We start from the raw sequence: 57,671 nt of genomic DNA on the forward strand, positions 1-57,671 counted from the left end.
ACAAAAGCATTAAGCTTGTTTTCATAGTCTTTTAGGAATCATTGATTGACCCGATATTTGGCTACAAAATTCCAATCGATATCATAACCAAATCCAGCACTTTCATTCAGCTGAAGATAGCCTTCCTTTATTTCAGCTTTTTTGGAAAAAAGACCTCCATGCCATAATGGGTTCCTATCCGGGTCTCCGTGTGATTCTGCTATAAAGCCAGCTCGTGGAAATGCTGATACTAAATGTCCATGCATTTCCGGGGCAAGGTGCGGCGCAATGAATATGCCATTTTGTTCAGCCATGTGGGCAATTCTTAAATGCTCGGTGAAACCTGAATGACGGGTTGAGTCAAACTGAATAAATTTGATGCCACCGTTCTCGATGAAGTCTCTAGCCGTGAATCTGTCAAATAGCCGTTCACCATGGGCTATAGGTATTGATGTGGCCTCAGCTAACTTAGCAAAATCAGCTGGCTGGAGATACCAATGGAGTGGTTCTTCCAGCCATGTAAGGTTGAAGGGCTCCACCGCTTTGGCAAAATGGATGCATTCGTTGAGGTCGTAGCAAGCATTCATGTCCAGCATCAACATGGCGTCACCAATAGCCTCCCGCGTAGCTTTGACGCGTTTAACTTCTTCTTCCAATGTGTGATGCCCAACCTTTAGTTTAACTGCTGTATACCCCTGATCAATGAAGGCTTTCAGTTCGGCTGCGCAGGCTGTTATAGGTGCACCCTTTTTTAGATAGCCGCCAGTCGCATAGACCGGAATTCTGGATTTTTCGCCTCCAAGTAACCTAAACACTGGCATATTGGCAGCTTTTCCTTTGATGTCCCAAAGCGCATTATCGATACCTCCAATAGCTGCAGTGATCTGAAGCCTGTCCGTTCTGGACAGAGGTGGGGGTAACCCGTCTTTAGCGTTCGCACCATAAGGACGCGGTGAAGTAAGTGAAAAAAGTTTATCCCAGATCACAGTTGAGGATCGAGCATCCATGCCTTTGATGATAGCACCAAATTGTTGAACATAATCAAGCACCTTTGAGAGGTTTGGTCCAGTGACTTGGCCAACCCCTTGAAGCCCGCTATCGGTGTTGATTTCGATTAAAAGGCAGGACATCTCAGAAAATGATTCTTGTGCGGTCCATGTTTTAACTTTGAGTGGCACGCTTATAAGATGTGCTTCTGTAGTCTCAATTTTCATCAAGTAATTCCGCTTAAATAGGAGTGAGTTTGACCACGATGGACAAAGCTACACCAAATAAAATTCGGCCTCCCACGGATCATTGCTTGCACTCGGCCTTTGGTAAACTGGATGTGGGATGGAATGTGGGACGATAGCTAATAAATTTAATATTATTTATATTTTTCAATAATTTAATAGTTTTCTTGGAAGACTTCCCTTCCTCCATTTTTCCTAAATCTGTTAATTGAAATTACCTCTAAACATGTTTTTAAAACCTCTGTAACGTTTTAACGCGTGTAACGCCTATTTTTAATCAAAAAATATTTTTTTATTTTCCGACGTATATAAGGTGATACCCGAAATAACGCGTTACCACTTTTGAAGAAGAGTAACCGTTCCTTGGCTTCGGCACAAAAAAGGGCAGCCCGAAAGCTGCCCCGTGAGCCTTGGGTCGCTTACTATGCGCCGAAAGTAACAATCCTAAAAACCACAGGCCTTGATGCGTCGTCCTTGATCATTGCTCAATATTTAATGTTTGGGGCCCAGTTCACGGGTTCTGAAGCAAGTCCCAAGATCAAACGCTTGCGCACACAAATTTGTATCGTGTAGCTAAAATTGCCTTATGCTGAGTGACGCTATCAAATTGCCGATAGATGTCTGAACGCTCAATAAATGAGGGAATTAGAACATGAAAACAATCACCTTTGCCGCGGCGACGCTTTTTATGTTTTCCAGTGTGGCTTCAGCTGCGGCAACCGCTGAAACCTTTACCTATTCTGGGGGGTGTTTTTGGTGCACCGAGGCGGACACAGAAAACCTTGACGGTGTCACCGAAGTCATTAGTGGCTTCACTGGCGGCACGACTGCGAACCCGCGATACGAGCCGGGTAAATGGGGTGACCACCGCGAGGCTGCACAAGTTGTTTACGACCCTACTATCATTTCATATGAAGAACTAGTTAGGCATGTTTTTGCTACTATCGATTATGAAGATAATGGAGGTCAGTTTTGTGACCGTGGACGCTCTTACAGCCCAGCTATCTATTATAAGAACGAATCTGAGCGCCTGATTGCACAGCGTTTGGCGCCTAAAAATTCCGTTGTACCAATTGAGCCTGAGAGCACATTCCACCCTGTCCGAGAAGAGCATCAGGATTTTTATAAGAAGCAGACGTTCAAGTATAAGTATTATCGCTTCAGTTGCGGGCGAGATAGCCGCCTCAAAACCCTTAAAGAGAATTAGAAGGCTAGGCACCAAGATGGTTTTATGGTTTTAAAACTTTTATACGCTTGCCCAGCCAGAACGCTTCAAAAGCTGGGATATATAGTTCGATGAATGAAATAGCCGCGAGAAACAACAATGCCTTATTTTGATTCTAATAATTGTCGACTTTATTATGAAAAGGTTGGGCAAGGGGATGCGGTGATTTTTTTGCATGAGTTTGGTGGTGATGTGCGCAGCTGGCAACAACAAATGGCACATTTTTCCATGAAGCACACTGCAATTGCTTTGGCTTGTCGGGGTTATCCACCGTCAGAGGTTCCAACCATTGAGGCTGAATATGGTTGGCAGAAATCGCTTGATGATGTGCTAGCACTCATTGATAGCCTAGGCATTGAAAAGGCGCATTTTGTTGGGCTCAGCATGGGTGCATTTACCGGCTTGATGATGTGTTTGCGTCATCCACAAAGAGTGCGCTCGTTGGTTGCGGCAAGTGGTGGTTCAGGCGCCTTTCCGGCAGGACGGTCTGAATTCATTAAAAAATGTAGGGTTCTTGCTCAAGCAGCTTCGGAGCGCGAATTTATGCCTGCTGATCATCTGGCCTATGGGCATAATCGTATCCAACTTCGGGAAAAGAATTTTGCGGAATGGGAGAAGTTTTATATCCAGCTTGGAGAGCATCCGGGTATTGGAAGCGGATTGACGCAAAAAATGGTTCAGGCTGCACGACCGAGCTTACATGATTTCGATACTGAATTTGCCGCAGTGAAAACCCCTGTGTTGCTTATGGTAGGTGATGAGGATGACCCATGCCTTGATACAAATCTCTGGTTGAAGCGGGTGATTCCGACTGCTGGCCTTTCGGTATGGCCAAAATCCGGTCATCTCTTGAATCTTGAGGATCCGCAGCGTTTCAATGCTGAATGTGACGTGTTTTTTGATGCGGTTGCTGAAGGTCATTGGCCTGACCGCAATGAGCTTTTAGAGCGGCATCGGGGACCTGATAACGCTACTTTTTGACCTGAGTGGCGACAAATGCCTGAATACGGGCAACAAGCCCGGGTTTGGCCGCCGAGCGCACAAGTGCCGCAAGATCATGGTCAAGCCCACCATCATCGCGGGTCGCCGCTAGTAACGCAGCCTTGGCCTCAGCCTTTAGATTGGCCGCGTCCGTTGCCAGCTTGTCGAGGTGATCCGGCCAGTGATCAAACGGCATGACATCGGTAACAAAGCCGCATTCCAATGCTTCATCGGCGCTAAAGGTGCGCGAAGTTTCCAAAAGATCCAACGCTGCATCATCACCGATTAATCGCGCCAGCCGACGGGTGCCAAGAACAATGCCAAATTGCAGGCCGGGCATGCGAAAGCTGCTGTCCGGTGCAGCAATCCGGTGACGACAGGATGCGACAATATCGGCGGCCGCGCCAAAGCATCGCCCCTGAACAAATGCGGCGCTGGCGATCGGCAAGCGATAGATGGCCTGCAATAATTCCTCAACCCGAACAAAACGGTACACCAGATCAGCATCGTTTTGCTGATCAAGGCCGCCAAGGTCAAATCCGGCGGAAAAGGCGCGCCCTTCGCCGGTGAAAACAACCAGCGATGCGCCGCGGGCAACAGCCTCGTTTACCCCCTCAAGTAAACCCTCGATCAGGTCGGCATTCACCGCATTCAACCGGTCCGGCCGGTTCATTTTTAACGAGGTGACGCTGCCGTTATGTTCGATAATGACGGGTGTTTCTGCTGAGGCGTCGCTCATGTTACGCATCCTTATCTGCCATGCTGTGTTTGCCAAGCCATTCGGCGATGACTTCATCATTATGCGCGCCAAGAACAGGCGGTGGACGCATGCGGCTGGTATCAACGCCGGAAATGGCGATCGGAAAGCTAACGCTATTGGTTTTGTTACCGTTCGGCAATTCCAGCGGCTTTACGATCCCCATATGCTGGACTTGGGGATCGCTCAGAATCTCGGAAAAATCATTAATTGGCGCACACGGAACATTGCGGCGGTCCATTTCAACAAGCCAGTCGGCGGCATTGCGGTTTTTGAAAACCGGTGCCAATATCGCAACAAGTGCTGACTGATTTTTGGCGCGGTCGACTTGTGTTATGAATCTTGCATCCATCGCCAATTCCTCCATGCCAACGGCGGCACAGACTTCATGCCATAGTTTATCATTGCCCGCGGCGATCACAAAATGAGTGTCAGCGGCCTCGAAAGCCTGATAGGGTGCGTTACGGGGATGCGCCGAGCCGAGCCGTTCGGGCGGTATCTGATTGCCAAAATATTCACTCGTTTGAAGCGCCGAGACACCTAGCAGGCTGCCCAGCATCGAGCAATCAATATGCGTGCCTTCTCCAGTTTGCTCGGCGTTGCGCAACATCGCAAGAACGCTGAAACCTGCATAAAGACCAGCACAGAAATCACCGATTGGCACACCGCATTTTACCGGTGGTGCGCCAGGCTCGCCGGTAACGCTCATAATGCCTGCAATCGCCTGAACTGTTACATCAAAGGCGCCTTTTCTGGCATAGGGGCCGGTTTGCCCATAGCCAGAAATTGAGCAGTAAATCAGCTTTGGATTAACCGCGCGCAAATCATCATAGCCAAGCCCAAGACGCGGCAAAACGCCGGGGCGGTAATTTTCCACTAGAATATCAGCCTTTGCCGCCAGTGATTTCAGCAGCGCGATATCGTCGGGGCTTTTCAAATCCAGCGCAACACTGCGTTTGTTCCGATTCACCGAGGCAAAATTCTCGCTATACTCGCCGCCATCATCGGTTTTGTTAAGCGGCGGCCATTGACGCATCCCATCCCCACCATCGGGGCGTTCAATCTTCACCACATCCGCGCCCAGATCAGCCAATAGGGACGCGGTAAATGGGCCAGCGGCAATCTGGCCGAGTTCAAGCACGCGAACGCCGGCCAATGGGGCAGCGAGCGGATTTTCTGGATTTGCTTGGGATGGTTTTGACATAAATAGTCTCCTAAAAAACGCGGCCAATGCACATCTGTGGTCATCGCTGGTGTTTTCATAACGAATAGGGCAGGGTCCCTCGCCGATGAATATTCCCTATTCAATGACCGATTGCCAGTGTCGATTATGGATTGCCGCATAAAAATTTGGCGTTTGTCAGTGGTGTGAAAAAAACTTGTCTCAGGGTGCATAAATCATTCGGCAAAGCGGTCATTGCTGACTAAGCTTTGTTCACAACCTGCCTGACTTTGTCGGTTCCGTCCCGAACCGTTCATTCACTGGAGACTTAAGCGCGTGGCAAAAGCGGTCATATTTGATTTGGATGGCACCCTGATAGACAGTGTTGGGGATATTCATGCAGCTGTAAACGATGTTTTACAGCTTCGTGATGCGCCGCCGCTTGACCTTCCAACGGTGCGCAGCTTTATCGGAAAAGGTTCGGCCAATTTGATCATGCGGGCGCTAAACGCGCAAAATCTGCCGGCGGATGAGGCTTCATGCGCAACCGGTCTGGCTGATTTTCTGCGTCTTTATTCGGCGGGCGCGGCTGATTTAACCACGGTTTTCGACGGCGCAATTGATAGCCTCACATGGCTAAAAGGTAGCGGCTTTCGTCTTGGTATCTGTACGAACAAGCCGCTGGCGCCAACGAAGATTGTTCTTGATCAATTTGGTCTCACTAAATTCTTTGATACGGTGATTGGTGGGGATCAGCTTGCCAGCCGCAAACCCGATCCTGAAATGCTGTGTCATGCAATGGCGTCGATCGATGTGAAATCATGTCTTTTTGTTGGTGATAGCGAGATAGATCGAGACACTGCCACTGCCGCTGGACAGCCATTTGCGCTATTTACCAAAGGCTATCGCAAAACCAGTATTGAGTCATTATCACCTGAGTATTATTTTAATAATTTTAATGAATTAAAAGATATCGTTAATCTAGAATTTAAAAAAACAAGCCAATGATTCTTGACCAATAATTCTGGACCAAATGCTGTCAATAGCCACTGGCCAAAGGGAGGATTAAACGCATGTCAGAGACAGTTAAAACAAACGAACCCGTCGAAATCCTGTGTCTTGAAGGCGATGGGATTGGCCCTGAAATTACTGCGGCTACCCGGCGTATTCTTGACGTGGTGGATCGGCGCTTTGCTCTCAGTCTGACATTCACCTCGCATGAAATTGGCTTTAACGCGCTTAAAACAGTTGGCACGACCTTCCCAGACCATGTCCTAGAGGCGGCGCTGGCGGCTGATGGAATTGTCATGGGGCCGGTTTCGACCTTTGACTACCCGCCCGCTGATCAAGGCGGAATCAACCCGTCGGGCTTCCTTCGAAAGCATCTTGATCTTTATGCCAATATCAGACCGGCAAAATCTTATGAGGGCCTGCCGCCACGCGTTGGCGACAAGATTGATTTGGTCATTGCCCGGGAAAACACCGAGGGATTTTATTCCGACCGATCAATGTTTTTTGGGCGCGCAGAGTTTATGCCGACAGAAGATATGGCATTATCAGTGCGGAAAATCACGCGCCACGCCTCGACCAGAATTGCCCGAACCGGCTTTGAATTGGCAGCCCAGCGCCGGCGCAAAGTTACCGTTGTTCACAAAGCCAATGTTTTTAATGTATCGGATGGCCTGTTTCTTGAGGCGGTGCGGGCGGTTCGCGATGAATTTCCTGATTTTGAATATGAAGAACAAATTATTGATGCCATGGCGGCATTGTTGATCCGTGACCCGGGCCAGTTCGATGTGATTGTTACAACCAATATGTATGGCGATATTCTATCAGACGAAGCATCTGAAATTGCTGGTAGCCTTGGCATGGCGGCATCATTGAATGCTGGTGATCAATTCGCCATGGCGCAGGCTCAGCACGGGTCGGCACCATCATTGGCGGGCAAGGATCAGGCCAATCCATCATCGCTAATCGGATCTGCGGCAATGTTATTACGCTGGCTTGGCGAGCGGCGTGATGCTGCAAATTTCATTGCTGCGGCTGACGCAATCGAACAAGCAATCACGGTGGCGGTCGCCAGCCCTAGCACACGAACTGCCGATCTTGGCGGGGCTTTGGGGACGATGGCTTATGCCGACGGTCTGGTGGCGATGCTAACCCCATCAGCATAATCTATTTTGAAAAAAACCGGCATTAGGTTCCGACATTAAGTAAAGAGACTCATCATGTCCGACAAGAACGTCAAATCTACTTCGCCATCATCTGTGGCCTATGTGCAACTGGATGATGCCATTAATTTTGCCGCCGCGATTATGGCCGGACAAGGGGTCAGCGCCGACCATGCGGCAATCATTGCCGAATGTCTGGTTGAGGCTGATTTGCGCGGCGTGCAAACGCACGGCCTATCGCGGCTTCCGGTATATGTCGAGCGGGTTCAGCGGGGGCTTGTTAATGGCACTCCTGATATGAAGCTGGATAAGCCGGTTGCTGCTTGTGCATCGCTGGATGGGGATAATGCGTTCGGCTTTCTGGTGGGGCGGCGTGCCATGCAAGAGGCGATCGCGATGGCGGAAACTTGTGGTGTCGGGGTTGTTGCTGCCCGCAATAGCAATCATTTCGGTATGGCGGCTACCTATCTTTTGCAAGCGGTAAAGGCTGGTTATTTTGCCTTTGTCTTTACCAACGCGTCAAAGGCCATGCCCCCATGGGGCGGGCGCGAAGGATTGCTCGGCACCAGCCCGTTTGGGGCCGCTGCGCCGTCGGGAAAATTGCCGCCTTTCATATTGGATATGTCGCCAGCCGTTGCGGCACGCGGCAAAATACGTCTTGCTGAAAAACGCGGCGAACCAATCCCCGAAGGCTACGCACTCGATGAAAATGGACAATCCACGACCGATGCCAGCGCGGCACTTCGCGGGGTTGTTTTGCCGATGGGCGGCTATAAGGGGTCGGGGATTTCGATGTTAATGGAAATTCTTGCAGGGGTGTTTTCCGGGGCTAATTTTGGCGGGGATGTTCCGGATCAATATACTGTTTGGGATCGACCGCAGAATGTCGGACATTTTTTCATGGCGTTAAAGCCGGGTATTTTTGTCACTGAACAGGGATTTCGTGACCGGATGGATGAACTGGTGATGCGGATCAAGGCAAATCCGCTGGCAGATGGGTTTACCGAAATCTTGATGCCGGGCGAGATCGAGGCGCGGCTAGAGGCAGAACGACGTCAATCGGGGATACCCTATGCAGCGTCTGACCTTGGGCTTTTGGCAAAATTGGCGGCTGATCACGGTGTTTCTGCATTGCCACACGAAGCGCGCTAGCAACCGTCTAACACAATCATTTAATAATGAGATAGGTAGGTAATCATGTTGATTTTTTATTACGCGAAAAGTTCTGCGGCCTATGCTCCGCACATATTGCTTGAGGACATTGGCGTTGACTATAAAGCAGTCCGCATTGATTTCACGACGAATGAACAGCAATCGCCAGCCTATCTCAATATCAATCCCAAGGGACGATTGCCCGCACTTGTAACCGAAAAGGGCATTTTAACCGAAACGCCGGCAATCCTTGCCTATCTTGCGCACCGGTTTCCCGAACATGATCTTGCGCCAACTGATCCGTTTGAGTTTGCCATCGCGCAATCCATCAACAGCTATATGGCCTCAACCGTCCATGTTGCGCACGCGCACAAGCATCGGGGCGCACGCTGGGCTGATGATGCGGCGGCACACCAGTCGATGCGTGCCAAGGTCAAAGAAAACATGACTGAATGTGCACGGATGATTGAAACGCATTATTTGAACGGGCCTTTTGTGCTTGGTGATAAGTTTTCCTTTTGCGATCCCTATATGGCGTTGGTAACGCGCTGGTTTGGTGATGACGGGGTGGATCTGACGCCATTTCCAAAAATAAGGGCACATGATGCGTTGATGCGGGCGCGCCCTTCAATGCAGCGCGTACTCGAGCTTCACGCCTAGCAACCATTGCAGCTTTGCCATCTGGTAGGGGCAGGACTTCATACTAGAAGTTACGCGCCAGCATGATATGCTGGCCCCGCCTGACGGTTTTGCGGGGTTACATAATAAAGGATGGATCGGCACGATGTTGCTTGGCTGTATTGGAGATGATTTTACCGGGTCAAGCGACCTTGCCAACACATTGGCCAAGGCTGGAATGGCGGTTGTACAATATAGCGGCGTGCCATCGGTGCCTGCGCCAGCCGCCGTTGAGGCAGGTGTAGTTGCGCTAAAATCGCGATCTATCCCTGCAGCCGAGGCCATTCGGCAGTCACTTGATGCTTTGAAATGGCTGCAAGATCAGGGCTGTAAGCAGTTTTTCTTTAAATATTGTTCAACATTCGACTCCACCGATGAGGGCAATATTGGCCCCGTCGCCGAAGCGTTGGCAGCGGCACTTTCGGCCGATCAGGTGATCGTCTGTCCAGCCTTTCCTGGAACCGGACGCGCGGTATTCCAAGGTCATTTATTTGTCAAAGACCAACTGCTATCAGACAGCCCGATGAAAGACCATCCGCTGACGCCAATGCGCGATGCTGATTTACGCCGTGTCCTTGCCCGCCAGACCCGTGGTGCGGTCGGCCATGTCCCCATGACAATTGTAACAGCGGGCAGTGATGCAATCCGAAAGGCACTGGCCGCGCAGGCGCAGCAAAACCGCAAATTGATTGTGGTTGACGCGATCCATGACGATGATTTGCTGGCAATTGGCGCGGCGGCGCGTGATTCGGTTTTGGTTACGGGCGGTTCGGGTGTCGCAATGGGGTTACCGGCAAATTTTGCCACGGCCGGTTTGATATCAGGCGCAAAGACCGAGTGGCAGGGGCAGGCCGGGCGCTGTGCTGTACTAAGCGGATCTTGTTCTGAGGCAACGCGTAACCAGCTGGCCGTTCACGCTAAGACCAGCGCGCAATTTGAAATTGATGTTGCGCGCGTTATGCGCGATGAGATAACGCCGGATGCGCTGGTTAGCTGGGTTTTGGCCGCGGATGGGGTGCCGGTTCTATATTCATCAGCCTCGCCGCAATCGGTGCAGGCGGTACAGGCTGAATTTGGCGTCACGGCTGTGGCGGAACGGCTTGATCGTCTCTTTGGCGATCTTGCCAAAGCACTTGTTGCAGCGGGGATTGAACGGCTGGTTGTTGCTGGCGGCGAGACCTCAGGTGCGGTGGTCGAGGCCTTGGGGCTGACTGCATTGTCAATGGGGCCGGAGATTGATCCAGGTGTGCCGGCGATGCGTGCCGGACCCAATCTGACGATCGCTCTGAAATCAGGAAATTTTGGGGCTGATGATTTCTTTTTGAAGGCAGCGGCGGTTTTGGCGGGTGACACAGGATGAATGAATCACAGATACGCGAGCAGATATGCCTGCTGGCAAAATCAATGTTTGACCGCGGGTTAACCGTTGGGTCCAGTGGCAATATATCGGTGCGTTGCAATGACGGCGGGCTGCTTGTAACGCCGACCGACAGCTGCTTTGGCAGGTTAGATCCGGCAACGCTAAGTCGGTTTGATGCTGCTGGTAAGCTGATTTCTGGTGAGACGCCAACCAAGGAAATGCCGCTTCACGCCGCTTTTTACGAGACCCGTTCAAAGGCTGGGGCGGTTGTGCATCTTCATTCGACCCATTCAGTTGCCTTATCGACCTTGCCGGTCGATGATGCTGACAATTTTCTGCCACCTGTGACTGCCTATTCGATAATGCGGCTTGGCAAGGTTGCATTGCTGCCTTATTTCCGACCGGGTGATGCGGCGGTTGCCAATGCAATCAGGGGGCTGGCCGGAAAACACAGTGCGGTAATGCTGGCTAATCATGGGCCGGTTGTGGCGGGCAAGGGCTTAGAGGCCGCGGTCTATGCGATTGAAGAATTGGAAGAAACCGCTAGGCTGGCGCTATTATTGCGCGGCCTTCCGGCGCGTGGGCTTGATGCGGCGCAAATTCGCGATGTTGTTACCCATTTTGATGTCGACTGGGACTAACTGAAATGCGGCCAGACGCGCCGCAAATAGTCCCCGTCAACAACCCCCGTCAACAGCCCGTTTTACCAGCCCCTAAACCGCCCTAAAGCGTTAGTAGAATTTTCCCGCGCTGGCTTCCGGACTCCATTAATTCATGCGCCTTAGCGGCATCAGCAAGAGGAAATCTGGTAAAGGTTGTTGCGCGTAATTTGGCTGGTTTTGCGGCGAAAAACGGCCACACCATTTTTTGCAAATCCGTAGCAACAGCCGATTTGAATGCCTCTGGCCTTGAGCGCAAGGTTGATCCGGTTAGGGTAAGGCGTTTTAGCATCACCGGCATCAGATCAAGTTCCATTTTTGAGCCAAGATTAAACGCCAGCTGGATAATGCGCGCATCTGCCTGCGCTGCTTTGATGTTGCGCGCGACATACTCACCGCCAATGATATCAAGAATGATATCGGCACCGCCAGTCTCACGCAGAATGGGTACAAAATCATCTTGCTTGAAATTAATGGCGCGTTTTGCCCCCAGATCTTCGCAATAGGCGCAGGCGTCGGGTGAGTCTGCGGTGGTGTATATTTGCAGTCCCATCGCTGCACCGATCTGGATTGCGGTAGAACCAATACCGCCGGCACCGCCATGCACAAGAAAGATACCGTTCTCTTTTAGCTGATGTCCAAAGAACACATTGGACCAAACGGTGAAATAGGTTTCTGGCAGGCCAGCGGCGTCAATCTCGTCAACCCCCTCGGGGATCGGCAGGCAATGGCTGGCATTCACGGCGACATATTCAGCATAGCCCCCGCCATTGGTTAACGCACAAACCCGGTCGCCGATCGCCCACGCCGTTTGCGCGCTGCCAAGCGCAACAATCTCGCCAGATACCTCCAAGCCCAATAGATCTGAGGCGCCCTTTGGCGGGGGGTAATGACCGCGACGCTGAACAAGGTCGGGTCCGTTTACACCCGCGGCGGTTACTTTGATCACCACTTCGCCGGCGGTGGGCGCTGGAACGTCGCGCCTGCCAGTGATCAGAACATCAGGGCCGCCAGCTTCGCGCATTTCGATGACGGTCATTTGCGATGGTAGGCTCATAATGCATCCTTCTCTGATCGGCAGGGTGAGCTTGGTTCTAGATTTTAAACATGGTTTGGTGTTTTTGAAAAACCACGATAGGGGTATGTGGTAGCGCAGCCATAATTATCCGTCAATTCTTGGCTTGGCACCGATTTCTAAAAGATTTTTTTTGCAGGTTAGAATTTGTCGCTTTCTGTATGCATATGGTGTCGCTGGTGAATTAGGGTACAAGCGCTATCACTTCGTTGTAGAAGAATTTTTTTCTGGTATACCAAATATTGTATTTGACGGCGCGGGCGTGAAATGTGACACTTTAGATGCAATTTAGGAGAGTTAAGTGGATACTTTTGACGGCGATATCGGCGTATGGAAATCGGCTCCCGGAAAAGGGCGTAAAACCCCAAAAGGGCGTCAGGTTGACGATGGTGCATTGGGTGAGGTTCGGGCGCTTTTAGGCGACCGGCCGCGGCGGCGGGACTTGCTCATCGAGCATCTGCACCTCATTCAAGATCACTGCGGCCATCTCAGCGTGGCGCATCTCAATGCGCTGGCTGATGAAATGCGTTTGGCGCAAAGCGAAGTCTATGAAGTCGCAACCTTTTACGCGCATTTTGACGTTGTGAAAGACGGCGAAACGCCACCGCCAGCCCTGACTATTCGGGTTTGCGACTCGTTGTCATGTGAGTTGGCCGGGGCGCAGGCGCTAAAATCGGCACTTGAGGACGGGCTTGATCCGGCCAAAGTGCGCGTATTGCGGGCACCGTGCATGGGGCGCTGTGATACCGCGCCAGTGCTTGAAATTGGGCATAACCACATCGATTTTGCCACACCTGAAAAGGTTGAGGCGGCGATTGCGGCTGATGATACGCATCCGCACATGACCGATTATCAGGATCTGGCAGCTTACCGCGCGACCGGGGGGTATGAGCAGCTGGTGTCGCTGCGCCAAGATGGCGATTGGGCGGCAGTTCAGAATCTGGTAAATCAGAGCGGCCTTCGCGGGCTTGGCGGTGCGGGCTTTCCGTCGGGCAAGAAATGGGGCTTTGTTCGTGCAGCCGAAGGGCCGCGCTATCTTGCGGTCAATGGTGACGAGGGTGAGCCGGGTACATTCAAAGACCGATACTATCTTGAGCGAACCCCGCATTTGTTCCTTGAGGGGATGCTAATTGCCGCATGGGCAGTCGAGGCTGATACCTGTTTTATCTATATGCGGGATGAATATCCGGTTGTTCTGAAAATTCTGGCCAACGAGATTGCGGCGTTAGAAGCTGCGGGACTGGTGCCCGAGGGTTATATTGACCTTCGTCGCGGGGCGGGTGCCTATATCTGCGGTGAAGAAAGCGCAATGATCGAATCCATCGAGGGTAAGCGCGGTTTGCCGCGGCACCGCCCGCCCTATGTGGCGCAGGTGGGAATTTTTGATCGGCCAACATTGGTTCACAATATCGAAACCTTGCACTGGATTGCGCGGGTTTGCCGCGAGGGGCCAGAGGTGCTGTCGTCAGTTGAAAAGAATGGCCGCGTTGGATTGCGCAGCTATTCGGTTTCGGGACGGGTTACTAATCCGGGCGTGCATCTTTTGCCCGCCGGATCGACCATCACGGACATCATCGAGGCGGCTGGTGGCATGGCCGAAGGTCACGTCTTTAAGGCCTATCAACCCGGTGGGCCATCATCGGGTCTTTTGCCGGCCAGTTTAAATGATGTGCCGCTTGATTTTGATACATTGCAGCCGCACGGCACCTTTATCGGATCGGCCGCTGTTGTGGTGTTGTCTGATCAGGATCGGGTACGTGATGCGGCGCTGAATATGCTGCGGTTTTTCGAAGATGAAAGCTGCGGTCAATGCACGCCATGTCGCACCGGATGTGGCAAGGCCGTGCAGCTCATGCAGGCCGACAAGTGGGATCAGCCGCTGTTGAATGATCTGTGTGATGTGATGCAGGACGCATCTATCTGCGGATTGGGACAGGCTGCTCCTAACCCTATTCGTTTGACGATGAAACATTTCTCTGAAGAAGTTAGCTGAGGCTCACATGCTCGATTCAACGCCGCAAAAAACTGTAACCATTAAACTGGATGGCAAGGATGTTTCCGTGCCAGAAGGCGCCACCATCTGGGAAGCGGCACAAGCTCAGGGTACTTTGATTCCGCACCTGTGTCACAAGCCAGAGCCCGGATATCGCTCCGACGGCAATTGCCGTGCTTGCATGGTTGAGATTGAGGGAGAGCGCGTCTTGGCGGCATCTTGTATCCGGCCTGTGCAGGATGGCATGGTCGTGCATACAGCGAGTGAGCGTGCCGAGAAATCGCGGGCGCTGGTGGTAGAGCTATTGGCCGCTGATCAGCCTGAGCAGCCGCATGACGCATCGTCGCATTTTCTTGATATGGCGGCATTAAATGGGGTGTCGGAAAGCCGATTTCCGGCGCGTGATGCTTGCCATGTGCCGCTGCTAGATGACAGTCACGTCGCAATGAGTGTCAATCTTGATGCTTGTATCCATTGTAACTTGTGCGTTCGGGCTTGCCGTGAAGTGCAGGTGAATGATGTTATTGGCATGGCGGGTCGCGGTCTTAATGCCGAGATCGTATTTGATATGAATGATCCAATGGGGCAATCGACCTGTGTGGCGTGCGGTGAGTGCGTTCAGGCCTGTCCAACCGGGGCGCTGATGCCAGCCAGCGTTCTTGATGACGCGCAGCATGGTGACAGCAAGGATTATGACCGCGAGGTTCAGTCGGTGTGCCCATATTGCGGCGTTGGTTGTCAATTATCCTTCAAGATCAAGGATGATGAAATCAAATATGTCGAAGGGATAAATGGCCCGGCTAACGAAAACCGGCTATGCGTGAAGGGGCGGTTTGGTTTTGACTATGTGCATCACGATCACCGCTTGACCAAACCATTGATCCGGCGTGAAGATGCGCCAGTAAAAGGGCTGAATGTCGATCCGTCAAACCCTTGGACGCATTTCCGTGAAGCCAGTTGGGACGAGGCGTTAGATATCGCTGCCAAGGGGTTTATCCGGCATCGTGATATTTCGGGCAAGCGCATTGCTGGTTTTGGCTCGGCCAAATGCTCGAACGAAGAGGCATATCTTTTCCAAAAGATGATCCGGCAAGGATTTGGCCATAATAACGTCGATCATTGTACCCGTCTTTGCCATGCGTCGTCGGTCGCGGCTTTATTGGAAAATGTTGGCTCGGCAGCGGTGACTGCTACCTTTAATGAAATCGAAAATGCCGATGTTGCAATTGTGATCGGTGCGAATCCAACCGAGAACCATCCGGTTGCCGCAACCTATTTCAAACAATTTGCCAAGCGTGGCGGCAAGCTGATCGTTATGGATCCGCGCGGACAAGGGCTAAAGCGTCATGCAACGCATATGCTGCAATTCCGCCCGGGCGCAGATGTGTCGATGCTGAACGCGATTATGAATGTGATCGTCGAAGAAGGCCTTTATGACCAGCAATATATCGACAGCTTTACCGAAAACTGGGATGAAATGAAGGCGCATCTAAAGGCGTTTTCACCCGAAAAAATGGCTGAATTCTGCGGTATTGATGCCAAGACTTTGCGTGCTGTCGCGCGTGATTTTGCAGGTGCCAAATCAGCGATGATTTTCTGGGGAATGGGGGTCTCACAGCATATTCATGGCACTGATAACTCGCGGTGCCTGATCTCGCTGGCGCTGATGTGCGGGCAGGTTGGGCGTCCTGGAACAGGCTTGCATCCATTGCGTGGTCAGAACAATGTTCAAGGGGCGTCAGACGCGGGGTTAATCCCGATGTTCCTGCCAGATTATCAGAGTGTGACCGATGATGGCGTGCGCTCGGCCTTTAATGAAATCTGGAATTCGGAGATGATCGCGCCGGAAAAGGGCCTGACCGTTACTGAAATCATGGATGCAATTCATGATGGTGACATCACCTCGATGTATGTTCTGGGTGAAAATCCAGCAATGTCTGATCCTGACGCCGATCATGCGCGCGCCGCATTGGCCAAGCTGGATCATTTGGTTGTGCAGGATATCTTCCTGACCGAGACGGCGAATTATGCCGATGTCATCTTGCCAGCTTCGGCGTGGGCTGAAAAAACTGGCACGGTTACCAATACCAACCGTCAAGTACAGATGGGGCGTCCAGCAATTGCACCGCCGGGTGATGCACGTGAAGATTGGTGGATTATCGTTGAATTGGCCAAACGGATTGGTCTTGACTGGAATTACGCGCATCCGCGTGAGGTGTTTGCCGAAATGAAACTGTCAATGAAGTCGCTTGACAACATCACGTGGGATCGTCTGGCGGCAGAAAATGTAGTTACCTATCCATCGCTTGATGAGACTGATCCGGGGCAGCCGATTGTCTTTGGTGACGGGTTCCCGCGGCATGAGGGGCGGGCACGCTTTACCCCGGCCAGCATTATTCCGCCTGCGGAAACGCCAGATACAGACTATCCGATGATCCTGACAACGGGGCGTCAGCTTGAACATTGGCATACCGGTTCGATGACCCGCCGCGCCACTGTTCTTGATGCTGTCGAGCCGCAAGCAAATGCGTCATTGAATCCGCGCACCTTGCGTAAACTCGGTGTTGAGGCAGGGGATATGGTTACGATTGAAACGCGGCGTGGGGCGATTTCAATCATGGCACGGGCTGACCGTGCGGTTGCCGAGGATATGGTTTTTGTGCCGTTCGCCTATGTTGAGGCAGCAGCCAATATCCTCACAAATCCGGTGGTTGATCCCTTTGGGAAAATCCCTGAATTCAAATTTGCTGCGTGTCGGGTTTTAGCGTCTGTTAGCGTAGCGGCTGAGTAATTCTCTAAAGTTGATTGCAGGAACGGCCCCTGATTGCCCTCTTTTTATAAGAGTGTGATCAGGGGCTTTTCTTTGATGAAAGCCGAATTTCGCCCATGCTAATCCCGCATGTGAGTTTGCGGTAAACCGATTAAGTAAAAAGAAAATGTAAAAATTTTACAATTTTCAAATTTTCACTATTTTCCTTTTGATCTGAGGTGCCGGCCAGTACAACGAATGAGGTAGGGGCGTGAAGCTGCCGTAATTCGGCTTTTGCTTTTGCTGATCGTTATGAAAGAAAAGGGAGATTAGTGACATGAAGATTTTGATATTGGGCGCATCATACGGCTCGCTTCTATCAACGAAATTATTGATGGCAGGTCACGATGTCACTTTGATTTGTCGCAGTAAATCAGCGGATCTGATTAATCGTGAGGGAACCGAGGTGCGGATCAAGCTCCGCGATGAGGACACGCATCGGGCATTTCGCTCGCATGATTTAGCCGGCATGCTGGATGCGGTGACGCCAGCCGATGCACGGCCTGAAGATTACGACATGATCGGGCTTGCGATGCAGGAGCCTCAATATTCTGAGCCGCAGGTAAAAGGCCTGATGCGCCGCATTGCAGCGAGCCGCCGGCCCTGTCTTTCGATTATGAATATGCCGCCATTACCGTTTTTGCGGCGGATTGACGCCTTGGCTGAGGCGCCGTTGGATATGTGTTATGATGATGTTTCAGTGTGGGCAGATTTTGAGCCGGGTCTGATGTCGCTATGCAGCCCAGACCCACAGGCATTTCGCCCACCAGAAGACGGAACCAACGTCCTTCATGTGGGTTTGCCGACCAATTTCAAGGCGGCAGCTTTTGCTGATCCTCAGCATAATTCAATGCTTCGTCAACTGGAGGCCGACATTTCAGGCGTGACCGTTGATGGCAAGGATGTGCCGGTAAAGCTGCGCGTTTATGACAGCCTGTTTGTGCCAATGGCAAAATGGAGCATGTTGCTGACTGGTAATTACCAATGTGTCCAGCGCGACGGCATTAGGCCTATCCGTGATGCGGTGCATGGAGATATTGATGCCTCGGCCGAAATGTATGCGTGGGTTGATACTCTTGCTCGTGCGCTTGGCGCCGATGCCGGTGATCAGGTGCCGTTTGAAAAATACGCCAATGCCGCCAGCAGTCTGTTAAAGCCGTCATCAGCGGCAAGAGCCATTGATGCTGGTGCCAAGACTATCGAGCGGGTTGACCTGTTGGTGCAAAGAATTGCTGCCAGCATCGGCATGCAGAATGATCTGCTGGACGAAACCGTCGCGATTGTGAATGAGCGCCTTGATACTAACCGATTCGAGGCACCAGTTTACCGTGTGGCGTAAGGCAGCCGCGCCCCGCAGACGGGGGACACAAGGCCGGATCAGGCAGCGTTGCTAAGGTCGGGTTTGTGATTGCATTGAAAAAGGGCGGCCCCAGAGGAACCGCCCTTTTATTCATCGAATTTGCTGTTTTATCACCGCATTTTGCGGCAATAACGACGTGTGGCTTGGTTGAACCGGATTTAGCCTTTTAAAACATCTACCAAGGTGACGCCAAGTTTGGCTGGCGAAGGCGAGACGCGAACACCGGCTGCCTCTAAGGCGGCAATCTTTTCATCAGCGCCGCCTTTACCGCCAGAAATAACCGCGCCAGCATGGCCCATGGTGCGGCCAGGCGGTGAGGTACGGCCAGCAATAAAGCCAACCATCGGCTTTGAGCGGCCTTTTTTGGCTTCGTCAATCAGGAATTGCGCCGCATCTTCCTCGGCTGAACCGCCAATCTCACCAATCATGATGATTGATTCGGTCTGCGCATCAGCAAGGAACATCTCTAGCACATCGATGAATTCCGTGCCCTTGACCGGATCGCCGCCAATACCAACGGCAGATGACTGGCCGAGGCCCGCCATTGATGTTTGGTAAACCGCCTCATAGGTCAGCGTTCCCGACCGGGATAGCACGCCAACCGAGCCTTTGCGAAAAATGCTTGGTGGCATGATCCCGATTTTGCATTCATCCGGTGTCATCAGGCCGGGACAATTGGGGCCAATCAAACGTGAATTTGATTTATCCAGCTTTTCCTTTACCCGCACCATGTCCATAACCGGAACACCCTCTGTGATACAGGTTATCAGCTCAATGCCTGCATCAATCGCTTCTTCTATTGCTGCGGCGGCGCCTGCTGGCGGAACATAGATTACCGAGGCGTTAGCGCCAGTGGCGTCTTTGGCTTCGGCAACCGTGGCATATAGCGGCAGGTTTTGTCCCGCAGCGCTAGTCCATTCTTGGCCGCCTTTTTTCGGGTGAGTGCCGGCAACCATTTGGGTTCCATGATAGGCGAGTGCCTGTTCAGTATGAAATGTGCCGGTTTTACCAGTCAGGCCCTGCACAATGATTTTGGTGTCTTTGTTAATGAGAATCGACATGTGCTTAGCCTTTCACTGCTTTTACAATTTTCTGCGCGGCGTCATCCAGATCATCAGCGGCAATCACATTCAGTCCGCTGCTATTGATGATCGCTTTTCCTTCGTCAACCTTGGTGCCTTCGAGACGTACCACCAATGGCACCTCAAGATTGATGTCCTTCGCCGCCTGAACGACGCCGTCAGCAATCACGTCACAGCGCATGATGCCGCCAAAAATATTCACCAGAATACCTTTCACATTGGGATCGGCGGTGATGATCTTAAAGGCTGCGGTAACGCGTTCGGTCGTTGCGCTGCCGCCAACATCAAGAAAGTTTGCTGGCTCAGCTCCATAAAGCTTGATGATGTCCATAGTTGCCATCGCAAGCCCTGCACCGTTCACCATGCAGCCAATTTCGCCGTCCAGCGCAATGTAGGCGAGGTCATATTTTGATGCCTCAACTTCCTTTTCGTCTTCTTCGGTTTCGTCCCGCAATTCTAAAATATCGGGATGCCGAAACAGCGCATTATTGTCAAAAGACACTTTTGCGTCGAGCACCTGAACATCGTTTGACTTGGTAACAATCAACGGGTTGATTTCCAGGAGGCTCATATCCTTGCTGCTAAAAGCCTCATAGAGGTTTTTGAAAAGTGCAATGCCCTGATCTCGGGCTGATCCGGTGAGCTTTAGCGCGTCAGCAATCCTGGCTGCATCAGCATCAGTGCACCCGGTGCTGGCAGTGATGCCAACTGAATGGATTAATTCAGGCGTGTCATGCGCGACCGTCTCAATATCCATGCCGCCTTCGGTTGATGCGACAAAAGATGTTTTGCAAGTCTCGCGATCAACGAGGATCGAAAGATACAGTTCGCGATCAATTTCGGCGCCAGCTTCGACATATAGCTGATTTACAGCCTTGCCATTGGGACCGGTTTGCTTGGTCACAAGGGTTTTTCCAAACATTTCCCGCGCATTTTCCAGCGCCTCTTCGGCTGAAAAAGATACGCGAACGCCGCCTTTGGCGTCAGGGCCAAGCTCTTTGAACTTGCCTTTACCGCGTCCACCGGCGTGGATCTGGCTCTTTACCACCCAGACAGGGCCGGGCAGCGATGCAATCGCGCTTTCGGCATCGTCAAGATTGGTAATCGCAACACCGGCGGCAATGGGCGCGCCAAATGTCTGTAAAATTTTCTTGGCCTGATGTTCATGGATGTTCATTGCTACTGTCTTTCTCCCACTGTGCGGCCTCGGTTGCTGAGGCCGCATTAATTGCAACGATCCCGTCTTGGGCGTTCCGCGTTCCGGTGTAAGCCTTATAGCGGACAAAAACCGTTTTTGCCTATAGTTCGCAAAAGCTGGCACGGGATAAATCTGTCTGTTGATATACCTTAAATTCACAGATATTTACTATTTATATGGTATACCACACACCACTAATAGCAAGAACTATCAGCAATAAAACACCCTAAAAACCCCTTGACGAGTGTTGTGTCAGGTGTAAGGTATACCAGATAAAGCGTGTGATCACGTGATTGGTTGACTTATTTTAACGAGGATTGAAGAGGGGGGGGTGACGTGGCAATCGATGTCAAACTAAAGCCTGTTTCGATCAATTTTACCCTGAAAGACCATATATATGAGGTGCTGCGCGAGAGCATCTTGAAGGTCGATATCTATGATGCTGATGAAGAGTTACGATTGGATGAGCGCCGGCTTGCCGAGCAGCTTGGCATCTCGCGTACACCGATTCGCGAAGCGTTAGCGCGATTGGCGCAGGATGGTTTAGTCGAGATTTTGCCACGCAAAGGCGTGTTTATTCACCGTAAAAGCCTTAATGAGATTCTTGACATGGTTGTGACGTGGGCGGCGCTGGAAAGCATGGCGGCGCACATCGCGGCGCGTGTTGCCTCAGATGCCGAGATTAAGGCGCTTCGTGACCTAGCAATGCGCCACAGCACCTCAGCAAGCAAGGCTGAGCTAAGTGAGTATTCCGACGCAAATATCAAATTCCATCAGGCAATTTTTGACATGTCCGGCAGCCCCTTGTTGAAATCAACAACTGATGGGCTTTTTGCACATATGTTTGCGGTTCGTCGGCGGGCAATGGGCGAGAATAACCGTGCTACCAATTCGGTTGCTGACCATATGGAAATTATCGAAGCGCTTGAGTCCCGCGACAGTGAATTGGCGTCGCGTTTGGTGCGTGAGCACACGATGCGGTTGCATGATCATATTCGGGAGAGATGGACGCGGCTGGCCAACAAAACAAAGGTGGGCTCCAGCCCCGAAAAATCTGACACAGAAACATAAATTAGAAACAAAACACCGGTAGTTGACACCAAAGTAAGAGCGGGCTCCAAAGAAACAACAAGAAATCGGCCGCCAAAACCAAACACTAACCAAATTTATCAATTCGAAAATTACGAAGGTTCTTACAGGAGACAAAAATGACTTCATCCGAGACACAGGCGCTAACAGACGGTTTTCACCTCGTTATCGACGCGCTCAAGCTCAATGATATCAACACAATTTACGGCGTTCCGGGCATCCCGATCACCGATCTTGGGCGGATTGCGCAGGCCGAAGGTATGCGCGTAATTTCATTCCGCCATGAGCAGCATGCAGGTAACGCTGCATCAATTGCCGGTTATCTGACAAAAAAGCCGGGCATTTGCCTGACTGTTTCGGCGCCGGGCTTCTTGAACGGTCTGACCGCATTGGCAAATGCAACAACTAACTGTTTCCCAATGATCCTGATCAGTGGCTCGTCCGAGCGTGAAATCGTTGATTTGCAGCAGGGTGACTATGAAGAAATGGATCAGCTGGCGATCGCCAAGCCACTATGTAAAGCCGCGTTCCGGGTGCTTCATGCCGAAGATATTGGCATTGCCGTTGCCCGCGCCATTCGTGCCGCCGTTTCGGGTCGTCCAGGCGGTGTTTACCTTGATCTTCCAGCAAAATTATTTGCCCAAGTCATGGACGCGGAAGCAGGCCAAAAGTCGCTTGTTAAGGTTATCGATCCGGCACCGCGGCAACTGCCAGCCCCTGATGCGGTTGCACGGGCACTTGATGTTCTAAAAAGCGCAAAGCGCCCATTGATTATTCTGGGCAAGGGCGCTGCCTATGCTCAAGACGATGAGATTGTAAAAAGCTTTGTCGAGAAAAGCGGCGTGCCGTACCTGCCAATGAGCATGGCCAAGGGCCTTTTGCCGGATGATCACCCGCAATCTGCCGGTGCAGCGCGTTCGCTGGTGCTAAAAGAGGCAGATGTTGTGGTGATGGTTGGGGCGCGTTTGAACTGGCTCTTGTCACACGGTAAAGGCAAGAGCTGGGGTGAGCCAGGTTCAAAGCGCTTTATCCAAGTTGATATCGAACCGCGTGAAATGGACAGCAATGTCGAGATTACAGCACCTGTTGTTGGTGACATTGGATCATGCTTGAGTGCAATGACACAAGGCATGGGCGATAATTGGCCTGCCGTTCCGGCCGATTGGACAGCGACGATCCAGCAGCGCAAAGATATCAACCTTGAAAAAATGGGCGCCAAGTTGAAAAGCAACACCGTGCCAATGGATTTCCATAGCGCGCTAGGTGCGCTGCGTACGATCGTGAAAGAACGCCCAGACGCGATTCTGGTGAACGAGGGCGCCAACACGCTCGATTTTGCCCGCAGCATCATTGATATCTATAAGCCGCGCAAACGTCTTGACGTGGGAACATGGGGTATCATGGGCATCGGTATGGGCGCTGCCGTTGCGGCGGCGGTTGAGACGGGTCAGCGGGTCTTGGCTGTCGAGGGTGATAGCGCCTTTGGTTTCTCTGGAATGGAAATCGAGACTATCTGTCGCTACAACCTGCCGGTTTGTGTGGTCGTGTTTAATAATAACGGTATTTACCGTGGCACTGACACAAATCCGACTGGCGGCGAAGATGTGGCGCCAACGGTATTCGTTAAGGATGCGCGGTATGATCAGATGATGGCAGCCTTTGGTGGGGTTGGCGTTTACGCCACGACGCCTGACGAGCTTACCCGCGCGGTAAATGAGGCGATGGATAGCGGCAAACCAACCTTGGTTAACGCTGTCATTGATGAAAATGCCGGCACTGAAAGTGGCCGTATTGGCAATCTCAACCCACAAAGTGTGGTGTCTAAGAAATAGCGCCACGGCCTAGTCACTCAGGTTTAGAAATAGGATAAGACGATGAAAGCTCTTGAAGGTATTAAAGTTCTGGATTTCACCCATGTTCAATCAGGTCCAACCTGTACCCAGCTTCTGGCTTGGTTTGGCGCTGATGTGATCAAGGTCGAGCGTCCGGGGGTTGGGGATGCAACACGCCAGCAATTGGTCGATGTTGAAGGTGCCGATAGCCTTTATTTCACCATGCTGAACCACAATAAACGGTCAATTGAGCTGAATTCCAAAAATGAAACCGGAAAGCAGATCTTAACCCGTCTTATCGAAACCTGTGATGTGCTGGTTGAAAATTTTGCGCCCGGCGCGCTGGATCGCATGGGCTTTACATGGGAGCGGATTCAAGAAATCAACCCGCGCCTCATTATGGCTTCGATCAAAGGATTTGGCCCGGGCAAATACCAAGATTGCAAAGTCTATGAGAACGTCGCCCAATGTGCTGGTGGTTCTGCGTCAACAACCGGTTTTCGTGATGGCCCGCCATTGGTAACCGGCGCGCAAATCGGTGATTCTGGAACCGGCCTGCACCTTTGCCTAGGGATTGTCACTGCGCTATTCCACCGGGAAAAATCTGGTCGAGGCCAGAAGGTAACGGCAGCGATGCAAGACTCGGTGCTGAACCTTGCGCGGGTCAAGCTTCGCGATCAGCAGCGCCTTGCCGCTGGCCCTTTGAAGGAATATTCGCAATTTGGTGAGGGGATTCCGTTTGGCGATGCGACACCGCGTGCGGGTAATGATTCGGGCGGCGGTCAGCCGGGCCGCATATTGCGGTGCAAGGGCTGGGAACAGGATCCCAACGCATATACCTATTTCATCATTCAGGCTGCGGTTTGGGAAAAGGTCTGCGATATCATTGGTGAGCCTGAGTGGAAAACCAAAGAAGGGTATGCCAAGCCGCCACAGCGCCTTGATAAACTGAATGAAATCTTTGAACGTATCGAGCAGTGGACAATGACCAAAACAAAGTTTGAGGTCATGGATGCTTGTAACCCGCTGGATATTCCGGTTGGCCCGATCCTGTCGATGAAAGAAATTTCTGAAGATGAAGGTCTTTACGCAACTGGCACATTGGTCAAGGTCGACCATCCAGAGCGCGGCGAATATATTTCGGTCGGATGTCCGATTAAATTGTCTGACAGCCCAGCTGATGTGAAACGTTCACCGTTGCTTGGCGAGCATACAACCGAGATTTTGACTGATGTTCTTGGCTATTCAGCTGATGAACTCGCCCAGATTATTGAATCGGGTGCTGTGGGCAATGTGAAGTAAAGTAATATTCCATAAGCTATTAATTTGAATGGCTTATGTTTTAAAAATTTAGCTTGGTAGGTTGGGAGAGCAAGCGATGAGAATTGTATTACATGGACAGCAGGCATTTGGTCAGGCTGTGTTGGAACGACTATTGGAGCGCGGAGAAGACGTTGTTGCTGTCTGTTGCGCACCGACAAAAGAGGGCAAGCCTGAAGACCCGCTAGTTGAACTGGCACGCGAAAAAGGATTGCCAGTTCATCAGCCAGCATCGTGGAAAACCCCCGAAGCACTTGAATTGATGAAATCATTTAACGCCGACGTCTGCATGATGGCCTATGTGCTGTTATTTGTGCCGCAAGAAGTGCGCGATGCGCCTAAATACGGCACATTCCAGTATCACCCGTCACTTTGCCCAGAACATCGCGGCCCTTCATCAATCAACTGGCCGATCGCAATGGGTAAAACCCGCACCGGCCTGTCGATTTTCTGGCCAGATGATGGTTTGGATGAAGGCCCGATGATGCTGCAGAAAACCTGCGAAATCGGCCCTGATGAAACGCTTGGGGATGTTTATTTCAAAAAGTTGTTCCCAATGGGCGTCGATGCAATGATCGAGGGGCTAGAGCTGGTGAAGGCTGGCGTTATTATCAAGCATGATCAGCGCCTCGAAGATGGGTCTTATGAAAGCTGGTTTGGCAAGGCGGCGGCCGAGATCGATTGGTCAAGGCCGGTTGCTGACGTCTATAATATTATCCGCGCTGCCAACCCTGCACCGGGGGCTTGGACGACCTTTAATGGCAGCGAGTTAAAGATTTATGATAGTGCGCGCGTTGATGGCACTGGAGCTGCTGGCGAAGTGGTTTCGGTCGATGAAAACGGCGTTACGGTTCAAGGAAATGGCGGACGTATCCTGATCAAAAGGGTGCGGCCTGCTGATGGTGGAAAAATGGCGGCAAGCGAATGGGCTTCTGCTGCTGGGATTAACTCTGGAACAAAGTTAGGATCATAGTTGTGAGCTTCAAAACAGACATCGAAATCGCGCGTGAAGCCAAGAAAATTGCTATTCAGGATGTGGGGGCAAAACTAGGTATTCCTAGTGCTGACCTGCTTCCATTTGGACATGATAAGGCAAAAGTTTCTGAGAGTTTTATTAAGAGCCTTGCCAAAAACAAAGATGGCCGCTTGATCTTGGTTACCGCTATCAACCCAACTCCAGCCGGTGAGGGTAAAACCACAACAACTGTCGGCCTTGGCGATGGTTTGAATAAAATTGGCAAAAAAACCGCTGTATGTATCCGCGAGGCCTCGCTTGGCCCGTGTTTTGGTATGAAGGGCGGCGCCGCTGGTGGTGGCTATGCCCAAGTCGTTCCAATGGAAGATATGAACCTGCATTTTACTGGTGACTTCCACGCGATTACGTCGGCTCATAACCTTCTGGCTGCGATGCTTGATAACCATATTTATTGGGGTAACGAGCTGGATATTGATATTCGCCGCGTTGCATTCCGCCGCGTGTTGGATATGAATGATCGGGCGCTTCGTGAAATCGTCTGTAACCTTGGTGGCGTTGCCAACGGCTTTCCGCGTGAAGCCGGTTTTGACATCACTGTTGCATCTGAAGTGATGGCAATCTTGTGTTTGGCGACTGACCTTGCCGATCTCGAGCGTCGTCTTGGTGATATCATAGTTGCCTATCGCCGCGATCGTTCACCTGTATTTTGCCGTGATATCAAGGCTGATGGTGCGATGACAGTGTTGTTGCAGCAGGCAATGCAGCCAAATCTTGTACAAACATTAGAAAACAACCCTGCATTCGTGCATGGAGGCCCATTTGCCAATATTGCGCATGGCTGTAATTCAGTTGTTGCAACAACGACAGCGTTAAAGCTGGCTGACTATGTTGTCACCGAAGCTGGATTTGGCGCCGATCTCGGTGCTGAAAAATTCCTCAACATTAAATGCCGTAAAGCTGGCCTTCGTCCAGATGCGGTTGTCATTGTGGCCACAGTCCGGGCGATGAAGATGAACGGTGGTGTTGCCAAAGCCGATCTTGGCCAAGAGAATGTCGAGGCCGTGAAAAAGGGTTGCCCAAATCTTGGCCGTCATATCGAAAATATCCAGCAATTCGGTGTTCCGGCAATCGTTGCGATCAACCATTTTGTCACTGACACTGATGCCGAGGTTCAAGCGCTTAAAGATTTTGTTGCTGCACAAGGCACCGAGGCTGTTCTGGCAACACATTGGGCAAATGGTAGTGAGGGCACTGTTGATCTTGCGAATAAAGTTGTCGCTTTGATCGATGGAAACCCATCACAATATGCGCCGCTATACCCGGCTGAAATGCCGTTGTTCGAAAAGATTGAGACAATTGCCAAAAAAATCTACCGTGCTGATGAGGTGCTGGCTGATTCGAAGATCCGTGACCAGCTGAAACAGTGGGAGGCTCAAGGCTATGGTGACCTGCCGGTGTGTATGGCAAAGACCCAATATAGCTTTACCACCGACCCTAATCGTCGGGGGGCGCCAACCGGTCACAGCCTGCCAATTCGTGAGGTTCGTTTGTCGGCCGGAGCTGGATTTGTTGTGGTAATTTGTGGTGATGTTATGACCATGCCAGGCCTGCCGCGGGTGCCGTCAGCCGAGACAATTCGGATTAATGAGAATGGTTTGATTGATGGGCTGTTTTAGCATTGATCTGCCACGAAAGTCTCATAGACTTCAATGATACCAATCTAATGTTCTAGGGGGAGAACTTTAATGATACGCAAGATTCTTGTGCCAGTTCGGGGCGACGGTAAGGGCGACAATGTTCTTGCGCACGCGGCTGCGTTGGCGCGAGGTTTTAATGCGCACATTAAAATCACCCATTGCCGCGCCAAGCCGGAAAATCTATTGCCTTTCGGGGTGCCGATTCCGGCGGCGCTTCGGGCTCAGCTTGCCGAGAGTACCAGTCAGGTGTTCGATATTGAGGAGGCGGGACTTCGTGATGAAGTTCTCGCGCTGAGTAAAACCTTGAACATCCGCTTGTCAGATGCAGCAGACGGAAAATCGGTAACGGCAAGTTTTGTTGAAGAAGCCGGACGTCAAATTGACGTGATCGGACATCACGGGCGGCTTGCTGATATTATTGCTGTGGCGCAGCCTGATATTGACCGTAACCTTGGCGCTAATACACTAAAGGCTGCACTGTTTAATACTGGGCGGCCCGTGTTGATGTGTCCTGAGGCAAAAAAGCCCATTCCTGAAATTCTTGGTAAAAATATAACGATTGCCTGGGATGGGTCGCGTGAGGCATCGCGAGCAGTGACAAGCTGTCTGCAATTACTTGTTGCGGCAAAATCAGTGTCAGTTCTGACCGTTAAGTCAAAACCGGTCAGTGTGAAGCCTGACGAATTGCAAGATTACTTATCTGCGCATGGCATTGCGGCTGATGTCGTTGAAATCGAAACCAAGTTACAAACGGCACAGGCGCTTTTGGATAAGTCAGTGGCACTTGGCGCCGATCTTATGGTGCTTGGCGCTTACAGTAAACATCATGATTTAGAGAGGTTTTGGGGTGGCACTACCCAATATATCGTGGATCACGCAACGATCCCGGTGATTATGACGAATTAGGTGTCGGCTCAGCAAATGTTGGGTAAAAATCATTAAAAGCCATCGGGTTAGAAGAATGGCGTGGGGTATGAAGATGTTCTTCATACAAAAGAAACCAAAGGAGGAGACTATGAAGTCTATCAAAAAACTTTTTATTGGAGCAGTTGGAATGGTCTTGGCGGCAACGTCAATTTCAGGTGCAGCTGTTGCCGGTGGCCATGGCTGGGAGCCAACCAAGCCAATTGATTTTATTATTATGGCTGGTAAAGGCGGTGGTGCCGATAAGATGGCGCGCTTGATGCAGGCGATTGTTGAAAAGGAAAACTTGGCAAACCGTCCACTTGTTCCAACCAACAAGTCTGGTGGTTCGGGTGCAGAGGCGCTTATTGCCGCCTCAAAAGCCAGCGATCCAGACCATACGATTATGGTTACCTTGAACTCTTTCTACACAACACCACTGCGTCAGCCTGGCCTAAAAATTGACAGCATGAGCTTTGCTCCTGTTGCCCGTATGGCTGAAGACACATTTTTGTTGTGGGTTCACAAAGACAGTGGCCTCAAAACATTCCAGGAATTCCTGACAAAGGCAAAAGCCGACGGTAACAAATGGGTTATGGGCGGCACCGGTAAAAACTCTGAGGACAACATCATTACTGACTTCCTGAATGACAATTACGGTCTTTCAATGAAGTACATCCCTTACAAGGGCGGCGGAGCTGTTGCAAAGCAGGTTGCCGGTAAGCAGCTGAACTCATCAGTGAACAACCCATCAGAGGCGCTTGGTTTCTATGAGTCAGGCGATATGGTGCCACTGGTTGCCTTTACAAATAGCCGTCTTCCAATGTTCCCTAATGTCCCAACATTGGGTGAAATTTTTGCCGGTGGTAAGCAGCAGAAATGGTCATACTTTATGCAGCGTTCTGTTGTAGGTGCACCTGGTATGTCTGAGAAGGCCCAGGCTTATTATACTGATTTGTTTACAAAGGTTTACAACTCAGCTGACTGGCAGGCTTACAAGAAAAAACAGTCTTTAATGGGTGATTTCATGGCAGGTGATGAGCTCAAGGCTTATTGGAAAGGCCAAATTGCTAACCACGAAAAAATCTTGAAAGCATCGGGCGCAATTAAATAGCGTTATAAAAAATAAAATATTGAGAGGAGTTTTGAGTTATGCGTAGAGCAGAAATAATAACAGCATTTATCTTGGGAATCCTCTCAATATACTTCATGTGGAAGTCGGGGGAAGCACCAGAGTGGAACCCTGACATTGCCAGATTTGATAATATCTGGATGATCGAAGGCGAGGGGCCTGGTAGCGGGTTTTGGCCTTTCTGGTTGTCCGCAATAATGCTGATCTGTTGTATCTGGATTGGTGTTAACTGGTATCGTAGAACATCCTCTCCATCGCAGTCTGAAGAAGAGTTTCTGGATGGATATGGTCGGCGCATGCTTTTGGTCGTCGGCGGTGGATTGCTTGGCTTTCTGATCATGATTGAGATTGCTGGCTTTTACGGTGCAATTATGTTGTTCATGATTTACTACGTGCGCTTTTTGGGGCGTCACACATGGTGGGCGACATTGTCTATTGCTACGGGTTTGGTCGTCACCAGCTTTTTCTTTTTCGACATCGCAATGCGCATCGTGCTTCCAAAAGGTTATTTGGAACCGCTGTTCATTCCTTTGTACGATATTTTTCTATAGTTGCCGCGTCGTTAGCTGAGGATTACTGAAATGGAAATTATAGCATCGCTAATGCAGGGTATTTTGATTGCGCTTGAGCCGATCAATCTTGGTCTTGCCATCATTGGTGTGATTGTTGGCTTGTTCGTTGGGGCAATGCCCGGCTTGGGTTCGGTGAACGGTGTTGCAATCTTGCTGCCATTTACCTTTGTTATTCAGAGTTTTACTGGTGGTGCAACGTCACCAATGATCTTTCTTGCGTCGATTTACTATGGGGCAATGTATGGCGGTGCGATCTCGTCGATCACGCTGGGCATTCCTGGGGCGTCGACCGCGGTTGCCACAACCTTTGATGGGCGCCCGCTGGCTTTGGCCGGCAAGGCCCATGTCGCACTGGTTGCCGCTGCTCTCGCCTCGTTTGCAGGCGGCACGATCTCAAATGTCATGTTCACCGCCTTTGCACCTTTGCTGGCGACTGTGGCGTTGTCATTTGGTGATCCGGAAGTCTTTGCACTGATGCTGTTGGCCTTTGCGACCTTCGTCGGTCTTGGTGGTGATGATATTCCAAAGACGATTTTTTCAATCTGCATAGGTTTGGTGCTGGCAACAGTAGGGTTCGATGTGGTGTCTGGCGAGCCTCGCCTGGTGTTCTTTGATATCACCGGCTTTTCGCATGGCATCCGCTTCCTTGTTCTGGCGATTGGTGTTTACGGTATTGGTGAAATGCTGTGGACAATCAACACGTCACGCTATGGCTCATCTATGACTAATGTAGACGTTACCGCGCGTGCGATCATTGATGCGATCAAGGAGTTCCGTTATGCTTGGCGTGGAACAGTCATTGGTTCTTTTCTTGGGTTTTTTGTCGGTATTTTGCCGGCGGCAGGTGCTACTCCTGGATCATTGATGGCCTATGGTGTGGCAAAGTTAACCTCAAGCGATCCAAAATCATACGGCAAGGGTGCAGTGGATGGTGTTGCAGCGCCCGAGGCCGCAAATAACTCGGCGTCGACAGGGGCAATGTTGCCAATGATGACACTTGGTATTCCAGGCTCGCCGACAACGGCGGTTTTGCTTGCAGGTATGGTTATCTGGGGTCTCCAGCCCGGACCATTGCTATTCGCTAACCAGCCAGATTTCGTTTGGCCGCTGATCGGGTCTTTTTACATCTCAAACGTTGTTGCGGTGTTGATCAATCTAGCCTTTATTCCGGTGTTCTTGTGGATGCTTCGGATGCCATTTACCATTCTGGCGCCGTTGATTTTTGTGCTGTCACTTGTTGGTACATATGCGGCCTATCAGGATATGTTTGATGTTTGGCTGATGGTGCTTGTTGGTGTTGGTGCGTTCTTCTTGCGCCTGCTGGATTATCCGGTTGCACCCGCCGTGCTGGCGATTGTTCTGGGGCCGATTGCCGAACCTAAATTGCGGCAGTCGCTACTGTTCTCTGATGGTGACATCATGATCTTTTTCAACCGGCCAATCGCCGGGCCGATCACGGTAATTGCCATCGTGCTAATCCTCTTGCCATTGTTCAAATTGATCCGTGACAAGATGAGGCAAACCGCATAAGACCAAAAAGGGGCACTTTGGTGCCCCTTTGTTTTTCGGTGTTGATTGGATCACGTAAGATGGATCAAAAACCAGAAATTAGGGATGATGAGCATCACGCATGGAACCCCGGTCTTACTTCCAGCCTGCCGACACGGCTATTGCCACTAATCACGTTGTTTCGGCCAGAAAATAGTGACGTCGGTTATCAGCCGGCAAAGGAGGCAGCTGATTTCTGTGGCCTTGCGGTTGAACAGCTATGTGCCCTAAAAGTCGAGCGCCTTGTTGTGCATGAGGTTTTAATAAGGGTTACTGCGGATTTGTCCGTACCTGATGGGCCGAGTTATGAATATCTCGGAATTCAGCTGCGCGGTATGGTCGACCGTATTTATCGCCATTATATTCTTCCCGAAATGGATTGCGTCAAAGCTGATTTTGCTTTTGTGAAGCAACGCGCCAACGATAAAATTTGCCAACTTGTTGATGAGATTTATGCGTTTGAATCCGCGCCACAGCCGCCAAAGCAGCGGTTTTTGAATTTTTGGAAAAAAGCACCGAAATCGCCTGCATCAAACACCACACCGCCGGAACTTCAGGCGCTGGATAAAATGCGCCAGCAGGTAACACAGGCCGATGATTTTACGGCCGCCTGTATGGCTGCCCTAATCAGTGTTGTTGGTGGCATTTTGGGAAAACAGGGGCGAATTGTCACTGACCGGTCGTTGATTGCGCAGCTGGCGCTGAGAGTTTTTTGCAATGATCAAGGCAGTGCCGAAATTGGCCGGTTGATTGCGCCGATTTTTGAGACAGCGGCAAGCGCCGAAGGCTATCGCTTTTTGCCAGCGCAAAGCGAGCCGATTGTGATGAATACCAAAGGTGCCTCTGCCGCGGGTAAAAGCACGATCCGGCCACAGCAACGCTTGCTGGCCGAACGGATGGGAGTGCCATGGGAGGATTTTGCCCTTATCAGCCCAGATTATTGGCGAAAATATCTGTTGGATTATGACAGTCTTGGTGCCGATTACAAATATGCGGCGATGCTAACCGGGCGTGAGCTGGAATTTGTGGACAAAAAGCTAGATCGCTATATGGCGCAAAAGGCGATAACCAAAACGGTTCCACATCTGCTGATTGACCGGTTTCGGTTTGATAGTTTCAAAATTGATAGCGAGGGTGATTATAAAAGCACGTTGCTGAGCCGGTTTGGGTCAACCGTATTTTTGTTCTTTGCGATTACACCGCCGCCCGCAACGGTTGAACGGGCGTGGCAGCGAGGGTTAACAACAGCACGCTACAAAGCTGTTGATGATTTGCTTTATCATAATATTGAGGCATTTACCGGCATCCCCGAGCTGTTTTTCTCGTGGATGTCGATTACTGACAAAAACATTTATTTCGAATTTTTGGATAATGACGTGCCTTTGGGTGATTTGCCGAAAACAATTGCCTTTGGGCGGAACGGATTAATGACGGTTCTCGATCCGGTTGCCTTGTCTAACATTGATCGATTTAAAGAGGTTAATGTCGCGGCAACTTGCCCTGAGGACGTGCTTAACCCCGAATGGACGCCAAGTTTTCAGTTCTTGCGGCAATGTATTGAGGCCTTGCCAAAGTTGGAATTTGCCGATCAAGCCAGCGCGTTAATCTATGGGCGTATTGAAACGAGGGATTGGGTGTATAAAAACGCCGCTGCCAAGCCGCAGAATGATGCGGCTGATCAGGGATTAAATGCGATCGGATGGGATGCCAATCCATCACCGCAACCCTTGCCGGTCGAGCGGCTTGATATTGATGCCGCAAAGCGGGTGACGCTGGGCGCATGGGGCGACATATCAGCCAACCCCGGGGTCGCCGATTGAACCGATATTTCGGCAGATATTATTGCCCAAAGGTTATTATATAATTGACGCTTAACGCGCAATGGTGGAGCCTTTTTAGGCTCGCTTGTGCCTTTTCCGTGTCCGTGTTATTGGTAAAGAAGGAATTTCCAAAATGACGAATTATGTAATTGAACCGCCAAAACAGGTGACTTTGCCGGTTCGGGGCAGCGATGCTGAATTTCCGGTGCGTCGGATTTACTGCATTGGCCGGAATTATGCTGATCATGCCATTGAGATGGGCCATGATCCGGATAAAGAGCCACCGTTCTTTTTCCAGAAAAACGCTGAAAATGTTGATACCAGCGGTGAGTTTCCCTACCCGCCGCAGACCAGTGACGTCCATTTCGAGATGGAAATGATTGTAGCACTGAAAAGCGGCGGCGTTGATATTCCGGAAAAGGATGCGCTGGATCATGTTTTTGGGTATGGGCTGGGGCTTGATATGACGCGCCGTGACTTGCAAGGTGAAGCCAAGAAAATGGGGCGTCCTTGGGAAATCGGAAAAGCCTTTGAGAGATCTGCGCCAATGAGTGAACTGGTGCCGGCCAGCGAGACAGGTCATCTGGATCATGGCCGTGTTGCTCTTGAAGTGAATGGCGAGCTGCGCCAAGAGGGTGACCTGAACCAAATGATCTGGAAAGTGCCAGAAATGATTTCGTATCTTTCGCGCTTTTATGACATTGCAGCAGGCGACCTGATCATGTCTGGCACACCGGCCGGTGTTGGCCCGATCACGCGCGGTGATGTAATGGTAGGCACCGTCGACGGCTTAGGTTCCTTTACCATTACCGTCGTTTAAACCTAATGTGGGGGCGGTTCTAGCTAATTGACAGAACCGCGCCCATTCCCGCAGCAGCATGCTCTAGCATGTGGCAGTGAAACAGCCATAAACCCGGATTATCCGCGCGGAAGACAAGGCTGATACGTTCTTGCGGCTGCATCAACCATGTATCACGCTGGCCTGATGGCAGGGCGATGGTCGGGTCGTCGGATAATACCCAGAAATGATGCCCGTGAAGATGCATTGCGTGCTGCCACGCGGTGTCGTTGTAAACATCAATAGAAACCAGTGAATTCAGCTCAATTTCGGCCATTATCTGGCGATAATCACCGACCGCACCGTTAAAGGCCCATAGTTTTTTATGATTTTGTGCCAATTCACGCAGTGGCTTTTCTTCGCCATCAAATAATGCTGATTGCAAATTACCCATCGCGCCCCCCTGCATGTGGATCGGGATCCGCCGCACGTTGTTTAAAGACGGCAGTTTGGGTGGCGCTGGCAGAGTGAGTGCGGTTTTAGCACGTTCTAATGTGCCCAATGATGATACACCAAGCGCTGGGTCGACGTTAATCGTTCCCGCAGGATAAGGCTCACCAGTGCTGACCTCGGATAGAGTGAGGGTGCCGCGATCCATGTCGAGAATAACATCGGCGCGCTGTGCTGGTGCCAGAATAATCCTATTGATCTGTTCTGGCAGGCAGATCGCCCCATCAAGCGCGACAAGCGTCGCTTGAGCATCGTCGAGCTGGATCGTCATCACTCGCGCATTGGCTGCGTTAATCATCCGTAACCGGATCCGCGCCTTGTCCTTTACCTGAAAGCTGGGGGCGGATAAGCCATTAACCGTCAGCCAATTGCCAAGTCGTCCGGCGTGCGACCAATCATGCAGGCTGCCCAGCGAGGCCTGATGGATCTGACCATCATTATCTAGCCGCCAATCATCAATCATCAGGCAAATATCATGGTCAACTGGCGGGTCATCATCATCATCAATGATCAACGGGCCATAGAGCCCACGTGCCACCTGTTCCCACCCCATATTATGCGCATGATACCAGTAGGTGCCGCTGTCTTTCAGTGGGAATTCATATTCGAATGTCTCTCCCGGCTCGATCGGGGCCTGGCTCAGGTCAGGAACGCCGTCCATCTCGCTAAGATTACGGATCCCATGCCAGTGAATTGTTGTTGGAACGTCCAGATTGTTGCGAACCGAAGCGCGCAGGATATCGCCTTTGCGATAACGCAGCATCGGCCCCGGGCAAGATTGGTTGTAAAGCCATAAATCGGTATCGGGCTGACCGGCACCGGCAATGTTCAATCGTGTTTTGCCAGCAGTGATCTGGGTTTGGCGCGGTGTAGCAACCGCCGACAATGATAGGGACGGTGCCACCAGAGTGCTTGATGCCCCCGCCGCAGCGAGGGTTAAAAAATGACGACGTTTCATATTATTCTGATATCACCGAGGCCGAAGGTTGGCGATGAAAAATTGCGACTGATGGGCAATTTGCCGCATCTGTCGTAATTGGCGAAAAACAGGAATAGGGTGAACGTTCCCTAATGCGCTGGGCTGGCATTTGGAAAAAATAAGGGTCGGTTCTTGTACTGAAAGGCCGTTATTGCGGCCTGACCCTTGTCCGATAATAGCCATTTGACAAACCTGCGGGATAAGGCGTCCTTTACAGTGGGGCAATGGTCTTTACTGACGATTACGATGCCGTATTGATTGAACAATGCAGGATCACCTTCAAACAGGATTTCGTGATTGGCTTTATTGCGGAATGTCAGCCATGTTGCGCGGTCGCTAAGTGTGTAGGTATCTGACTGCACCGCAAAATTCAGTGTGGCGCCCATACCGAGGCCGGTTTCTAAATACCATTTTCCGCTGGCGTCTTTCGTTGATATGCCCGCCATGTTCCAAAAGCGGCGCTCGGCTTTATGCGTGCCGCTATCATCGCCGCGCGAGGCAAATCTGGATTTGGTATTGGCGAGTTTTTGAAATGCTTCGATGGTAGAATTGGCGGTGCGGATGTGGGCGGGGTCACTTTTGGGGCCAACCATCACAAAATCATTATACATCAGATTGTAACGCTGGCTGCCAAAGCCCTTTGCAACAAATTCTTCTTCATCAATTGTTGAATGAACAATCACCATATCAGCGTCGCATTTTTCTGCATTGCGAAGCGCTTGCCCGGTGCCAACGGCAACAATCCTTACTTTAGTGTCCTGCTCAGCCTCGAATAGTGGCAGTAAATGTTCATATAGCCCCGAATTCTGGATCGATGTGGTCGATTGCACAATTATTACGGGTGTTGCTGTCGCCGGGCTAGCAGCTAAAAAGCTGGCAGCAAAAAAGCTGGCCGCGATGATCAGCTCCCGCAACCTCATTAGGCGCGTCATCAATGGGCGCGACATTAATAAAAGACGGCCAAAGGCTCGATTTGGGCAAAAAGCAGGTGATAGCATCCTATTCTTTTATTAGAGATTTACCGGTGTTGCAAACCGCATATTTGGTTTTTCGTATCGCATCGCCTATCAATATTAGGCTAGATTATGATTTGGCGAATATTTCGACGAGGGAGGCCATTTTTGACCGCAACAAAAAAAATCAGGCATGTGGCTAAGGAACCGGGGGTACGCACAAAACTATTCATCGCTGATGAAACGATTGGTGTTGGCAAGATTAATTTACTGGCCTTGGTTGGCGACGTTGGGTCAATCAGCGCTGCTGCGCGTCAGATGGGGATGAGCTATCGCCGCGCATGGTTTTTGCTTGATTCGATGCAAAGCGGGTTTCGTGACCCCTTGTTCGTTACTGAACGTGGGGGGTCTAAAAGGGGCGGTGCCAAATTGACCCGGCTTGGCGAGGAATTGATCCGTCGCTATCGCGCGCATGTGGCGCTAGTTGATAATCAGTCGGCCGATATATTGGCGTGGATGACGGCGGTTCAGGTTAGTCATAATGATGACTAGAGGGGTCTAAGTAACGCGAACCTGTGTTGCAACGGCTTCATCTGGTGAAAAAAAGCTGTTACAATGTCCCGACTAACCCGTTACCAAGGATCCTACCACAATGAAATTTCCACCATGGCACCAGCGGCCTGATGTTTTTGATCCCACAATGCACCGCGAAGGGATTTTAGATAGTCAGGCGTTTCTGCGCGTTGCCGATCAGTTTATTTCCCTAGCTAACCAGCGAAATAAGAAAATTGATTCGACTGAACTGCAAATGGTAATGCTTTACGCAGCGGCGCGTTATGCGGCACATGTTGGTAAAAACGTCCTTGGTGTCGAGGAGCAAGAAGAATTCGTTCAGCACATGGCAGCGCAATATACGGATATGCTGCGTGAGCACATGGCCGATCCGACCGTCTAGCGGGGTGACTTGATATTTTGCGCGCGATTTATTTGAGTATTATCACCGTTCTTTTGGGTGGTGGCGTTGGCCCAATTTCTGCTGCCGAGGCCAGCACGAATGTAGAACGTGGGCGTGAAATCGTGCGCCAGCATTGTACGCGCTGTCATGTGATACCGGGCATTAACCCTTATGGCGGCATCGGGTCGACCCCATCGTTTTCGGCGATGAAATGGCTGGATGATTGGGCGTATCGTTTCGAAATATTTTACCAATTGCCGCCGCACCCATCACTGGTTCGCATTGAAGGCGTAAGCGGAGAGCGAAGCCAATCCTTGCCAGCCTTTAGCAAGGAAATCATCCTCAAGCTTGAAGATGTTGACGATATTCTTGAATTTGTAAAAACCCTGAAAACACCTGAATAGCGGGTGGATCGGGGATATTAGCCACATTGTGGCGTGACGTGGCGGTTTTGTAATTTACAATCGCCTCAATTTGAACGGGAAAGATAATGACCAAGGACCAACGAGACGAGATGACTGCCAGCGAAGTGGCAATGCGGAAATTTTTGAAGCAGCTTGGCGTCACGGCGCATCAAGAGCTTGCTGCGGCGTTGGCGAAGGCGGTGGCTGATGGCAAGATTGCCTCAGGCGCCGAGCTGGCGGTGACGGCACGCGTTGAAATTGCAGATTTGCAGTTCACTCATGACGTCACAGCAAATTTGGTGGCACCTGAGTAAATGGCCGCTTTAACCGAAGATGTGATTCTGGCAGCCCTTGCCAGTGTAATGGATCCATCGCAAGGTAAAGATATCGTTGCGCTTGGCATGGTGAATGGCCTGCAAATCAAGGATAGCAACATTATCTTTGCCCTAGAGGTGCCAGCTCATCGGGGGCCAGCAATGGAACCGGTGCGCCGTGCTGCAGAAAAGGCGGCGTTGGCGATTGATGGGGTTACCAGCGCAACGGTGATGGTAACCGCCCATGCAAGCTCTGGTGGAGGCACTCGTGCCGGTGCTAGTGGCGGAAATGCCGATGATGGGCCGGTTATCGAAAAAATTCTGGAAAGCAAGGTGCGCCGCTTTGTTGCGGTGGCATCCGGCAAAGGCGGTGTTGGCAAATCAACGACCGCGGTTAACCTCGCGATTGCGCTGCGCCTTGAGGGGCTGCGGGTTGGTTTGCTGGACGCTGATGTTTATGGACCATCGCAGCCGCGTATGCTTGGTGTTAGCGGGCGCCCCGCCTCGGCTGGGGGTGACATGGTCAAGCCGCTAGAGAGCTATGGCGTACAATTGATGTCTATGGGGCTGCTAGTCCCTGATGATACGGCGATGATCTGGCGCGGACCGATGGTGCAGTCGGCATTGACGCAAATGCTGGACTCGGTTGCGTGGGGTGTGCTTGATGTCATCATTATTGATTTGCCCCCCGGAACTGGCGATATTCAGATTTCACTGGCCCAGCAGGTCAAACTTGCTGGTGCGGTGATTGTCTCAACGCCGCAAGATATTGCGTTACTTGACGTGGTCAAAGCCTTGACTATGTTTGAAAAGGCACAAGTTCCCGTTCTTGGCATGGTGCAGAATATGTCGCATTGGAGCTGTCCTGATTGCGGGCGCAAGGACCATATCTTTGGCGATGGTGGTGCAGCCCGTGAAGCCAAAAAACGCGGTATCGAGTTGCTCGGAGAAATTCCGCTATCACTGGCGGTTCGGGTAGGGTCTGACTCGGGGACGCCCATTGTTGTGGCCGAGCCGCAGTCCGAGCAGGCCAAGACCTATCGCAGTATTGCCAAACGTTTGATGGAGGTCGCCGATCTCCGCTATGAGGAAAACGAATGACACTTTATTTCGAAGATGATCCAGCTGATCCGACAACCCCGCCGCAATTACCGCCCCTGTTAAGGGCGGTTGATTTACCGGCCGGTCAGGATGTTCTCGCAAAGGCAATAGCCGTTGCGCCAAACACTGAAGTTGGCACGGTTTTCTATTCGCAAAGAATTGACCGGATGCAGATCGCAGTTCGGCTAGAACCCGATGTGCCGGTGCGCAATGCTGGCCAGATGTTATTTGCGATGATGATCGGGCTTGGTGATGCCGTTGGTGCGTTGGCGCCGCCGGAAATCGCCGTGACATATCAATTGCCCGGCTATTTACTGTTAAATCGTGGCCGCGCCGGGCTGGTTCGTTTGGCAATTGATCCCGCCGCGGGGTCTGATGATGTTCCAGATTGGATGATCGTAAGCGCCGAATTGCGGCTGACATCTGAGGAAAATGAGCAGACTGAATGGCTGAAAACCGCCGGTCCCGAACAAACCACAATGACCGAAGAGGGCGGCGGGTTTATCTCACGCACGCGTTTGGTTGAGTCCTGTTGTCGGCATTTTCTGGTATGGGTCAATCGCTGGCAGGATGACAGCTTTCGTCCGCTTTATGATAGCTGGATGCAGCGGCTGGAAACGCCCGCGCCAATTGATTTTGCTGGTGGCGAGCAGGCCGAATGGCTGGGGCTTGATGAGGATGGTGGGGCATTGGTCAAGCTTGATGGCAAGCCATCATCAGTGTTGCCGCATGAATTAGAGGCTGTTTGCGGTACGCCGCAACTGCCTTAATCCAGTGATGCGCTGGCGTAACCCAATGGTAATAAAGTGATGAAATTAGCCCGCACCATTCGTTTCGATCCGTCTGACCTGAATGTGTTTCCACGCGCCGCAGATGAGGGTGAATGGGCGCTGGTCGGAACATTTTGTTTTGCTGGCCTTGGTGAAGCGGATATAAAAGGTAAAGTAAAACAAGCCTTTAGTAACGGTTTTCTGGGTCTTGACTCATTAGGGTTTTCAACCTTGGTCAGTATCTCTACGGCCAAACCCGGTGACATTGACAAGATTGAAAGCCGGCTTTGCGAGATTTTTATCACTGAGTTCGGGGCACCGGATAAAGCCGCTGCAATGGCCGCTGTAACCGAAGAAATTAAATTTATGGCCGAGCTTTGTTCCGAACATAAAACTGGAACTTTACTGGCCATTCAGCGCAGTCTTGGTGATGACGGTATCCGCGAATCATTTCGCAGCCTGCCCAAGCCTGATTCTTGCGCCGAGCAAAAAATTTGGACGATGGTCGAAGATGATGATGATGAGACCAGTGCTGATGTCAGTGCTGGTGCTGGTGCTGGTGCTGGCGATAAATAGGCAGTGATTACTGGGCGTTTATGGAGTTTGGGAACATAATGAGTAATGATTTTTGGCTAACGTCTGGATGGCATCTCACAGCACGTGACGATCACGGGCATATGGTGCCATCTGTCGATTTCATGCGGGCCTATTTTATGCGCGAAGAGGTAGCCCCTGAAGAGGGGTCATGTGATGCTGAAATTGCTCTTCATAAGCGCTTGATTGATGATCCATTTGCCGTGGTCGTTCCAACAGATCTGTTTGAAATTGCTGATAAAGATGTCGTTCATAATTATCAGGCAGTGTTACGGTTCCGTAATTTTCTGGCGGATTACCCAACGTTGGAATCGGCTTATATGGCGATGGCGCGCAATGCCCAGCCTAACATTCCACCGCTATTTTTTGAGCAGGTGGCACAAATAATCCTGCGCAATATCCTTGATGGCGAGACCGACCCGTTGCAGCTACGCGCAGCAGAAATACTGTTCCGAAATCAGGTTGTCACACTTGATGATGGCCGGATCATGGTCGCCGATCATGCAACGGTGCAGCTGCAATCCGGGATGCAGAAAATCATCGAGCCCGCAACCACGTCTGATGAGGTGCAGATTGATATTCTGGCAACCGAAACTGCAAGTGAATATTGGGCACGCTCGGACCTATTTAACACGTCGGTAGATATTGCCTATACGCAGCCTGCATTGGATGGTTTGGCGCGCGTTATGGAAAAATGGGTTGCGCATTTCTTGCCACTATCTGTCCGCATTTCACCAATGATCAAAATCGAAGATGAAGCATGGTCATGGCATATTGGTCTCGATGCTGAAGCCACAAAAATCCTCAATGATCTTTACCGCGGTGAGGCGGTGGACGAGGCGCGTTTGCGGCGGATTCTTTGTCTGTTCACGCTTGAAACCGACAATGGTTTTGTGCCTGAAATGAGTGGTAAGCCGGTCTATCTCGGTCTTGCGATGGATGCTGCTGGAATCGTTCGTATGAAGCCACAAAATTTGTTAGTAAATCTGCCAGTTATAGACCCATCTTAAAGTTGAATTTAATGTAATTTAGGCAAAAAAAGGGACAGAAACCACATGGGAATCTGCCGCTTTATTTTTCTGGATTCACTTTGGATAGTCGGGCTAGTTCAGATAATCATCTGTTGTGCGCGGCTTTGGCCGGTCAGCAAGATCCATAACCTTGTCATTCTGCTCAAACATTGCTTCAACCCGGCAATCTTCGCACATCTTCAACATATCGGTTCGTGCCGTCTGCTGGAACATGCTGTGATCAGCAAGTTTGCTTATCACGCGTTCGATTGATTTTGAGCTGCCAAACGGCTTGCCGCAAGATTTGCATTCGAACGGCGTATCTTCAATCACTAATTCAGCTGCCATTGCACTATCGGCAAGGTTGAATTGCGGAACGAGTGTGATCACTTTTTCTGGGCAGGTTGACGCGCAAATACCGCATTGCAGGCAAGCATCCTCGCGGAATAGCAATTGCGGTGCATCCGGATTATCTTGCAAGGCACCGGCAGGGCAGGCGCTAACGCAAGACAGGCAAATTGTGCAATTATCCGTGTCAATATCAACCCGTCCATAGGGTGATCCGGCCGGAAGCTCGATCGTTGTGCCAGCACTGGTGTTTGCAGCGGCAAGTCCGCGCATGGCTAAGCGTGTCATCGAGCGCGGCGCCCCGATTGGGCTGAACGGTGCCGGCTTTGCCTTGCTTTTACACGGGCTATTATACAATGCTTCAGCAACTGCGTCCGGGTCGGCTGCATCAATCAGAATAATCCGGTTATCGGCATCTGCCTTAACTCCGGCGAGCATTGCCTTTGCCAATGTCACCTGATCGGCCAATGGTGCGTTTTCAACAGCTTTCGCTGGGTTCAGCAACACAAATACCTGCTGATAACCAAGCGCAATTGCGGCAACCATGACATCATGACCGACGCGCCCCATCGCATGCATCGACACCGGCAATAGATTGGCCGGTAAGCCGCGACCAAATCGGGCGATTGTTTCAATCATTTCAGCGCCGTAAGAGTCGTCGTGCAACAACAGGCTGGGCGCTTTGCCGCCAGCATCTTGGTAATAGCTGATCAGATTGGCGATGCCTGAAATCAGTTGATCTGCAGGCGGATATGCAGTTTGCGCCGCGCCGGATGGACAAACCGCCCCGCATAGGCCGCAGCCACCGCAGATCGCCGGATCGATGGCGACATGATCGCCAAGGCTTTGGATCGCACCGGCCGGACAAACATCAAGACAGCGTGAGCAGCCGCTGATTTTGTTGCGTGAATGGGCGCATAGGTTTTCGTCATAACGCACATAGATCGGCTTTTCGAATTCGCCAATCAGCTGTGCGGCTTCGATTTCAATTGCGGCAAGCGCGCCAATATCATCACCAGCAGCACGGAAATAGCCGTCACGCTTTTCCCAACCGGTGAAAAGTGGTGTGTCGCCGGTCAAATCAATTAAGATGTCGCAGCTTGTCTCAACGCCATCGGATCGCGGCTCAAATTTCAACGCATCGCGGCTCGACGGAAGGGCTGAACCAAATTGGTCAATGACCAGATCGAAATGGGTGAAATGGCCTTTGGTACTCTTGATCTTGCCAGTTGTTATGATGCCACAATCACGCGTTGGAAACAGGTCATCGGTGGGGTTTGCCAGCATAATGGTCACGCCCAATTGGCCGTTGAGCTTGGTGCCAAGCGCTATCGCTGCCTCTGCGCCGCCATTAGTCCGTCCAGCATCAGCATAGATCAGGCAGCGCCCGTCGGAGTTTAGGGCAATGCTGCGGGATGGGCGGTGCACATCGCCGGTCTGCGTAATTAAGGCAGCAATTTTCGCAATGCTGTCTTTTGATTCGTCAGACCAGCCAGCACGCTCACGGATATTCACCGTTGCCGGTGTAGGGCATTCCATTTCCTCAGCAATCGCATCAAAAACTGCGGTTTCCTGGGTGCAGGCGATCAATAATGATAGGTTCTGATCCTTGGCGTCACGCATCGCTGCGGCAAGTGTTTCGGTTTCCGCCCGGCATAATGATGTCGCAACTTCACATCCGCTGGCCGCACCGCACGCCTTGGCAAGTTTTGGCCCATCAATCGCCATTGTGCCACCGCAGTTGCAAACCATAATTTTTTGGTTGGATAAAATCATTTTACACGCCTTTGCTCGATATGTTGTGGCAATGGCACCCGTTCGCCAATGACCTCGCTAAACTAGCCTAGATCGCCGTAAAGACAAGATGGTTTCGCGATAAACCTTGCAACGTGGGGCGGTTTTGATAGATAGTGCTGACCTATTTTTAGGAGCTTTACGACGTGACCAATTCTATATCGCCGGAAAGTCGGCACGTTTTGTACGCGGTTCGGTTAATCATCGAGCGTCAGTCAATCGACAATCCCTGGCAGTCGCATCGCTGGGTAATCCACGATCTTGTTCCGCTAAATCTTAGTGCTGGTGACGGATTACCGCCGAGTAATGACATTCATTTTCAGCGATTGCGCCAGCCATCCGGTAGTGAGGCGGGCGAGGCACTGTTCACGGCTGAGGCGTCGCTGGACTTGCATCGTGCCGAGGCTGAGGCTTACGCGGAAAACCTGGCATCATCAGAGCCGGCGATCTATGTGGTGTTGCGGCAAAATGAAGCGGATGACGAAAACAACGATGCGGATATCGACATTCATTTGGCCGAAATCAGTCTCTCACCATATAATATTCAGGATTATGAGGATTGCGGCGAAGATCAGATTGAAAAACTGCCACTCCAGGGGCCTATTGCCAATTTTGTCAAAGAGTTTGTCGATATTCATTTCAAACCCGAGCCTTTTAAAAAGCGCAAGCGCGACAAGGCAAAGTTGGAACGTGACCAGCTTGGTGGGGCTGATCCGAGGTTGCGCCGTAAGGGTGATATGTTTCAGGTTCCATCAGATCACAAAAATCATGATGAATACCATTAGACCTGTGATAGGGTTTCCTGCAGTCGGGTTGGGTTTCTATCTAGCTCGGCCTTTTGCTAGCGGAGTATGTTGAGGCGCTTTTGCATCTCACCATCGCAATTTAACAACCAGTTCAGCCCCAAGAGGTCAAGCGAATGTCGCGGCGCATTAAACAGGATGATCACGACAAGCCGGATGGTAATGGCACCGGTGGCGGCTTTTTATCTCGTTGGTCGGCGCGGAAAAGCCAGATTGCCAAAGGTGAGCCTGTGCCCGAAGAAGCGCCGCTTCCGCTTGCAGAAGATGGAACTGCCCTCAAGGTCAATGATGAGGTTGAGGATGATGAAGACGCCGCGCTAACCAATGCGGAGCTTCTTGAAAAATATGAATTGCCCGACCCTGAGGATGTAACCGAGGAAACCGGCCTTGATCGCTTCATGAGCGGTGATATGCCTGAACGTCTGCGGCAGATGGCGTTGCGCCGCCTGTGGCGGTTGAACCCGATGTTTGGCATTGTTGATGACATGGTCGAATATGGCGAGGATTATACCGATGCCGCCGTCGTTATCGAGGGCATGCAGACTGCATATACCGCTGGTAGAGGCTATGCGAGCAAAGCAGTCGAGCCTGAGGAAATAGCGGAAGCTGAAGATCAGGTTGAAGATGGGCCTGGAGATGGGTCTGAAGATGGGTCTGAAGACAGGCAAGACGATCAGGCAGAAGAAGCCAAGCCGGATAACGCGGTGACTGACGCCAGCGATGACGCGGGTAAAAGCGCTGAAAACGGTGCAGAAGACGCGCAGAAACAGCCAGACATCGCGGCCGATGGAAACCCCGAAGGTGATGATTCTGTATCGGCCAAAATCCCACATGGTTTGCCAGATAATCCAACCGGTGCGCATTTGGTTTTGCCCGACATGGCCGAGATGGCACCGGATCTTGTTGCGGTTATGCCGTCAACGCCGGTTTCCAACGCATTCGAGCCTGCATCTGAAACCGCCGCGAGTGCAGCGCTCACAGCACCTTATGATCAGACAGAGAAAAGCAATAATACTGAGGAAAATCAGGCTCCTGCATGGCGTCCAGCGCGAATGAATTTCCATAAAAAATAGTGTCTTGAGTTCAGCAGTGGCGGCAGTATTCGCGACGGTGGGTAAGACCATCTCAGTGATTGTTTCTAATGTAGCGAAAAAAACTTTCCAAAATGGCACTAAAATTGGCACTGATGGTTTGCGGATCGTGAAGTGTTATGTTAGCTTTTTGGTAATATATGAGATTGGGGTGCTATGTCGGGTTCGAATACAGCAGAAGTTGAAATTCCTCAGGAGGATATCCTCCGTGCTGATATGTATGATTTTCTTGCGTCTTTGCTGCGCAAGGAGCCTAGTGATGCGCTGATTGAAGAGGTTGGGCGCCTGCAGGGCGACAGCTCGCCGATCGGCAGCGCGTGTCTAACCTTGTCTCACCTCGCCAAAACCCTCGATAATGGCCTGATTCGGAATGAATATGTGACAATGTTCATTGGTGTTGGCCGCGGTGAAATACTGCCATTTGCATCCTATTACCTGACCGGTTTCCTGAACGATAAGCCGCTGGCGAACTTACGCGCCGACATGGACGCGATTGGTATCCGCCGCGCCGAGGGTGTAAAAGAGCCTGAAGATCACATTGCGAGCCTGTTTGACATCATGTCAGGATTGATTAGAGGGCGCTTTGGCCGCTGCTATTCAATTGGTGAGCAGGCGACATTCTTTCGTAAACATATCGAACCTTGGGCAGACTTGCTGATGCGCGATATTGAGGCGGCAAAAACGGTGGTGTTTTTTGCGCCTGTGGGCAGCATTGGTCGAGCCTTTTTAGAAATTGAAAGCGAAGCTTTCAGCATGGATGGAACAGGGTAGCGAGAGGCCCCTGTTTCCTAGCGTCGCATATGGTGTGCGGCACATTTTTGGAGGGAAAAATGGAAAATAAAAACAGAAAAGATGCGGTGGCGGATCGTCGTGACTTCCTCAAGCGTTCTGCGGTTTCTGTTGCAGCTGCCGGTGTGGTAGCGGTTGCAGGAAAAACAGCGTCAGCAAGTGAAGTTGAGGCGCCTACGGGCTCTGGCTACCGTGAAACTGAACATGTGAAGGCGTTTTATGCCTCAGCACGGTTTTAATCAATTTTCTTGATTCTATTAGGAGGATAACATGCTTAGAAAGAAGACGTCCGGGGTTGCGAGAGGCCCCCAGTCATCGTCTTTCATTAGTAAAGCAACCGAAACGGTTGTTGACCGTCGCGCGTTTTTGCGTGGTTCAGGTCTTGCTATTGGAGGTTTGGCTACGGCCGCTGCACTTGTGGGGTCAAATGTGACGCCAGCAAAAGCTGCATTTTCAGGAGCAGCAGCAGAAATTAAAAAGTCAGTCTGCACCCATTGTTCTGTCGGTTGTACCGTTATTGCAGAAGTGCAAAACGGTGTATGGACGGGGCAAGAGCCTGGTTGGGACAGTCCAATCAATCTTGGAGCGCATTGTGCCAAAGGTTCTTCAGTTCGGGAAACTGCAAGCGGTGAACGCCGTTTAAAATACCCAATGAAACTAGTTGGTGGAAAATGGGTTCGGATGAGTTGGGATGACGCCATCAATGAAATTGGCGATCAGATGCTCGATATCCGTGAAAAGTCTGGCCCTGACTCAGTTTATTGGCTTGGTTCGGCTAAGCATAACAACGAGCAGGCATATCTGTTCCGTAAGCTATACGCGTATTGGGGATCCAATAACGGTGACCACCAAGCTCGTATTTGTCACTCAACCACAGTGGCCGGTGTTGCGAACACCTGGGGCTATGGTGCGATGACAAACTCCTATAATGATATGCACAATTCAAAAGCAATTTTCATTATTGGCGGTAACCCTGCTGAAGCTCACCCCGTTTCATTGATGCATGTTCTTAAAGCAAAAGAGCAAAACAATGCACCAGTGATTGTTTGTGACCCACGTTTCACCCGTACAGCAGCTCATGCAGATGAGTATGTTCGCTTCCGTCCGGGATCAGACGTTGCCCTTATCTGGGGTATTATGTGGCACATTTTTGAAAACAAGTGGGAGGATAAAGAATTTATCCGCCAGCGTGTTTACGGCATGGAAGATGTCCTTGCTGAAGTCAAAAAATGGAACCCGGCTGAAACCGAGCGTGTAACTGGTGTTCCAGGATCGCAGCTCAAGCGTGTTGCCCAGATTATGGCAAACAATCGTCCAGGCACCTTTGTATGGTGTATGGGAGGCACACAGCATACAAACGGCAACAACAATACCCGGGCTTATTGTGCGTTCCAGCTTGCACTTGGAAATATGGGTACTGCCGGCGGTGGTGCAAACATTTTCCGGGGCCATGATAATGTTCAGGGTGCCACAGATATGTGCGTTCTTTCTCATTCACTGCCTGGCTATTATGGGCTTGCAGCTGGATCATGGAAGCATTGGGCACGTGTTTGGGGCGAGGACTATGAATGGCTAAAAGGGCGGTTTGCATCAATCAAAGGCAAAGACGGCAAGTCCAAGAGCCTAATGAATTCAAGTGGTATTCCCGTATCACGTTGGATTGATGGTGTTCTTGAAAACAAAGAGAACATGGACCAGCCAGATAATCTTCGTGCGATGGTTTTCTGGGGCCATGCTCCAAACTCGCAGACCCGTATGAAGGAAATGAAGACGGCGATGGAAAAGCTCGACTTGATGGTCGTGATTGATCCTTACCCTACTGTCTCTGCTGTGCTTTCTGATCGTACAGACGGTGTTTATTTGCTTCCGGCGACTACGCAGTTTGAGACCTATGGCTCCGTTACAGCTTCAAACCGGTCAATCCAATGGCGTGAAAAGGTTATCGAGCCTTCATTTGACTCGCTCCCTGATCATACAATCATTTATAAGTTTGCCAAAAAACTTGGCTTCGCTGATCGTATGTTCCGCAAAATAAAAGTCACCAATGATGAGCCACTAATCGAAGATGTCACCCGTGAGTTTAACAGTGGCATGTGGACCATCGGATACACTGGCCAGTCGCCAGAACGTCTGAAAGCTCACATGGCTAATCAGCACGTGTTCGATAGAACATCATTGCAGGCTGTTGGTGGTGAGCTTGATGGTGAATATTATGGCTTGCCTTGGCCTTGTTGGGGTACAGCAGAGATGGGGCATCCAGGCACACCTCTACTATACGACACTTCAAAACCAGTGGCTGAAGGGGGTCTTTGTTTCCGTGCCCGATTTGGGGTAGAGCATGAGGGCAACAATCTGTTGGCTGAAGGTTCTTACCCCGTTGGGTCTGAAATCAAGGACGGTTACCCAGAATTTACGATGGGTATGCTGAAGAAGCTTGGCTGGGATGGTGACCTGACTGCTGACGAACGTTCGGCAATTGAAAAGGTTGCTGGTGACAAGACCAACTGGAAGGTTGATTTGTCAGGTGGTATCCAAAGGGTTGCGATCAAGCATGGTTGTGCACCATTTGGTAACGCGAAGGCACGTGTAAAGGTCTGGACATTCCCAGATCCAATTCCGCTCCATCGTGAGCCATTGTACACATCGCGTCGTGATCTTGTGGCCGATTATCCAACCTACTCAGACCGTAAGCTCTATCGTCTGCCGACTTTATATAAGTCGATCCAGGATAAGGATTATTCGGTTGAATATCCGATGATTCTGACCTCAGGTCGTTTGGTCGAATATGAGGGCGGTGGTGATGAAACCCGTTCAAACCCATGGCTTGCTGAATTACAGCAGGACATGTTTGTTGAGATGAACCCATTTGATGCCAATGGAAAGAATATCCGTAACGGCGATATGGTTTGGGTGAAGACACCTGAAGGCGCGCAGATCAAGGTCATGGCCATGGTCACGGAACGTGTCGCCAAAGGTGTTGCCTTCTTGCCATTCCATTTTGGTGGGCATCTTGAGGGGGTAGACCAACGGTCCAAGTATCCAGAGGGATCCGATCCTTATGTACTTGGTGAAGCAGCCAACACGGCCATGACTTATGGCTATGACTCAGTGACATTGATGCAGGAGACGAAATGTTCGCTCTGCACAATTGAACGCGTATAAGGGAGGTACACATGGCAAGAATGAAATTTCTTTGTGATGCAGAACGCTGTATCGAATGTAACGCCTGTGTTACTGCATGTAAGAACGAGCATGAGGTTCCGTGGGGTGTGAACCGTCGTCGGGTGGTTACCATCCAAGACGGCAAGCCCGGCGAACGCTCAATCTCAGTTGCATGTATGCATTGTTCAGACGCGCCTTGTATGGCTGTCTGTCCTGTGGATTGCTTCTACCAGACCGAACAGGGTGTGGTATTGCATTCAAAGGACCTCTGCATTGGCTGTGGTTATTGCTTCTATGCTTGCCCATTTGGAGCACCGCAATATCCGCAGGCTGGTAACTATGGTTCACGTGGCAAAATGGACAAATGTACATTCTGCGCAGGTGGCCCAGAGGACGACATGAGCAGCCTCGAATTCCAGAAATACGGTCGTAACCGTCTGGCTGAAGGCAAACTGCCAATTTGTGCAGAAATGTGTTCAACTAAAGCGTTGCTGGCAGGGGATGGAGACCAAGTCTCTAACATCTTCCGTGAGCGGATCGTTGCCCGTGGATTTGGGTCAGGCGCTTGGGGATGGGGCACTGCATATTCCATCAAGGGCTAATCTGCCAAACTGAAATCGGTGGGCTCCTCCTGTTGCGAGGGGCCCACCCCTTTTATTGTAATTTCTACCCAAGATGCGCAGGTTACCATGTAAACCGCGTCTGGGGTTTGTGAGGGGCAAATGATTGCAATCACACGTAAATTTTTTATTCTCTTTGCTTTGACAGCGGTCGCGACCGGGTTGTCAGCTTGTGCAGAGGAAGAGCAAAACCGGGTTCTCAGTTATAAAAAGGGAACCTATCTCGGCAAAGCGGATCAGCAGTTGACCGAAGATCAGTTACGCACATTGATCTATCGATCAAACGCTCAGCGCTCCGACTAAGGCGCGATTTAAGGATAGGGAGACCGGGGACTATGTTTAAAAGATATTTAGGTATTTTAGCGGTTATGTTGACGATGTTTATCGGCACTGCCGCATCTGTTACACCTGCCGTTGCGCAAGTAAATGGTGAGGTACCGGGTACTGCGCTTGGCATCAAATCAGACACAGATTTATGGCGGTTTGTGCGCACAGGTAATGCTGGATCGACGCAGATGAAGGATGAATTGTCGGCTGTGATGATTCAATCTGAAGGCGACAATTGGCGCGCGTTTCGCAATGGCCCGTTGTCAATTTATGGCGCGTATGGACTTGCCGGCATCATTGGCCTGTTAGTGGTGTTTTATATGGTTCGTGGTCGCATCCGTATCGATGCAGGCCCGTCTGAAGATAAAATTCTGCGCTTTGGCACGATTGACCGCTTTGCGCATTGGTTGATGGCCGGTTCATTTGTCGTGCTAGGTATCACTGGCCTTAATATGCTTTACGGCCGTTATGTGCTGTTGCCAGTTTTGGGAAAGGACACTTTTGCGACCATCACTGCATTTGGCAAATATGCGCATAATTATCTGGCTTTTGCCTTTATGGTTGGCTTGGCGCTGTCGTTCGTTCTTTGGGTGCGTCACAATATTCCAAACAAGCTTGACCTTAAATGGCTGGCGATGGGTGGCGGTATTTTTGCCAAGGGTGTTCATCCACCAGCGCGGAAATTCAACGCAGGTCAGAAGATCATTTTCTGGGCGGTGATGATCGGTGGCTTGTCGGTCAGCATGTCAGGCATCGCTTTGATGTTCCCGTTCCAGACACATATGTTCGCTGAAACATTCGCGATGTTGAACGGTCTTGGCTTTAGTCTGCCAACCGACTTTACACCATTGCAGGAACAGCAGATGAACCAGCTGTGGCACGGTGTTGTGTCACTTGCGCTTGTGACCATGATCATTGCGCATATCTATATTGGTTCGGTTGGCATGGAAGGCGCTCTTGACGCGATGAATTCAGGTATGGTTGACCGTAACTGGGCGAAAGAGCACCATAATCTTTGGGTTGAAGAAGAAGATCAAAAGGCCAACCCAAAGCCGGCTGAATAACAGTTTGTCACTCATGCTTGGTTGATCAATGTCATCTTGCAATACCACGTCTCAAACAGCCGGCCCCTTTGTGAGCCGGCTGTTTCTATGTCTATTCCTTGCTATCCTGATGCCACTATCAGCGTCGGCCTTTGACCGGTTTACCGCGCATGGTGGGCCGGTTCGTGATCTGGCGCTATCACCCGATGGAAACTACCTCGTTACTGCCAGTTTTGATTATTCGGCAGTTTTGTGGTCGGCCGGTGATATTGCTGAAAAAACCACTCTTATAGGGCATGAAGCGGCGCTGAATACGGCGCAATTCTCGCCTGATGGTCGGCTGCTTGCGACCGCCGGTGATGATGGGTTGGTGCTGGTCTGGCCGGCTGACAAGTTTGAGAATCCGGCGATAGAGCCGATCATTCTGCGTGGCCATAAGGGTAAGATTGTTGATCTAGCTTTTTCCGACGATAATTCCATGCTGGCATCGGCCAGTTGGGACGGATCCATTGGCATTTGGCCGCTAGATGCTGGTCTTGATAATGCTGAGGGTAATGTCAGGTTTATTACCGGCCATGAGGGTCCGGTTAATGCGGTGCAGTTTTCCGATGATAGCGCCTTTCTCTATAGCGCAGGCTATGACGGACAAATCCGCTATTGGCGGCTGGAAAATGACGAATATCTGCGCAGCATTGTTCGCAATGGCTGGAGTGTCTCGGTTTTTGCCGTTGATGAGAAGCGCGATATTGTTGCGTTTGGGTCGTCTGACGGGGTGATGAGTGTGACGCGCATATCTGACCAGAGCGAGCTTTTGCGGGTTGGTGATGAGCGTGTGCCCGTGCTCTCGCTGTTCTATCGGGCGGGATCTGGCTTCATTGGCTTTGGTAATGCCAAGGGGCGGGTTTTTCTTGCCGACACAAAAGACTGGTCGGTTGTGCGTGATTTCAACGCGGCAAACGGCCCGATCTGGAGCTTGCTAGTCTTGCCTGATCAGCAATCTTTAATGGTGGCGGGGCTTGATGATTTCATTACACGCTGGCCGATTTTTGAATTTCCACCTGAATTTCTTGACAGACCGGGCCCAGCGCGCCGGTTTCATCCAAAGCAAGCCGTCAGCAATGGCGAATTGCAGTTCGCCCGTAAATGCAGTGTTTGTCATACGTTGACAGCAGATGGCCGGCGGCGTGCCGGACCAACATTATTTGGTGTTTTTGGTCGGCGTGCAGGGGGGCTTGAGGGATATCCATATTCACCGGCATTGCAGAACTCTGACATTATCTGGAGTGCCGCGACGATTAACCGTCTATTCGAAGAGGGGCCGGACAAGGTTACGCCCGGGACCAAAATGCCAATCCAGCGGATGAAAAATGCGCAAGATCGAGAGGATCTTGTGTCGTTCTTGCAATCTGCGACACAAAATTAGATAATCAGTTTGGCAGGGTGTCTCAGTGACAATTGCCATGAAATGGAGAAGTTAACATGAAAATGCTTATGATCAGCAGCGCTGCTGCAATCGTCATCGCTGTTGTCGCCTATTACGTTCTTACCAGCACAGGTATGGATACAGCATCTGTCTATTCAAGCGACGCTGTCCGCTTGACAGGTGGCCGCTACTAATTGCCGTTTGTTATTGCGATGCGCGCCGATATGGTGCGCATTCCGCATCAATTTGGCTGTCTGACAAAAACAACCCATAGGCGTAATTATGGTGCTGCGGGCGGATGCTATCTTTGACGGCTCGCGCTAATTCGGCGCCGTCCATCTTTGCGGTTTTTGTGCTAGCGACAATACAGATCGCATATCCGGCTAGTTTCGGTACAGCAAAGCTGCTTCCAGACATCATGGTTTCTTGATTCCCAACGCCGATTGCGGGTAGGTTCTCTGCTGGCAGTCCAATGCTGACATCTTGGCCGAAATTCACCCCGTCCGCCAATGATCCATCCTTAAGGGTTGAGGTAACGGTTAAGGTATTCGAAAGCTGGTTCACTGCCGGATAGGTCGGTTGTTTGCTCAAATCGACACCGTTATTGCCAGCTGAGATGATAAACAGCATTTCTGGATGACGCGCGGCGGCGGCAAAAAAGGCCTCCCATTCATCGGCATCGCGGCTGCCGAGTGGCATCATCACAATGCGCGCTTTGTGAGTGGCTAGCCATTCGACCGCGTCTTCCATCAAACGCATATTGCGGCGGGGATATCGCACTGGCAAAAGCCGAAAATCCGGGCCAACGCGGCTTAATATATCAACGACATAGCTTCCATGGCTTTGCGGGTAAAATGGGCTGCGTGCAAGGTTGGCATCGAACGGCAGGCTATCGCCGTCCCACAGGTCACGGGCAACCAAATTGCCGTCACGGTCATAAATCAGATGGGGCTGGAAATCAGGACGGCGATAATCGATTCCAGAATCGATATGCCCCACAATTAAGGCTGGATTTGTGCCCTGACGCTTGTTATTTATCTTTGCGAGGGGCGGCGGGTTAATCCATATCTGCTCATCAGATTTATCGCTATGTTGCACTGTCACCCGTTCCATCCTGCCATCATCCAAATAGGTGATCTTGCGGCGTTCACGCAAATTGCAATCCGGTTTGAACACCGACAATGTCACCGGATCAAGGCCGTGATAGATCTCGTTTCGCATCCCGCGCAATCGGTCAGCCACAAAAAAAGCCGACAGCCTGAACTGGGTAATCTTATCAATTTGAAAAATATAATGAAACCTTGCCGCCATGCCGCGTTGATTGTGGGTATGCCGCGCCAGTTTCCAGCCATTTTGCGCCGCGAATATCTGGGCAATTTTGATCATCTCGTCTGGATTCGCGGTCTGATTGGCTTTTGGCTGCAAATCAACGCAGAATTGTGCCAGACTATCGTCATCGGTATTGTCGACGGCAATGACATCCGCAGGTGCGACAAAAAATAGCAAGCTTGCAATCAAGCCGAGACAACGTCGTAACATGCGAAATTGGAACGGTGTCTTAATCTGATATTGCGTGTTTGGTTTATGCCTGTTTAAACGCTCTGTTAGCAGAATCTGTGTTTTCAGAATCTGTGTTACCAGCAGCTTTGATTGTTTGGTTAGGCTTTCGATGATACATCACCTGATAAATATTAAACTATTAAGATATCTATTTTTTGGCCTTGCAGCGATTAGTTTAGGCGTGTTTGGCCATGCTGCCAATGCAGAGCATGGTGCTAAAACATGGACAAAGGCAAAAAAATCGCTGGTGGCTGTTAATCCGGTTTGGCCGGGTTACGACCGTCCGGGATTCGGTGCGCCGCAGGGGACTGCACCGGCTGGAACCGGTGTCTATTTCAGTATGAATGAGGCACAGGATACAGCGTTTATTCTCACTGCTGCTCATGTTGTGGCGCAGGCAAAATCTATTGAAATTGTTGATTTTTCTGGAAATTCATCTGCCGCATCTCTGCATGCCATAGATTGGCGGCGTGATATTGCCGTTTTAAAAACAGATCTGATCGGAACCGGTATTGTCGTTACCGATGATAGGCCGCTTATTGGAAGCCATGTCTGCGCCCTTGGAAACAGCTTTGGACTGGGGACAGGCATGAGCTGCGGTATTGTATCTGCGGTCGGTCGTTCCAATATAGGATTTAATGAAGTCGAGGATTTTATCCAGACAGATGCGGCGGTGAACCCCGGAATGTCTGGCGGGGCGCTGGTGGATCCGGACGGCCGTCTGATCGGACTCATTGATGGAATTTTTACAAAGGAAGCCGATATTGACGCCGGTGTGAATTTTGCCATTTCAGTGCCGCTTTTGCGCCAGAGTCTGGCCGAACATTTAAGCGCAGGGGTGCAGTTCTAACGGAATAATTCTTCACCCGACATGACTAGCGCCCGGGCACAAGACTCTCTATAGTGATGCGCTTGTACTGATGTGATTTTGTCCGGACGGTTTGACGATCGCCAAGGCAGCAAAGGTTATATGCGAATTATGGATAATGTAGTGCCACCAAAAACCCTTATCGACCCTTTCGGGCGAACGGTTGATTATATCCGCGTGTCGGTTACCGATCGATGCGATTTCCGGTGCGTCTATTGTATGGCCGAACATATGACATTCCTGCCAAAGGCGGAATTGCTGTCGCTTGAGGAGCTTGAGCAGGTTTGCCGTAATTTTATGGCACTCGGTACCCGCAAAATCCGGCTAACGGGCGGTGAGCCCTTGGTGCGCCGTAACATCATGCATCTTATCCGTAATCTTGGCAGTGAAGTGAAAGCCGGCAATCTGGATGAATTAACAATCACCACCAATGGCAGTCAATTGCATAAAATGGCGGATGAGCTGGTCGATGCCGGTGTAAAGCGGCTGAATATCTCAATTGATACTCTTGATCCGGATCGGTTCCGTGAAATCACCCGTTGGGGTGATCTGGATAATGTGCTTGCCGGTCTTGAGGCGGCAAAACGCGCTGGTCTAGATATCAAGCTGAATGCCGTGGCCTTGAAAGGCGTTAATGAATTTGACCTTGGCAACATGGTTGCATGGGCTGGTGATCAGGGATTTGACATGACGATCATCGAGGTTATGCCGATGGGTGATATCGGTAATGAAAACCGCGTTGATCAATATCTGCCGCTTTCGCAGGTGCGGGCCGAACTGTCCAAACGCTTTACACTGACTGACAGCAATTTTCAAACGCCCGGGCCGGCGCGTTATGTAACGGTCGAGGAAACCGGCCGCAGGTTGGGCTTTATTACGCCGTTGACGCATAATTTCTGCGAATCCTGTAATCGGGTACGAGTTACCTGCACCGGACAGCTTTATATGTGTCTTGGTCAGGATGATAATGCTGATCTGGCAAAGGCGCTTCGCGACCATGGTGAAGACGGGCTCCGTGATGCCATCATCGAGGCTATTGGTCGTAAACCAAAAGGGCATGATTTTGTGATTAGCCGGCGTTCGCCTTCAGCCGCTGTCGCGCGCCATATGAATGTAACCGGGGGCTAAATGATGACCGAGGCGCACCTTATTCGCCCGGGTCGGCATGGAGCCATTTTCGGGTTCGCGGGTTGGTCTGGTTCAGGCAAAACCACGCTTGTTGAAAAGATCATTGCCCATATCAGCGCCAGCGGGGTTGATGTTGCAACAATAAAACACGCACATCATCATTTTGATGCCGATCATGCTGGCAAAGATAGCTATCGTCACCGTGAGGCGGGGTCGCGGCAGGTTCTGGTATCATCGGCCTATCGCTCGGCGCATTTTATTGAACATGGTGATCGCGGCGAACCTGAACTTTCCACGTTACTCGACCAATTAATGCCGGCCGATCTGGTGCTTGTTGAGGGCTTTAAAAGCTATCCTATTCAAAAGATCGAGATACACCGGCCATCGGTTGGCAAGCCAATCCTTTATCCGAACGATGATTTGGTGATTGCGTTGGCGAGTGATGAACAAATTAGTGACTGCCCGTTGACCTTTTTTGATCTTGAGGATGTTGCCGGTATCGCGTCGTTTATATTGATGCAAACAAAGCTGAAGCAGGCGAGCTAGGCTGATGCCCAACCAGCAGACGGCCCCCATTCCTATCGA

Annotated in this window: 55 protein-coding genes (1 of these 55 running past the window's edge); 45 read left to right on the top strand and 10 right to left on the bottom strand. The window is 50.9% G+C overall.

Annotated elements, in window-relative coordinates; genetic code table 11:
- Positions 1–38: 38 nt before the first annotated feature.
- Entirely contained in the window at positions 39–1,193 is a 1,155-nt protein-coding gene (locus AB8881_00005; GenBank protein ID XDZ63310.1) for a mandelate racemase/muconate lactonizing enzyme family protein, read from the bottom strand.
- A 670-nt stretch (positions 1,194–1,863) separates the two neighbouring features.
- On the opposite strand from AB8881_00005, the gene AB8881_00010 reads away from it, so the two are divergent.
- Together AB8881_00010 and AB8881_00015 are read left to right on the top strand one after the other, a co-directional pair.
- Positions 1,864–2,418: a peptide-methionine (S)-S-oxide reductase MsrA gene (locus AB8881_00010; GenBank protein XDZ63311.1), complete on the top strand. Its 555-nt coding sequence runs from the start codon at positions 1,864–1,866 to the stop codon at positions 2,416–2,418.
- A gap of 180 nt (positions 2,419–2,598) precedes the next feature.
- Positions 2,599–3,417, top strand: a complete 819-nt coding sequence (locus AB8881_00015; GenBank protein ID XDZ63312.1) for an alpha/beta fold hydrolase — start codon at positions 2,599–2,601, stop codon at positions 3,415–3,417.
- On the opposite strand, the gene AB8881_00020 is transcribed toward AB8881_00015, so the two are convergent.
- Both AB8881_00020 and AB8881_00025 read right to left on the bottom strand, forming a co-directional pair.
- Positions 3,407–4,156: an enoyl-CoA hydratase/isomerase family protein gene (locus AB8881_00020; protein ID XDZ63313.1), complete on the bottom strand. Its 750-nt coding sequence runs from the start codon at positions 4,154–4,156 to the stop codon at positions 3,407–3,409. The genes AB8881_00015 and AB8881_00020 overlap by 11 nt on opposite strands.
- Before the next feature lies 1 nt (position 4,157).
- On the bottom strand, positions 4,158–5,378 hold the full coding sequence (locus AB8881_00025) for a CaiB/BaiF CoA transferase family protein (protein ID XDZ63314.1): 1,221 nt from the start codon (positions 5,376–5,378) through the stop codon (positions 4,158–4,160).
- A 294-nt stretch (positions 5,379–5,672) separates the two neighbouring features.
- Between AB8881_00025 and gph the strand changes: the two genes are divergently transcribed.
- From gph to AB8881_00055, 6 genes are all read left to right on the top strand, one after another.
- Positions 5,673–6,344 carry a phosphoglycolate phosphatase gene (gph, locus tag AB8881_00030; GenBank protein XDZ63315.1) on the top strand — a complete coding sequence of 224 codons (672 nt, stop codon included), beginning with the start codon at positions 5,673–5,675 and terminating at the stop codon, positions 6,342–6,344.
- 65 nt (positions 6,345–6,409) lie between these two features.
- Positions 6,410–7,510, top strand: coding sequence for an isocitrate/isopropylmalate dehydrogenase family protein (locus AB8881_00035; protein XDZ63316.1), 1,101 nt, complete (start codon positions 6,410–6,412; stop codon positions 7,508–7,510).
- Positions 7,511–7,564: 54 nt separating this feature from the next.
- Positions 7,565–8,659 carry an Ldh family oxidoreductase gene (locus AB8881_00040; protein ID XDZ63317.1) on the top strand — a complete coding sequence of 365 codons (1,095 nt, stop codon included), beginning with the start codon at positions 7,565–7,567 and terminating at the stop codon, positions 8,657–8,659.
- Between the two features lie 45 nt (positions 8,660–8,704).
- Positions 8,705–9,319 (top strand): glutathione S-transferase family protein, encoded by a 615-nt coding sequence (locus AB8881_00045; GenBank protein ID XDZ63318.1) that lies wholly within the window; start codon positions 8,705–8,707, stop codon positions 9,317–9,319.
- A 124-nt stretch (positions 9,320–9,443) separates the two neighbouring features.
- Positions 9,444–10,697, top strand: a complete 1,254-nt coding sequence (gene otnK, locus AB8881_00050; GenBank protein ID XDZ63319.1) for a 3-oxo-tetronate kinase — start codon at positions 9,444–9,446, stop codon at positions 10,695–10,697.
- On the top strand, positions 10,694–11,338 hold the full coding sequence (locus AB8881_00055) for an aldolase (protein XDZ63320.1): 645 nt from the start codon (positions 10,694–10,696) through the stop codon (positions 11,336–11,338). Before otnK ends, AB8881_00055 begins: the two co-directional genes overlap by 4 nt.
- 82 nt (positions 11,339–11,420) lie before the next feature.
- Here the strand turns inward: AB8881_00055 and AB8881_00060 are convergent, their stop codons facing one another.
- Positions 11,421–12,413, bottom strand: coding sequence for an NAD(P)H-quinone oxidoreductase (locus AB8881_00060; GenBank protein XDZ63321.1), 993 nt, complete (start codon positions 12,411–12,413; stop codon positions 11,421–11,423).
- A gap of 319 nt (positions 12,414–12,732) precedes the next feature.
- Between AB8881_00060 and AB8881_00065 the strand changes: the two genes are divergently transcribed.
- The 3 genes from AB8881_00065 (at position 12,733) to AB8881_00075 (ending at position 18,572) form a co-directional block, all read left to right on the top strand.
- Complete coding sequence (locus AB8881_00065; GenBank protein XDZ63322.1) at positions 12,733–14,424, top strand: NAD(P)H-dependent oxidoreductase subunit E; 1,692 nt, start codon at positions 12,733–12,735, stop codon at positions 14,422–14,424.
- Between the two features lie 7 nt (positions 14,425–14,431).
- The gene (gene fdhF, locus AB8881_00070; GenBank protein ID XDZ63323.1) at positions 14,432–17,215 is read left to right on the top strand and encodes a formate dehydrogenase subunit alpha; all 2,784 of its coding nucleotides are present in this window, start codon (positions 14,432–14,434) and stop codon (positions 17,213–17,215) included.
- Positions 17,216–17,510: 295 nt separating this feature from the next.
- Complete coding sequence (locus AB8881_00075) at positions 17,511–18,572, top strand: ketopantoate reductase family protein (protein ID XDZ63324.1); 1,062 nt, start codon at positions 17,511–17,513, stop codon at positions 18,570–18,572.
- A 179-nt stretch (positions 18,573–18,751) separates the two neighbouring features.
- Here AB8881_00075 and sucD read toward each other — a convergent pair whose 3' ends face one another.
- Positions 18,752–19,654: a succinate--CoA ligase subunit alpha gene (gene sucD / locus AB8881_00080; GenBank protein ID XDZ63325.1), complete on the bottom strand. Its 903-nt coding sequence runs from the start codon at positions 19,652–19,654 to the stop codon at positions 18,752–18,754.
- A gap of 4 nt (positions 19,655–19,658) precedes the next feature.
- Positions 19,659–20,852 (bottom strand): ADP-forming succinate--CoA ligase subunit beta, encoded by a 1,194-nt coding sequence (sucC, locus tag AB8881_00085; GenBank protein ID XDZ63326.1) that lies wholly within the window; start codon positions 20,850–20,852, stop codon positions 19,659–19,661.
- Between the two features lie 357 nt (positions 20,853–21,209).
- On the opposite strand from sucC, the gene AB8881_00090 reads away from it, so the two are divergent.
- The 11 genes from AB8881_00090 to AB8881_00140 all read left to right on the top strand — a co-directional run bounded on the left by AB8881_00090 (position 21,210) and on the right by AB8881_00140 (position 34,582).
- Positions 21,210–21,944 carry a GntR family transcriptional regulator gene (locus AB8881_00090; protein ID XDZ63327.1) on the top strand — a complete coding sequence of 245 codons (735 nt, stop codon included), beginning with the start codon at positions 21,210–21,212 and terminating at the stop codon, positions 21,942–21,944.
- A 137-nt stretch (positions 21,945–22,081) separates the two neighbouring features.
- Positions 22,082–23,794 carry an oxalyl-CoA decarboxylase gene (gene oxc / locus AB8881_00095; protein XDZ63328.1) on the top strand — a complete coding sequence of 571 codons (1,713 nt, stop codon included), beginning with the start codon at positions 22,082–22,084 and terminating at the stop codon, positions 23,792–23,794.
- A 42-nt stretch (positions 23,795–23,836) separates the two neighbouring features.
- Positions 23,837–25,096, top strand: a complete 1,260-nt coding sequence (gene frc, locus AB8881_00100) for a formyl-CoA transferase (protein XDZ63329.1) — start codon at positions 23,837–23,839, stop codon at positions 25,094–25,096.
- A 76-nt stretch (positions 25,097–25,172) separates the two neighbouring features.
- Positions 25,173–26,087, top strand: a complete 915-nt coding sequence (locus tag AB8881_00105) for a methionyl-tRNA formyltransferase (GenBank protein ID XDZ63330.1) — start codon at positions 25,173–25,175, stop codon at positions 26,085–26,087.
- Positions 26,088–26,089: 2 nt separating this feature from the next.
- Complete coding sequence (locus tag AB8881_00110; protein XDZ63331.1) at positions 26,090–27,766, top strand: formate--tetrahydrofolate ligase; 1,677 nt, start codon at positions 26,090–26,092, stop codon at positions 27,764–27,766.
- Between the two features lie 69 nt (positions 27,767–27,835).
- The gene (locus tag AB8881_00115) at positions 27,836–28,693 is read left to right on the top strand and encodes a universal stress protein (GenBank protein ID XDZ63332.1); all 858 of its coding nucleotides are present in this window, start codon (positions 27,836–27,838) and stop codon (positions 28,691–28,693) included.
- A 109-nt stretch (positions 28,694–28,802) separates the two neighbouring features.
- On the top strand, positions 28,803–29,804 hold the full coding sequence (locus AB8881_00120; protein ID XDZ63333.1) for a Bug family tripartite tricarboxylate transporter substrate binding protein: 1,002 nt from the start codon (positions 28,803–28,805) through the stop codon (positions 29,802–29,804).
- A gap of 38 nt (positions 29,805–29,842) precedes the next feature.
- Positions 29,843–30,373, top strand: coding sequence for a tripartite tricarboxylate transporter TctB family protein (locus AB8881_00125; protein ID XDZ63334.1), 531 nt, complete (start codon positions 29,843–29,845; stop codon positions 30,371–30,373).
- 30 nt (positions 30,374–30,403) lie between these two features.
- Entirely contained in the window at positions 30,404–31,924 is a 1,521-nt protein-coding gene (locus tag AB8881_00130; GenBank protein XDZ63335.1) for a tripartite tricarboxylate transporter permease, read from the top strand.
- A 59-nt stretch (positions 31,925–31,983) separates the two neighbouring features.
- Positions 31,984–33,762: a hypothetical protein gene (locus tag AB8881_00135; protein XDZ63336.1), complete on the top strand. Its 1,779-nt coding sequence runs from the start codon at positions 31,984–31,986 to the stop codon at positions 33,760–33,762.
- A 133-nt stretch (positions 33,763–33,895) separates the two neighbouring features.
- Positions 33,896–34,582 (top strand): fumarylacetoacetate hydrolase family protein, encoded by a 687-nt coding sequence (locus AB8881_00140; protein ID XDZ63337.1) that lies wholly within the window; start codon positions 33,896–33,898, stop codon positions 34,580–34,582.
- Positions 34,583–34,601: 19 nt separating this feature from the next.
- Here the strand turns inward: AB8881_00140 and AB8881_00145 are convergent, their stop codons facing one another.
- Both AB8881_00145 and AB8881_00150 read right to left on the bottom strand, forming a co-directional pair.
- A complete protein-coding gene (locus tag AB8881_00145) occupies positions 34,602–36,008 on the bottom strand; it encodes a multicopper oxidase family protein (protein ID XDZ63338.1) in 1,407 nt (468 codons plus the stop codon).
- Positions 36,009–36,118: 110 nt separating this feature from the next.
- Entirely contained in the window at positions 36,119–36,961 is an 843-nt protein-coding gene (locus tag AB8881_00150) for a substrate-binding domain-containing protein (protein ID XDZ63339.1), read from the bottom strand.
- A gap of 2 nt (positions 36,962–36,963) precedes the next feature.
- Here AB8881_00150 and AB8881_00155 point away from each other — a divergent pair, with 2 nt between their 5' ends.
- The 9 genes from AB8881_00155 to AB8881_00195 all read left to right on the top strand — a co-directional run bounded on the left by AB8881_00155 (position 36,964) and on the right by AB8881_00195 (position 42,130).
- Entirely contained in the window at positions 36,964–37,185 is a 222-nt protein-coding gene (locus AB8881_00155) for a hypothetical protein (protein XDZ63340.1), read from the top strand.
- Entirely contained in the window at positions 37,151–37,534 is a 384-nt protein-coding gene (locus AB8881_00160; protein XDZ63341.1) for a winged helix-turn-helix domain-containing protein, read from the top strand. Before AB8881_00155 ends, AB8881_00160 begins: the two co-directional genes overlap by 35 nt.
- A 100-nt stretch (positions 37,535–37,634) precedes the next feature.
- Positions 37,635–37,937 (top strand): DUF3144 domain-containing protein, encoded by a 303-nt coding sequence (locus AB8881_00165; protein ID XDZ63342.1) that lies wholly within the window; start codon positions 37,635–37,637, stop codon positions 37,935–37,937.
- A 17-nt stretch (positions 37,938–37,954) separates the two neighbouring features.
- Positions 37,955–38,341, top strand: a complete 387-nt coding sequence (locus tag AB8881_00170; protein ID XDZ63343.1) for a cytochrome c — start codon at positions 37,955–37,957, stop codon at positions 38,339–38,341.
- Positions 38,342–38,427: 86 nt separating this feature from the next.
- On the top strand, positions 38,428–38,655 hold the full coding sequence (locus AB8881_00175) for a DUF6494 family protein (GenBank protein XDZ63344.1): 228 nt from the start codon (positions 38,428–38,430) through the stop codon (positions 38,653–38,655).
- Positions 38,656–39,756, top strand: a complete 1,101-nt coding sequence (locus tag AB8881_00180; protein ID XDZ63345.1) for an Mrp/NBP35 family ATP-binding protein — start codon at positions 38,656–38,658, stop codon at positions 39,754–39,756. It abuts the gene before it with no gap.
- Complete coding sequence (locus AB8881_00185) at positions 39,753–40,526, top strand: biotin/lipoate--protein ligase family protein (protein XDZ63346.1); 774 nt, start codon at positions 39,753–39,755, stop codon at positions 40,524–40,526. Before AB8881_00180 ends, AB8881_00185 begins: the two co-directional genes overlap by 4 nt.
- A gap of 39 nt (positions 40,527–40,565) precedes the next feature.
- A complete protein-coding gene (locus tag AB8881_00190) occupies positions 40,566–41,102 on the top strand; it encodes a DUF6505 family protein (protein ID XDZ63347.1) in 537 nt (178 codons plus the stop codon).
- Between the two features lie 38 nt (positions 41,103–41,140).
- Positions 41,141–42,130, top strand: a complete 990-nt coding sequence (locus AB8881_00195; GenBank protein XDZ63348.1) for a DUF6352 family protein — start codon at positions 41,141–41,143, stop codon at positions 42,128–42,130.
- A 93-nt stretch (positions 42,131–42,223) separates the two neighbouring features.
- Here AB8881_00195 and AB8881_00200 read toward each other — a convergent pair whose 3' ends face one another.
- Positions 42,224–44,254, bottom strand: coding sequence for a 4Fe-4S dicluster domain-containing protein (locus AB8881_00200; protein ID XDZ63349.1), 2,031 nt, complete (start codon positions 44,252–44,254; stop codon positions 42,224–42,226).
- Positions 44,255–44,418: 164 nt separating this feature from the next.
- Between AB8881_00200 and AB8881_00205 the strand changes: the two genes are divergently transcribed.
- The 10 genes from AB8881_00205 to AB8881_00250 all read left to right on the top strand — a co-directional run bounded on the left by AB8881_00205 (position 44,419) and on the right by AB8881_00250 (position 53,724).
- Positions 44,419–45,057 carry a DUF3305 domain-containing protein gene (locus AB8881_00205; protein ID XDZ63350.1) on the top strand — a complete coding sequence of 213 codons (639 nt, stop codon included), beginning with the start codon at positions 44,419–44,421 and terminating at the stop codon, positions 45,055–45,057.
- A gap of 134 nt (positions 45,058–45,191) precedes the next feature.
- Positions 45,192–46,148: a DUF3306 domain-containing protein gene (locus AB8881_00210; protein XDZ63351.1), complete on the top strand. Its 957-nt coding sequence runs from the start codon at positions 45,192–45,194 to the stop codon at positions 46,146–46,148.
- A 174-nt stretch (positions 46,149–46,322) separates the two neighbouring features.
- Positions 46,323–46,937 (top strand): molecular chaperone, encoded by a 615-nt coding sequence (locus tag AB8881_00215; protein ID XDZ63352.1) that lies wholly within the window; start codon positions 46,323–46,325, stop codon positions 46,935–46,937.
- A gap of 59 nt (positions 46,938–46,996) precedes the next feature.
- Positions 46,997–47,194, top strand: a complete 198-nt coding sequence (locus tag AB8881_00220; protein XDZ63353.1) for a twin-arginine translocation signal domain-containing protein — start codon at positions 46,997–46,999, stop codon at positions 47,192–47,194.
- A gap of 31 nt (positions 47,195–47,225) precedes the next feature.
- Entirely contained in the window at positions 47,226–50,117 is a 2,892-nt protein-coding gene (locus AB8881_00225; protein ID XDZ63354.1) for a formate dehydrogenase subunit alpha, read from the top strand.
- An 11-nt stretch (positions 50,118–50,128) separates the two neighbouring features.
- Positions 50,129–50,719: a formate dehydrogenase FDH3 subunit beta gene (gene fdh3B / locus AB8881_00230; GenBank protein XDZ63355.1), complete on the top strand. Its 591-nt coding sequence runs from the start codon at positions 50,129–50,131 to the stop codon at positions 50,717–50,719.
- Positions 50,720–50,839: 120 nt separating this feature from the next.
- Complete coding sequence (locus AB8881_00235; protein ID XDZ63356.1) at positions 50,840–51,040, top strand: hypothetical protein; 201 nt, start codon at positions 50,840–50,842, stop codon at positions 51,038–51,040.
- Positions 51,041–51,072: 32 nt separating this feature from the next.
- Positions 51,073–52,128 (top strand): formate dehydrogenase subunit gamma, encoded by a 1,056-nt coding sequence (locus tag AB8881_00240; GenBank protein XDZ63357.1) that lies wholly within the window; start codon positions 51,073–51,075, stop codon positions 52,126–52,128.
- Positions 52,129–52,237: 109 nt separating this feature from the next.
- Positions 52,238–53,530, top strand: coding sequence for a c-type cytochrome (locus AB8881_00245; protein ID XDZ63358.1), 1,293 nt, complete (start codon positions 52,238–52,240; stop codon positions 53,528–53,530).
- A 56-nt stretch (positions 53,531–53,586) separates the two neighbouring features.
- Positions 53,587–53,724, top strand: coding sequence for a hypothetical protein (locus AB8881_00250; GenBank protein XDZ63359.1), 138 nt, complete (start codon positions 53,587–53,589; stop codon positions 53,722–53,724).
- 10 nt (positions 53,725–53,734) lie between these two features.
- On the opposite strand, the gene AB8881_00255 is transcribed toward AB8881_00250, so the two are convergent.
- Positions 53,735–55,069, bottom strand: coding sequence for a S8 family serine peptidase (locus tag AB8881_00255; protein XDZ63360.1), 1,335 nt, complete (start codon positions 55,067–55,069; stop codon positions 53,735–53,737).
- Between the two features lie 130 nt (positions 55,070–55,199).
- On the opposite strand from AB8881_00255, the gene AB8881_00260 reads away from it, so the two are divergent.
- The 4 genes from AB8881_00260 to glp form a co-directional block, all read left to right on the top strand.
- Positions 55,200–55,940, top strand: coding sequence for a S1C family serine protease (locus tag AB8881_00260; protein XDZ63361.1), 741 nt, complete (start codon positions 55,200–55,202; stop codon positions 55,938–55,940).
- A 129-nt stretch (positions 55,941–56,069) separates the two neighbouring features.
- Positions 56,070–57,086, top strand: a complete 1,017-nt coding sequence (gene moaA, locus AB8881_00265) for a GTP 3',8-cyclase MoaA (protein XDZ63362.1) — start codon at positions 56,070–56,072, stop codon at positions 57,084–57,086.
- Positions 57,087–57,632: a molybdopterin-guanine dinucleotide biosynthesis protein B gene (gene mobB, locus AB8881_00270; GenBank protein ID XDZ63363.1), complete on the top strand. Its 546-nt coding sequence runs from the start codon at positions 57,087–57,089 to the stop codon at positions 57,630–57,632. It begins immediately after the preceding gene.
- Positions 57,633–57,636: 4 nt separating this feature from the next.
- Positions 57,637–57,671, top strand: the start of a protein-coding gene (glp, locus tag AB8881_00275; protein ID XDZ63364.1) for a gephyrin-like molybdotransferase Glp. It continues 1,201 nt past the right edge of the window; only the first 35 of its 1,236 coding nucleotides appear in the window; the start codon lies at positions 57,637–57,639; its stop codon lies off the right edge, out of view.

It is taken from the genome of Alphaproteobacteria bacterium LSUCC0396 (assembly GCA_041228345.1).
Taxonomy (GTDB): domain Bacteria; phylum Pseudomonadota; class Alphaproteobacteria; order Puniceispirillales; family Puniceispirillaceae; genus UBA3439.

Coding starts and splice junctions, on each gene's coding strand:
- AB8881_00005 (XDZ63310.1), bottom strand. CDS start 1,193: ATGAAAATTGAGACTACAGAAGCACATCTTATAAGCGTGCCACTCAAA.
- AB8881_00010 (XDZ63311.1), top strand. CDS start 1,864: ATGAAAACAATCACCTTTGCCGCGGCGACGCTTTTTATGTTTTCCAGT.
- AB8881_00020 (XDZ63313.1), bottom strand. CDS start 4,156: ATGAGCGACGCCTCAGCAGAAACACCCGTCATTATCGAACATAACGGC.
- AB8881_00025 (XDZ63314.1), bottom strand. CDS start 5,378: ATGTCAAAACCATCCCAAGCAAATCCAGAAAATCCGCTCGCTGCCCCA.
- AB8881_00035 (XDZ63316.1), top strand. CDS start 6,410: ATGTCAGAGACAGTTAAAACAAACGAACCCGTCGAAATCCTGTGTCTT.
- AB8881_00040 (XDZ63317.1), top strand. CDS start 7,565: ATGTCCGACAAGAACGTCAAATCTACTTCGCCATCATCTGTGGCCTAT.
- AB8881_00045 (XDZ63318.1), top strand. CDS start 8,705: ATGTTGATTTTTTATTACGCGAAAAGTTCTGCGGCCTATGCTCCGCAC.
- otnK (XDZ63319.1), top strand. CDS start 9,444: ATGTTGCTTGGCTGTATTGGAGATGATTTTACCGGGTCAAGCGACCTT.
- AB8881_00055 (XDZ63320.1), top strand. CDS start 10,694: ATGAATGAATCACAGATACGCGAGCAGATATGCCTGCTGGCAAAATCA.
- AB8881_00060 (XDZ63321.1), bottom strand. CDS start 12,413: ATGAGCCTACCATCGCAAATGACCGTCATCGAAATGCGCGAAGCTGGC.
- fdhF (XDZ63323.1), top strand. CDS start 14,432: ATGCTCGATTCAACGCCGCAAAAAACTGTAACCATTAAACTGGATGGC.
- AB8881_00075 (XDZ63324.1), top strand. CDS start 17,511: ATGAAGATTTTGATATTGGGCGCATCATACGGCTCGCTTCTATCAACG.
- sucD (XDZ63325.1), bottom strand. CDS start 19,654: ATGTCGATTCTCATTAACAAAGACACCAAAATCATTGTGCAGGGCCTG.
- sucC (XDZ63326.1), bottom strand. CDS start 20,852: ATGAACATCCATGAACATCAGGCCAAGAAAATTTTACAGACATTTGGC.
- oxc (XDZ63328.1), top strand. CDS start 22,082: ATGACTTCATCCGAGACACAGGCGCTAACAGACGGTTTTCACCTCGTT.
- frc (XDZ63329.1), top strand. CDS start 23,837: ATGAAAGCTCTTGAAGGTATTAAAGTTCTGGATTTCACCCATGTTCAA.
- AB8881_00105 (XDZ63330.1), top strand. CDS start 25,173: ATGAGAATTGTATTACATGGACAGCAGGCATTTGGTCAGGCTGTGTTG.
- AB8881_00115 (XDZ63332.1), top strand. CDS start 27,836: ATGATACGCAAGATTCTTGTGCCAGTTCGGGGCGACGGTAAGGGCGAC.
- AB8881_00120 (XDZ63333.1), top strand. CDS start 28,803: ATGAAGTCTATCAAAAAACTTTTTATTGGAGCAGTTGGAATGGTCTTG.
- AB8881_00125 (XDZ63334.1), top strand. CDS start 29,843: ATGCGTAGAGCAGAAATAATAACAGCATTTATCTTGGGAATCCTCTCA.
- AB8881_00130 (XDZ63335.1), top strand. CDS start 30,404: ATGGAAATTATAGCATCGCTAATGCAGGGTATTTTGATTGCGCTTGAG.
- AB8881_00135 (XDZ63336.1), top strand. CDS start 31,984: ATGGATCAAAAACCAGAAATTAGGGATGATGAGCATCACGCATGGAAC.
- AB8881_00140 (XDZ63337.1), top strand. CDS start 33,896: ATGACGAATTATGTAATTGAACCGCCAAAACAGGTGACTTTGCCGGTT.
- AB8881_00145 (XDZ63338.1), bottom strand. CDS start 36,008: ATGAAACGTCGTCATTTTTTAACCCTCGCTGCGGCGGGGGCATCAAGC.
- AB8881_00150 (XDZ63339.1), bottom strand. CDS start 36,961: ATGACGCGCCTAATGAGGTTGCGGGAGCTGATCATCGCGGCCAGCTTT.
- AB8881_00155 (XDZ63340.1), top strand. CDS start 36,964: ATGGGCGCGACATTAATAAAAGACGGCCAAAGGCTCGATTTGGGCAAA.
- AB8881_00165 (XDZ63342.1), top strand. CDS start 37,635: ATGAAATTTCCACCATGGCACCAGCGGCCTGATGTTTTTGATCCCACA.
- AB8881_00175 (XDZ63344.1), top strand. CDS start 38,428: ATGACCAAGGACCAACGAGACGAGATGACTGCCAGCGAAGTGGCAATG.
- AB8881_00180 (XDZ63345.1), top strand. CDS start 38,656: ATGGCCGCTTTAACCGAAGATGTGATTCTGGCAGCCCTTGCCAGTGTA.
- AB8881_00185 (XDZ63346.1), top strand. CDS start 39,753: ATGACACTTTATTTCGAAGATGATCCAGCTGATCCGACAACCCCGCCG.
- AB8881_00190 (XDZ63347.1), top strand. CDS start 40,566: ATGAAATTAGCCCGCACCATTCGTTTCGATCCGTCTGACCTGAATGTG.
- AB8881_00195 (XDZ63348.1), top strand. CDS start 41,141: ATGAGTAATGATTTTTGGCTAACGTCTGGATGGCATCTCACAGCACGT.
- AB8881_00200 (XDZ63349.1), bottom strand. CDS start 44,254: ATGATTTTATCCAACCAAAAAATTATGGTTTGCAACTGCGGTGGCACA.
- AB8881_00210 (XDZ63351.1), top strand. CDS start 45,192: ATGTCGCGGCGCATTAAACAGGATGATCACGACAAGCCGGATGGTAAT.
- AB8881_00215 (XDZ63352.1), top strand. CDS start 46,323: ATGTCGGGTTCGAATACAGCAGAAGTTGAAATTCCTCAGGAGGATATC.
- AB8881_00220 (XDZ63353.1), top strand. CDS start 46,997: ATGGAAAATAAAAACAGAAAAGATGCGGTGGCGGATCGTCGTGACTTC.
- AB8881_00225 (XDZ63354.1), top strand. CDS start 47,226: ATGCTTAGAAAGAAGACGTCCGGGGTTGCGAGAGGCCCCCAGTCATCG.
- fdh3B (XDZ63355.1), top strand. CDS start 50,129: ATGGCAAGAATGAAATTTCTTTGTGATGCAGAACGCTGTATCGAATGT.
- AB8881_00235 (XDZ63356.1), top strand. CDS start 50,840: ATGATTGCAATCACACGTAAATTTTTTATTCTCTTTGCTTTGACAGCG.
- AB8881_00240 (XDZ63357.1), top strand. CDS start 51,073: ATGTTTAAAAGATATTTAGGTATTTTAGCGGTTATGTTGACGATGTTT.
- AB8881_00245 (XDZ63358.1), top strand. CDS start 52,238: ATGCCACTATCAGCGTCGGCCTTTGACCGGTTTACCGCGCATGGTGGG.
- AB8881_00250 (XDZ63359.1), top strand. CDS start 53,587: ATGAAAATGCTTATGATCAGCAGCGCTGCTGCAATCGTCATCGCTGTT.
- AB8881_00255 (XDZ63360.1), bottom strand. CDS start 55,069: ATGTTACGACGTTGTCTCGGCTTGATTGCAAGCTTGCTATTTTTTGTC.
- AB8881_00260 (XDZ63361.1), top strand. CDS start 55,200: ATGATACATCACCTGATAAATATTAAACTATTAAGATATCTATTTTTT.
- moaA (XDZ63362.1), top strand. CDS start 56,070: ATGGATAATGTAGTGCCACCAAAAACCCTTATCGACCCTTTCGGGCGA.
- mobB (XDZ63363.1), top strand. CDS start 57,087: ATGATGACCGAGGCGCACCTTATTCGCCCGGGTCGGCATGGAGCCATT.